49 protein-coding genes are annotated in these 50,118 nt (G+C 67.1%); 24 read left to right on the top strand and 25 right to left on the bottom strand.

Going from position 1 to position 50,118, the window contains the following annotated elements:
- Window positions 1-14: 14 nt before the first annotated feature.
- Window positions 15-920 carry a hypothetical protein gene (locus G9373_RS29190; protein ID WP_120659979.1) on the bottom strand — a complete coding sequence of 302 codons (906 nt, stop codon included), beginning with the start codon at window positions 918-920 and terminating at the stop codon, window positions 15-17.
- A gap of 570 nt (window positions 921-1,490) precedes the next feature.
- On the opposite strand from G9373_RS29190, the gene G9373_RS29185 reads away from it, so the two are divergent.
- From G9373_RS29185 to G9373_RS29145, 9 genes are all read left to right on the top strand, one after another.
- Window positions 1,491-2,066, top strand: coding sequence for an SRPBCC family protein (locus tag G9373_RS29185; protein WP_120659980.1), 576 nt, complete (start codon window positions 1,491-1,493; stop codon window positions 2,064-2,066).
- Window positions 2,050-2,904, top strand: a complete 855-nt coding sequence (locus G9373_RS29180) for an aldolase/citrate lyase family protein (RefSeq protein ID WP_120659981.1) — start codon at window positions 2,050-2,052, stop codon at window positions 2,902-2,904. The genes G9373_RS29185 and G9373_RS29180 overlap by 17 nt, the downstream gene beginning before the upstream one ends.
- A gap of 31 nt (window positions 2,905-2,935) precedes the next feature.
- Entirely contained in the window at window positions 2,936-3,994 is a 1,059-nt protein-coding gene (locus G9373_RS29175; RefSeq protein ID WP_167118113.1) for an amidohydrolase family protein, read from the top strand.
- A complete protein-coding gene (locus G9373_RS29170; protein WP_120659983.1) occupies window positions 3,991-5,643 on the top strand; it encodes a thiamine pyrophosphate-binding protein in 1,653 nt (550 codons plus the stop codon). The genes G9373_RS29175 and G9373_RS29170 overlap by 4 nt, the downstream gene beginning before the upstream one ends.
- A 41-nt stretch (window positions 5,644-5,684) precedes the next feature.
- Complete coding sequence (locus tag G9373_RS29165; protein WP_167118110.1) at window positions 5,685-6,566, top strand: hypothetical protein; 882 nt, start codon at window positions 5,685-5,687, stop codon at window positions 6,564-6,566.
- A gap of 34 nt (window positions 6,567-6,600) precedes the next feature.
- Window positions 6,601-7,581, top strand: a complete 981-nt coding sequence (locus G9373_RS29160; RefSeq protein ID WP_120659985.1) for a 4,5-dihydroxyphthalate decarboxylase — start codon at window positions 6,601-6,603, stop codon at window positions 7,579-7,581.
- Between the two features lie 31 nt (window positions 7,582-7,612).
- A complete protein-coding gene (locus G9373_RS29155; RefSeq protein ID WP_120659986.1) occupies window positions 7,613-8,464 on the top strand; it encodes an amidohydrolase family protein in 852 nt (283 codons plus the stop codon).
- 16 nt (window positions 8,465-8,480) lie between these two features.
- Window positions 8,481-8,699: a hypothetical protein gene (locus G9373_RS29150; RefSeq protein WP_120659987.1), complete on the top strand. Its 219-nt coding sequence runs from the start codon at window positions 8,481-8,483 to the stop codon at window positions 8,697-8,699.
- A gap of 139 nt (window positions 8,700-8,838) precedes the next feature.
- On the top strand, window positions 8,839-10,074 hold the full coding sequence (locus G9373_RS29145; RefSeq protein ID WP_167118107.1) for an MFS transporter: 1,236 nt from the start codon (window positions 8,839-8,841) through the stop codon (window positions 10,072-10,074).
- On the opposite strand, the gene G9373_RS29140 is transcribed toward G9373_RS29145, so the two are convergent.
- A complete protein-coding gene (locus tag G9373_RS29140) occupies window positions 10,071-13,334 on the bottom strand; it encodes a protein kinase (protein WP_120659989.1) in 3,264 nt (1,087 codons plus the stop codon). The genes G9373_RS29145 and G9373_RS29140 overlap by 4 nt on opposite strands.
- A 179-nt stretch (window positions 13,335-13,513) precedes the next feature.
- A complete protein-coding gene (locus tag G9373_RS29135; RefSeq protein WP_120659990.1) occupies window positions 13,514-14,533 on the bottom strand; it encodes a LacI family DNA-binding transcriptional regulator in 1,020 nt (339 codons plus the stop codon).
- A 163-nt stretch (window positions 14,534-14,696) separates the two neighbouring features.
- Between G9373_RS29135 and G9373_RS29130 the strand changes: the two genes are divergently transcribed.
- Together G9373_RS29130 and G9373_RS29125 are read left to right on the top strand one after the other, a co-directional pair.
- Window positions 14,697-16,124 carry a cytosine permease gene (locus G9373_RS29130; protein ID WP_167118104.1) on the top strand — a complete coding sequence of 476 codons (1,428 nt, stop codon included), beginning with the start codon at window positions 14,697-14,699 and terminating at the stop codon, window positions 16,122-16,124.
- 59 nt (window positions 16,125-16,183) lie between these two features.
- Entirely contained in the window at window positions 16,184-17,293 is a 1,110-nt protein-coding gene (locus tag G9373_RS29125; protein ID WP_054246722.1) for a C45 family peptidase, read from the top strand.
- A gap of 68 nt (window positions 17,294-17,361) precedes the next feature.
- On the opposite strand, the gene G9373_RS29120 is transcribed toward G9373_RS29125, so the two are convergent.
- The 4 genes from G9373_RS29120 to G9373_RS29105 form a co-directional block, all read right to left on the bottom strand.
- Window positions 17,362-18,012, bottom strand: a complete 651-nt coding sequence (locus G9373_RS29120) for a GntR family transcriptional regulator (protein ID WP_120659991.1) — start codon at window positions 18,010-18,012, stop codon at window positions 17,362-17,364.
- 116 nt (window positions 18,013-18,128) lie between these two features.
- Window positions 18,129-19,121 carry a transketolase C-terminal domain-containing protein gene (locus G9373_RS29115; protein WP_167118101.1) on the bottom strand — a complete coding sequence of 331 codons (993 nt, stop codon included), beginning with the start codon at window positions 19,119-19,121 and terminating at the stop codon, window positions 18,129-18,131.
- Window position 19,122: 1 nt separating this feature from the next.
- Entirely contained in the window at window positions 19,123-20,010 is an 888-nt protein-coding gene (locus tag G9373_RS29110) for a transketolase (protein WP_005571540.1), read from the bottom strand.
- A complete protein-coding gene (locus G9373_RS29105; RefSeq protein WP_005571539.1) occupies window positions 20,007-21,392 on the bottom strand; it encodes an MFS transporter in 1,386 nt (461 codons plus the stop codon). Before G9373_RS29105 ends, G9373_RS29110 begins: the two co-directional genes overlap by 4 nt.
- A 241-nt stretch (window positions 21,393-21,633) precedes the next feature.
- On the opposite strand from G9373_RS29105, the gene G9373_RS29100 reads away from it, so the two are divergent.
- From G9373_RS29100 to G9373_RS29085, 4 genes are all read left to right on the top strand, one after another.
- Window positions 21,634-22,407: an SDR family NAD(P)-dependent oxidoreductase gene (locus G9373_RS29100; RefSeq protein WP_005260751.1), complete on the top strand. Its 774-nt coding sequence runs from the start codon at window positions 21,634-21,636 to the stop codon at window positions 22,405-22,407.
- A 66-nt stretch (window positions 22,408-22,473) separates the two neighbouring features.
- Window positions 22,474-22,761, top strand: coding sequence for a WhiB family transcriptional regulator (locus G9373_RS29095; protein ID WP_167118098.1), 288 nt, complete (start codon window positions 22,474-22,476; stop codon window positions 22,759-22,761).
- A gap of 103 nt (window positions 22,762-22,864) precedes the next feature.
- Window positions 22,865-23,287 carry a YciI family protein gene (locus tag G9373_RS29090; RefSeq protein ID WP_005237862.1) on the top strand — a complete coding sequence of 141 codons (423 nt, stop codon included), beginning with the start codon at window positions 22,865-22,867 and terminating at the stop codon, window positions 23,285-23,287.
- On the top strand, window positions 23,260-24,585 hold the full coding sequence (locus G9373_RS29085) for an RNA polymerase sigma factor (protein ID WP_167118095.1): 1,326 nt from the start codon (window positions 23,260-23,262) through the stop codon (window positions 24,583-24,585). Before G9373_RS29090 ends, G9373_RS29085 begins: the two co-directional genes overlap by 28 nt.
- A gap of 19 nt (window positions 24,586-24,604) precedes the next feature.
- Here the strand turns inward: G9373_RS29085 and G9373_RS29080 are convergent, their stop codons facing one another.
- From G9373_RS29080 to G9373_RS29060, 5 genes are all read right to left on the bottom strand, one after another.
- Window positions 24,605-25,798: a serine hydrolase domain-containing protein gene (locus G9373_RS29080; RefSeq protein WP_167118092.1), complete on the bottom strand. Its 1,194-nt coding sequence runs from the start codon at window positions 25,796-25,798 to the stop codon at window positions 24,605-24,607.
- Between the two features lie 211 nt (window positions 25,799-26,009).
- Complete coding sequence (locus G9373_RS29075) at window positions 26,010-28,505, bottom strand: excinuclease ABC subunit UvrA (protein ID WP_064080224.1); 2,496 nt, start codon at window positions 28,503-28,505, stop codon at window positions 26,010-26,012.
- Window positions 28,506-28,557: 52 nt separating this feature from the next.
- Window positions 28,558-28,971, bottom strand: a complete 414-nt coding sequence (locus G9373_RS29070; RefSeq protein ID WP_005260756.1) for a VOC family protein — start codon at window positions 28,969-28,971, stop codon at window positions 28,558-28,560.
- A 13-nt stretch (window positions 28,972-28,984) separates the two neighbouring features.
- Window positions 28,985-29,425, bottom strand: coding sequence for a helix-turn-helix transcriptional regulator (locus tag G9373_RS29065; protein ID WP_005260757.1), 441 nt, complete (start codon window positions 29,423-29,425; stop codon window positions 28,985-28,987).
- A 61-nt stretch (window positions 29,426-29,486) separates the two neighbouring features.
- The gene (locus G9373_RS29060) at window positions 29,487-29,654 is read right to left on the bottom strand and encodes a hypothetical protein (RefSeq protein WP_166680658.1); all 168 of its coding nucleotides are present in this window, start codon (window positions 29,652-29,654) and stop codon (window positions 29,487-29,489) included.
- Window positions 29,655-29,857: 203 nt separating this feature from the next.
- Here G9373_RS29060 and G9373_RS29055 point away from each other — a divergent pair, with 203 nt between their 5' ends.
- The 3 genes from G9373_RS29055 (at window position 29,858) to G9373_RS29045 (ending at window position 31,211) form a co-directional block, all read left to right on the top strand.
- A complete protein-coding gene (locus G9373_RS29055; RefSeq protein WP_167118088.1) occupies window positions 29,858-30,559 on the top strand; it encodes a sigma-70 family RNA polymerase sigma factor in 702 nt (233 codons plus the stop codon).
- Between the two features lie 3 nt (window positions 30,560-30,562).
- Entirely contained in the window at window positions 30,563-30,787 is a 225-nt protein-coding gene (locus G9373_RS29050) for a zf-HC2 domain-containing protein (protein ID WP_005260758.1), read from the top strand.
- A gap of 118 nt (window positions 30,788-30,905) precedes the next feature.
- Window positions 30,906-31,211, top strand: coding sequence for a hypothetical protein (locus G9373_RS29045; RefSeq protein ID WP_005260759.1), 306 nt, complete (start codon window positions 30,906-30,908; stop codon window positions 31,209-31,211).
- Window positions 31,212-31,391: 180 nt separating this feature from the next.
- Here the strand turns inward: G9373_RS29045 and G9373_RS29040 are convergent, their stop codons facing one another.
- The 5 genes from G9373_RS29040 to G9373_RS29020 are packed head-to-tail and all read right to left on the bottom strand — an operon-like array spanning window position 31,392 to window position 36,018.
- Window positions 31,392-32,579: a serine hydrolase gene (locus G9373_RS29040; protein ID WP_167118086.1), complete on the bottom strand. Its 1,188-nt coding sequence runs from the start codon at window positions 32,577-32,579 to the stop codon at window positions 31,392-31,394.
- 49 nt (window positions 32,580-32,628) lie between these two features.
- Entirely contained in the window at window positions 32,629-32,937 is a 309-nt protein-coding gene (locus G9373_RS29035; protein ID WP_167118083.1) for a DUF202 domain-containing protein, read from the bottom strand.
- Window positions 32,934-33,272 (bottom strand): DUF202 domain-containing protein, encoded by a 339-nt coding sequence (locus tag G9373_RS29030; RefSeq protein WP_167118080.1) that lies wholly within the window; start codon window positions 33,270-33,272, stop codon window positions 32,934-32,936. Before G9373_RS29030 ends, G9373_RS29035 begins: the two co-directional genes overlap by 4 nt.
- Window positions 33,269-34,453 (bottom strand): acyl-CoA dehydrogenase family protein, encoded by a 1,185-nt coding sequence (locus G9373_RS29025; RefSeq protein ID WP_005260763.1) that lies wholly within the window; start codon window positions 34,451-34,453, stop codon window positions 33,269-33,271. Before G9373_RS29025 ends, G9373_RS29030 begins: the two co-directional genes overlap by 4 nt.
- 14 nt (window positions 34,454-34,467) lie before the next feature.
- On the bottom strand, window positions 34,468-36,018 hold the full coding sequence (locus G9373_RS29020) for a long-chain fatty acid--CoA ligase (RefSeq protein ID WP_005566149.1): 1,551 nt from the start codon (window positions 36,016-36,018) through the stop codon (window positions 34,468-34,470).
- Window positions 36,019-36,137: 119 nt separating this feature from the next.
- On the opposite strand from G9373_RS29020, the gene G9373_RS29015 reads away from it, so the two are divergent.
- Window positions 36,138-36,740, top strand: coding sequence for a TetR/AcrR family transcriptional regulator (locus tag G9373_RS29015; RefSeq protein ID WP_005566148.1), 603 nt, complete (start codon window positions 36,138-36,140; stop codon window positions 36,738-36,740).
- On the opposite strand, the gene G9373_RS29010 is transcribed toward G9373_RS29015, so the two are convergent.
- The gene (locus tag G9373_RS29010) at window positions 36,704-38,050 is read right to left on the bottom strand and encodes an MFS transporter (RefSeq protein WP_133985861.1); all 1,347 of its coding nucleotides are present in this window, start codon (window positions 38,048-38,050) and stop codon (window positions 36,704-36,706) included. The two genes, G9373_RS29015 and G9373_RS29010, sit on opposite strands and share 37 nt — an antisense overlap.
- 320 nt (window positions 38,051-38,370) lie before the next feature.
- Here G9373_RS29010 and G9373_RS29005 point away from each other — a divergent pair, with 320 nt between their 5' ends.
- Window positions 38,371-39,051, top strand: a complete 681-nt coding sequence (locus G9373_RS29005) for a class I SAM-dependent methyltransferase (protein WP_005260767.1) — start codon at window positions 38,371-38,373, stop codon at window positions 39,049-39,051.
- Window positions 39,052-39,054: 3 nt separating this feature from the next.
- On the opposite strand, the gene G9373_RS29000 is transcribed toward G9373_RS29005, so the two are convergent.
- Complete coding sequence (locus G9373_RS29000; RefSeq protein WP_133985860.1) at window positions 39,055-40,284, bottom strand: cytochrome P450; 1,230 nt, start codon at window positions 40,282-40,284, stop codon at window positions 39,055-39,057.
- Window positions 40,285-40,428: 144 nt separating this feature from the next.
- Between G9373_RS29000 and G9373_RS28995 the strand changes: the two genes are divergently transcribed.
- Complete coding sequence (locus G9373_RS28995; protein WP_133985859.1) at window positions 40,429-41,208, top strand: hypothetical protein; 780 nt, start codon at window positions 40,429-40,431, stop codon at window positions 41,206-41,208.
- 201 nt (window positions 41,209-41,409) lie between these two features.
- Window positions 41,410-42,816 carry a guanine deaminase gene (locus tag G9373_RS28990; protein WP_005566142.1) on the top strand — a complete coding sequence of 469 codons (1,407 nt, stop codon included), beginning with the start codon at window positions 41,410-41,412 and terminating at the stop codon, window positions 42,814-42,816.
- A gap of 53 nt (window positions 42,817-42,869) precedes the next feature.
- On the opposite strand, the gene G9373_RS28985 is transcribed toward G9373_RS28990, so the two are convergent.
- The 6 genes from G9373_RS28985 to G9373_RS28960 form a co-directional block, all read right to left on the bottom strand.
- The gene (locus G9373_RS28985) at window positions 42,870-43,337 is read right to left on the bottom strand and encodes a DUF4440 domain-containing protein (RefSeq protein ID WP_005260771.1); all 468 of its coding nucleotides are present in this window, start codon (window positions 43,335-43,337) and stop codon (window positions 42,870-42,872) included.
- 86 nt (window positions 43,338-43,423) lie between these two features.
- A complete protein-coding gene (locus G9373_RS28980) occupies window positions 43,424-44,587 on the bottom strand; it encodes a Gfo/Idh/MocA family oxidoreductase (protein WP_167118077.1) in 1,164 nt (387 codons plus the stop codon).
- Between the two features lie 235 nt (window positions 44,588-44,822).
- Entirely contained in the window at window positions 44,823-45,107 is a 285-nt protein-coding gene (locus G9373_RS28975) for a hypothetical protein (protein WP_167118074.1), read from the bottom strand.
- Window positions 45,104-45,289, bottom strand: a complete 186-nt coding sequence (locus G9373_RS28970) for a hypothetical protein (RefSeq protein WP_226955651.1) — start codon at window positions 45,287-45,289, stop codon at window positions 45,104-45,106. The genes G9373_RS28975 and G9373_RS28970 overlap by 4 nt, the downstream gene beginning before the upstream one ends.
- A gap of 250 nt (window positions 45,290-45,539) precedes the next feature.
- Window positions 45,540-45,941 carry a LapA family protein gene (locus G9373_RS28965; RefSeq protein WP_037205170.1) on the bottom strand — a complete coding sequence of 134 codons (402 nt, stop codon included), beginning with the start codon at window positions 45,939-45,941 and terminating at the stop codon, window positions 45,540-45,542.
- 73 nt (window positions 45,942-46,014) lie between these two features.
- Window positions 46,015-46,803, bottom strand: a complete 789-nt coding sequence (locus tag G9373_RS28960; RefSeq protein WP_133986787.1) for a hypothetical protein — start codon at window positions 46,801-46,803, stop codon at window positions 46,015-46,017.
- An 83-nt stretch (window positions 46,804-46,886) separates the two neighbouring features.
- On the opposite strand from G9373_RS28960, the gene G9373_RS28955 reads away from it, so the two are divergent.
- Both G9373_RS28955 and G9373_RS28950 read left to right on the top strand, forming a co-directional pair.
- Entirely contained in the window at window positions 46,887-48,335 is a 1,449-nt protein-coding gene (locus G9373_RS28955) for a hypothetical protein (RefSeq protein ID WP_167118068.1), read from the top strand.
- Window positions 48,335-49,357, top strand: coding sequence for a glutamate ABC transporter substrate-binding protein (locus tag G9373_RS28950; RefSeq protein WP_167118065.1), 1,023 nt, complete (start codon window positions 48,335-48,337; stop codon window positions 49,355-49,357). The genes G9373_RS28955 and G9373_RS28950 overlap by 1 nt, the downstream gene beginning before the upstream one ends.
- Window positions 49,358-50,118: the final 761 nt, after the last annotated feature.

The following is a 50,118-nucleotide window of genomic DNA, read 5'->3' as shown; positions in this document are numbered from 1 at the left end:
CGGGCGGGGTGCGTTCATGCAAGCTCGCCGAGGTGCCGGGTGAAATCGTCGAGGAGTTCGGCCACTGTCACCGGCGTGCGGATGACGTTCTGCTGCAAGGCGTAGTCGATCGCGATCTGCAGACCGGCGACGAGCTCGTCGGTCACCCCGAACCGGAGGGCGCGTACGCGGGGTCCGGGCGCGGTATCGGCTGCCTTGCGCGCCTCGATCTCGGCGCCGAAAGCCTGGTAGAGCGCTGACACCGTCCGCGGCTCGGCTTCGAGGAGGTCCTTCCGGACGGTGAGCATGTGGTTGATCGGCACGGTCTGGTGCCGGGCGCCCCACGCCTCCTCTGCCTCCCGCCAATTCGGGATGATCGGGACCAGCGGTCCCTGCGCGCCGTCGAGCGCCGGCGGACCGAGAACAGCGGCCACCACGTCGCCGCGCTCGAGCACGTCGAGCACCTTGCCGGTCATGCGTTCGACGTTCGGCGGCTCGACGTAGCTGGCGACGTGCGGCTCTTCGGTGGTGACCCAGGTGACTTCCTTGGCGTCGACGCCGAACTCCTCGTGCAGGATGCCGCGGACCCACAGCCCGGTGGTCTGGCTGTACGCCCGGACGCCGACCCGCCGCCCTGCCAGATCTGCCGGGTTGATTTCGGCCGAACCGGGCCAGCGGGTGAGCGAGTGGTGATGGAAGTCGCCACTCAATACCACCGGCAGGAGTGCGATCGGGGCACCGGCTTCACGAGCCTGCAGGAAGGTGGCGATGGCCAATTCGCTGACGTCGTAGCGGAGTTCGCGCACCATGGGGGCGAATGCCTTGTAGATCGGATCCGCCGCCGCGAGCTCGACGGCGCGCCCTGCGACGGTGAAGCCGGGGTCGGTGAGGAACGCGGTGTGCGGGTAGGACTTCGCCGCGATGGACAAGGTTTGGGTCATGAAACGACTCCTCTGTTGCGTCCGAGTCCGGGGGAGAGTGCGTGCACGGTGCCGGTGCACTGATGCTGATCCTCAACCGACGGGCGGACCACCAATATTGTCTTACGGTTTCGCCCAATTTACGCGTGTGACGGGCCCAACACAAGGCCTCGCGACATGGATCGTCTAACAATTTTGCCCGAACGGCGCCCGGGGAGCTCCGACGACTTACTCTGCGACCGCGGTTTCCACCGGGCGCACCGCTCCCACGGTCCGCCGAGCCACTCGTTCACGCAGATTGTTGTACAAGATTTGCTGGCTGCGCCGGGCGTAACGCCGAAACTAGAGATTTATACATGTTCTTGCAGACAACTACGCCGCGCTGCTACTCTGTGCGAGAGAAAGTTGTTAAACAATCTGAGGCCGCGTCGCCAGGAGACTCGGATGACGCCAACGCAACTGGGCGGCCGGCCTGCACTCCGCCACCAGCGGGGCGCCCGTGACATCAGCTCGCTGATCGAGTCTCGCGAGTTCCCAAGCTCCACAACGATTTGTGGAGGCTGTTCCAGATCGCCAAGCGAGGACACAGTTGTGATAAAGATCGACGAAGAGATCGCCGTACCCGCACCCCCGGAACGGGTGTGGGAGGTCATTTCCGACCCCACGGAGGTGGTGTCGTGCATCAACGGCGCCGAACTCGGCCAGTTCCACGACGACGGCTCCTTCGACGGCACGCTGGTCGTGAAGTTCAGCGCGATCCGGGTCCGGTTCGGTGCCCGGATGTCGCTCGACCTCGATGAACCCGAGCGGGAGGGACGACTGTCTGCCCGCGGACGGGACGGGCAGGGCGCGACCCGGTTCACCGCGCACGCCACCTTCCGGATCACCGAAGACCACGCGGCCGGCGGAGCCCGAGTACATGTGGCCGGTGAGGTGAGCCTCGCGGGCAAGCTCGCGTCGCTGATCGAGGCGGGCGCCGGGGCTGTGGTTTCCCGGATGACCCAGGAGTTCACAGACGAGCTGGTACGCCGGTGCGCCGGCGACACAGTGGTCACGACGGCGCCCGGCCGGCCCACCCTGTGGGCACGCGTACGCGCCTGGTGGCACAGGACCATTCACAAGCGACAGAGCGAGCAGATCGGAGTGGCAAGTGGCAAGACTCAATAGCGTGATCGGTGCCCTGGAATCGGGGCAGCACGCCTTCGCGGCGTTTGCGGCGCCTGAACCGGCCGCGGCGCTCGACTTCGCGACGTCCGACTACGACGGTCTGGTGTTCGAGTCCGAGCACAAGCCTTGGGATGCAACGACGTTGCGGGACAGCTTGCAGTATCTGCTCAACCGGCGACGGATCTTCGAAGCCGGTACGCTCGCCCCGTCGCCCACGCCCCTCGTCCGCGTGCCCGTCAACGGTGCCGAACAGGGGCAGTGGCACGCGAAGCAGGCGCTCGACCTCGGAGCGTACGGAATCGTGTGGCCGCACATCAGCCGGGTCGAGGAGGCGCGCAACGCGGTCGCGGCGTGCCGTTACCCGCGGCTGCCCGGCGCGGACCGGTTCGAGCCGGCGGGTGTGCGGGGCGACGCGCCGGCGGCCGCCGCCCGTTACTGGGGTCTGTCGAACGACGAGTATTACGCCAAGGCCGACGTGTGGCCGCTCGCCCCGGACGGCGAGATCCTCGTCGTGATCCAGATCGAGGATCAGCTCGGGATCGAGAACCTTCCGGCGATCCTCGACGAGGTGCCCGGCATCGGTCTCATCCTCATCGGTGAGGGCGATCTCAGCCAGGAACTGGGCGTGCCCCGCCAGCTGGACCACCCGTTGATGGTCGAGGCCAGGAGCCGGATCGTGAAGATCTGTCACGAACACGGAGTCGTGGTCGGCCACCCGCACGTGACCCCGAGCAACGTCGAGCAGGTGCTCGACGAGGGCTACCGCTTCCTCATGTCCGCGCCGGTACGCAGCTATCCCGGCCTGGAACTGGGCCGCAAACTCACCGGTCGCTCCTGACCCCGAACACCTCACCTGGAGAAAAACCTTCATGATCATCGACTGTCACGGCCACTTCACCACCGCGCCACCCGCGCTCGGACAGTGGCGCGAGCGCCAGATCAAGGCGTTCGAGGATTCGGGCGCGCGAGTTTCCCCCGACGAGTTGCACATCGGCGACGACGAGATCAAGGCCGCGATCGAACAGGGCCAGCTCAAGCTCCAGCTCGAACGCGGCACCGACCTCACACTCTTTTCCCCCGGCGCGGGAAAGATGGCCCACCACTACGGCGACGAGCAGACCAGCCTGGTCTGGTCGCAGGTCAGCAACGACCTCATCGCCCGGGTGTGCGGCCTGTTCCCGGACCGTTTCGCCGCGGTGTGCCAGCTCCCGCAGTCGCCCGGTGACGCTCTGGCCTCCTCCATCCGCCTGTCGTCCGAAGAACTCGAGCGCTGCGTCGAGGAACTCGGATTCGTCGGCTGCCTGCTCAACCCGGACCCGTCCGACGGGTACTGGCAGGCGCCGCCGCTGACCGACCGGATCTACTACCCGCTCTACGAGAAGATGGTGGAGCTGGACGTGCCCGCGATGGTCCACGTCGCGATGTCACGCAACCCCGCCATCCAGGGCACCTGCGCGCACTACCTCAACGGCGACACCGCGGCCTTCATGCAGCTGTGCCAGTCGGACCTGTTCACCGACTTCCCGACGCTGCGGCTGATCCTGCCGCACGGCGGTGGCGCGGTCCCCTATCACTGGGGCCGCTACCGCGGGATGATGCAGGACCAGGGCCGGCCACCCCTGCAGGAATCGTTGCTGCACAACGTTTTCTTCGACACCTGCGTCTACCACAAACGAGGACTCGAACTGCTTACCGACATCATCCCCGCCGAGAACGTGCTCTTCGCCTCCGAGATGATCGGCGCCGTCCGCGGGGTCGACCCGGAAACCGGGCACCGCTTCGACGACACCAAGGCGCTGCTGGACTCCATCGACTCCATCAGCGACGACGACCGGCAGGCGATCTACGGCGGCAATGCGCTGAAGGTGTTCCCGCGCCTGGCGAGCCGCGTTGCCAACCACGACAAGCAAAAGGAGATCGCGCGGTGAAGGTCTACGAAGCGCTCGCAGCAGCATTCACCGCCGAAGGCACCACGGATGTGTTCGGCATGATGGGCGACGCCAACATGCACTGGATGAACGCGCTGGCCAGTCGCGGAACGCGCCTGTACGAGGTGCGCCACGAGGGTGCGGGACTGAGCATGGCGCACGGGTACGCCCGCGCATCCGGCCGGCCCGGCGTCGTGACGACGACCAGCGGCCCCGGTACCGCGCAGCTGGCAACGTCGATGATCGTGGCGAGCCGGGCACGCATCCCGCTGGTCGCGTTCTGCGGGGAGACGCCTTTGGGTGACACCGGCGCCGTCCAGTACCTCGACCAGCAACGGTTCGCCGCCGCGATCGAGTGCGAATTCCTCCAGGTGACCAAGGCCGAGTCGGCCGCAGAAGTGGTGCAGCGCGCCTTCTACCTGGCCCGCACCCAATCCCGGCCGGTGATGATCAGCGCACCCTTCGACGTGCAGCTGCAGGAGTTCGAGGACGACATGCCGTACGTCCCGTCCACCGAGCTGCTCCACACCCCCAAGCTGCTGCCGCACCCGACCCAGATCCAGCAGGCGTGCGAAATCATCGGGGCGAGCAAACGAGTCGTGATCGTCGCCGGACGAGGCGCCCGCAACGCGGAGGCGGGCGAGCAAGTCCTCGCACTCCAGCGTCGCACCGGCGCCCTACTCGCCACCACGCTGCAGGCCAAGAACTGGCTGAGCGCCGAAACCGAGTACCACGTGGGGATCGCGGGCCTGTTCGGCAGCAGGCTCGCAATGGAGTTGCTGCAGGAGGCCGACTGTGTGGTGTCGGTGGGCGCGAGCCTCAACCACTACACCATCGAGAGCGGATACCTGTTCCCGGAAGCGAAGTTCATCCAGATCGACACCGCGCCACACCTGGTGATGGGCAACGGTCAGGTCGCCGACTGCTACATGCAGGCCGACGCGGTCACCGCCCTCGACGCCCTGACAGGCGCGCTGGGGGTCCGCGGTATCGAGGTGGAAGGCTTCCACACACCCGAGGTGCACAGCCGGCTCACGGCCCCGCTGATCGACCCCGCCGAGTTCCGCAGTGAGCCTGGCCTGCTCGACCCGCGCGAGGCGATCTCGGTGCTCGACACCGAACTTCCCGGCGAGATCGGGCTGGTGCTCGGCAGCGGACACCAGACCGACTTCGGCACGATGCTCTTCCAGCGCTCCCGCGAGATCACCTCGAACTACGGCATGTTCGGCGCCATCGGTCAGGCCCCGCTGCTGACCATCGGCACCGTCGTCGCCAACGGCGGCAAGCCGACGTTCGTGGTCGAAGGCGACGCGAGTTTCCTGATGCACCTGCCGGAGTTCGAGACCGCCTGCCGCTACTGGCTACCGGTGCTCGTCGTCGTCATGAACGACCAAGCCCTCGGCGCCGAGTACCACAAGGCGAAGGCCAAGGGCCTCGATCCCGAGCTCGCCGTAATCCCCACCCCCGAATTGGGCACGGTGGGCCAGGCCCTCGGCGGCGGCGGCGCGACAGTCCGCACAACCGACGAATTGCGCGCCGCGCTGGCCGAATACGTCCGCAACCCGCGGCCGACCGTCATCGACGTCCGCATCACCCGCGACGTGCTCAGCGTGCCCTATCGGCGCATCCAATACGGCGACGACGTGTGACCGCGGACAGTGTTGACCACCAACGACAAGAGGAGCCGGAAATGAAGATCGTACTGGGCCGGGACGACCTCGCTGCCGCGGCCGTCGAGGGGGCCGCAGCCGCCGGTGCCACACCCGAACGTGTCGACGTGCGGCCCGTGCACAAGGCGTCACGCGGTTTCGTGAACGACGCAGCGGCGGACGTCTGCGAGCTGGCCGTGGTGACACTGCTGCAGGCCGCCGCCCACGACAAGCCGGTGGCGCTGCTGCCGGTCACCATGCTCGGCCGCTACCAGCACCAAACCCTGGTGACCATGGGCGAACTGAGCGTCGACGACGTGCGCGGCAAGAGCATCGGCGTGCGCTCGTGGAGCCAGACCACCGGGGTATGGCTGCGCGGATTCCTCAGCGAGCAGTACGGCATCGATCTGACCGAAATCAACTGGCAGACATACGAAGGCGGACACGTCAACGGCGCCACCGATCCGGCATGGATCACGCGCGCATCCGAAGGCGCCACATTGCAGGCCGACTTCCTCGAAGGCCGGCTCGACTACGGGATCATGGGTAACGAACTGCCCTCCGACGACCGGATCCGCACCGCCATTCCCCACGCGCTCGCGGTCGCGGCCGAATGGGCCGCGCGCAAGGGATTCGCTCCCATCAACCACGTGGTCGGGTTCAGCGCGGCGGCGGCGAACGAGGACCCGAAGGCCGTGCTCGCGGTGTACGACGCATTGGCCGCGGCCACTGCGGCCGACGGCCCCACGGCGGGTCCGGTGGACCTGAGCCCCGTCGGGTTCGACGGTCTGCGCGGGCCCGTCACCGACGCTTCCCGCTACGCCTACGAGCAGGGGCTGCTGCCGCGCCGGGTCGAGTTCGACGAACTCGTCGACCGCACCTGCGCCGCGCTCGGCGTCACCGCGTCGCGGCTCGGCGGCTGAACTACTCGCTCCTTCTGAACACGAAAGGCTGAACATGAATACGCTTTCGGTCGCACTCGGGGACTACCCGCACGCGCAGGCGTTGCTGGGTGGCGACGTCGCAGTGGACGGCTACACAGTCGAACCCGTCGAGGTCAGCCCGATCATCGGCGCCTACCGGCGGATGATCCGCGACCTCGAATTCGACGTGTGCGAACTCGCGCCGACCTCCTACCTGATGGCGCTGCAGGCCGGGGTTCCGCTCACCGGGATCCCCGTCTTCCTCAACCGACGCTTCCACCACGCCGACGTGCAGTGTGGTTCGGCATCCGGGATTCGCTTCCCCGCCGACCTGAAGGGCAAGCGGATCGGTGTCCGCGCCTACACGGTGACCACCGGGGTGTGGATGCGCGGCATCCTGCGCGACGAATACGACCTCGACATCGACACGGTCACGTGGGTCGTGGACGACGACGACCACATCGAAGGCCGCGCCCCGGCGAACGTCGAGCGCGTCACCGACGGCCGATCACTCGGCGAGTTGCTGCGTGCCGACGAGATCGACGCCGCGTTCAGCGGCAACGCCGGCACCGGACGGGCCGGGGCGCCGCGGGCGGGATGGTCCGCGACGGCCGAGCAACCCGCGGGCGACGACGGGCCGTACCCGCTGTTCCCCGACCACGAGGTGCTCGCCACTGACTGGTACCTGCGCACCGGGATCTACCCGCTGCACTCGGTGATCGCACTCCGCCGCGACCTCGTCGACAGCGATCCCGGGTTACCCACCGCGCTCTACGCCGCGTTCGCCGAGAGCAAACGTCGTCAGACCGAGGCCGATCCGCAGTGGTCCGCGCTGCCGCGGCTGGGCAAGCAGGCCAACCAGATCCGGACCGACCCGATCCCCTACGGCCTGAACGCCAACGACGCGAGCGTGCGAGCGCTCGTGAAGTTCTCGCGGGACCAGGGCCTGCTCGATCCGGACTTCTCCGCCGATCCCGCCCTTCTGTTCGCCAAGGGCGACTACCCGGACGCCTGAGCCGGCCCACCAACCGAGAAAGGTCCAGACCATGGACATCGTCGACACCCACTGCCACATCATCACCGACGACGTGACCCGCTACCCCCGGGGCCCGATCGGCGGGACCCAGTCCGGCTGGGCTACCACCCGGCCGGTCACCGCAGACGGCATGATCGAGCGCATGGACGAAGCCGGGATCGGTCAGGCCGTGCTGGTGCAGGCCACGACCGCCTACGGCTACGACAACTCCTATGTACTCGACAGCCGGGCGCAGCGACCGGACCGGTTCATCGCGGTCGGCACGGTGGACCCGTTGCGGCCCGACGCGGCCGACAACCTCGCGGCGGTGGCCGGCAACGGTGGCCTCGCCGGGGTGCGGTTGTTCACCAGCGGCAGCACGGTACCCACCCAGGGCGAGTGGTTCGCCGCGCCGGAGACGTATCCCTTCTGGGACAAGGCCACCGAGCTCGGCGTCACCGTGTGCCTGCAGATGCGGCTCGGGCCTGCGACAGAGCAAGTGCACCAACTGCTGCGCAGGTTCCCCTCGGTCCGCGTGTTGCTCGACCACATGGGTTACCCCGACATCGCGGCCTCGCCCACCGACGCCGGCGAACAGGTGGCAAAGCTGGCCATCCATCCCGGCCTGCACCTCAAGCTGACCCACCGCAACCTCGAACGCCTCCACGACGTAGGCGCAAAGGCCTCCGGTTTCCTCGACCCGGTGCTCGCAGCGTTCGGAGCGAACCGGATCGCGTGGGGCTCCAACCTGCCCGCCGCGGAACAGTCGCTGCCCGAACTCGTCGCCCTCGCCCAGGAGGTGCTGGCCGACGTGCCCGAGCCCGAACGCCGGGAAATCTTCGCGGGCACGGCGCGACGGCTGTATCCCAGCCTGACCGCATAGGGACTGGGAGGAAACAATGGATATTCTGCAACGATCCGACAGCACAATCGGTATCGCGCGCCGTGTGTTCGATTCTTGTGTTGCCCTCGTCTCTGCCACTGCAGCTGCCCCGGTTGCCTTCGCGCTGGCCGAGGGAATGGCGATATCCCGCATTGCACGCGTCGGTCTCGAGGCGGAGGAGTATTCGTCGGACGAGAACCTTCACGATCTCGGCACGGTGATCGAGCTGATCTAGGTCGTGCCCCCACGTGCGTGCCGTCCGCTGCCGATGTCCCCCGAAATCCGGCGGACGGCACGCATTTCCACGCTACTTCCCCAGCAGAGGTGATCACCACGAGCAACGACCAACCAGAACCCCGCCCCGGGGTGGGCCGATGACCATTCTCTCCGGCCTCCGCGGGCAAACCTTCGCTTCCCTCGCCAGCACCAACTTCCGCCGTTACATCACCGGTCAGGCAATTTCCCAAGCCGGCAAGTGGATGCAAACCATCGCCCAATCGTGGCTCGTCCTCGAGCTCTCCGACTCCGCCACCGCGATCGGTGTGGTGATGGCGTTGCAGACCGTGCCCATGCTCCTCGTCGCTCCGTATGGAGGAGTCGTTGCCGATCGACTCGACAAGCGGCGCCTGATGATTGCCCTGCACACACTGATGGGTGTGCAGGCACTGATCCTGGGTGTCCTCACCGTCACCGGAGCAGTCCAGCTCTGGCACGTCTACGTTCTCGCGCTCGTCCTCGGCCTGAACCAGTGCTTTGAAAACCCGACACGCCAGTCGTTTCTGCTCGAGATGGTCGAGGCCGATCACCTTCGCAACGCCGTCAGCCTGCAATCGGTGCTCAATTCCACCGCCCGGATGATCGGGCCCGCCGCCGCCGGACTCGTCATCGCCGCCGGCGGTGTCGGTCTGTGCTTCCTCCTCAACGCTGCGAGTTTCGTGGCGGTCGTCGCCTCCCTACTCGCCCTCGACGTCGGACAGCTGAAGCCGTCACCACCCACGGCCCGGGCCCGCGGTCAGCTCCGCGAAGGACTCACGTACGTCCGACGCTCCCCTCAGCTGGCCGTACCGTTGACCATGATGGCCATGATCGGCTGTTTCGCCCTCGAGTTCCCGGTGGTCCTGCCCGTGATCGCCGACCAGACCCTCGACGCCGGACCGGGCGCATACGGCTTCATCACCGCGGCGATGGGCGCAGGATCCGTGGTGAGCGGACTCGCAGTCGCAGCCTCGGGCCGCACCGGAACCCGCCCGCTCGTTCTCACAGCAACCGCCTTCGGAGCCCTCCTCCTCGTCGCCGCCCTCGCCCCTAATCTGTGGGTCATGCTCGTAGTCATGGCCTGTGTGGGAGCATGCAGCGTCGCCTTCACCTCCACAACCAACAGCACGCTGCAACTCGCCGCCGCGGCGACCACACGCGGACGAGTGATGGCCCTGTTCGGCATGGCGTTCATCGGATCCACAGCCGTAGGCGGGCCCATCGTCGGATGGGTATGTCAGCAATGGGGCGGCCGCGCAGGACTACTCCTCGGTGCCATCGCCTGCCTCATCGCCGCAGCCATCGCAGCACCGCGTCTGAGAAACCGCGACAGTCGAACCCTACCTACTACCTAGTCGTGCGCCTGCTCCACGACCCAGGCCGCGACCTGCGTCCGGGAGGTGAAGCCGAGTTTGGCCAGAATGTGCTCCACGTGCCCCTGCGCGGTGCGGGGTGAGATCACCAGGCGGTCGGCGATGGCCTGGTTGGTGAGACCTTCGGCGATGAGGTCGGCGACTTGGCGTTCCCGCTTGGTCAGTCGCGTCGACGCGTTGGTGGCGGGTGTGGAGGTGCCGGACTGTTGCTCGTGGAGGGCGTAGGCGATTGCCGCATCGAAGTTCAGGCTTCGGCCCTTGCGGTGGGCCTCCTCGAATACTGCGCCTCCGAGCCGCTTCCGCGCTTCCTGGTCGCAGTTCTGTTGGTATACGAGAAGATTGGAATGTATGACCACAGCACTGCCCACCGATCGCGCCAATCCCTCCGCGGCTCCCATCAGCACTGCGGCCCGGGCGGCGTCGCGCCGCTCGCACGTGATCCAGGCCAGCGCCTCGAGGCAGGCAGCGGCGAAGCGGGGGCTGTGCACTTGCCGGGTCAGCTCCAGCGATTGGTCGAGAAGCCGGATCGCCCGATCGGCGTCACCCTGCTGCCACACCGCAATTCCCAGGGCCCACAGCGAATGCGATCGATACACCTTCTCGCCGTGCATTTCCGTGATTGCGAGAACACGCTCGAGGCTTTCGACAGCCTGCTCCGTCGAGCCGGACAGTCCATAGGTCGTCCCCAACAGGTACAGGGCGCTGGTTTCGAGTGTGCGTTCCCCACGTTCGCGGAACTCCGCGAGCGCGGTGTCGAGGCGAGAGCGGGCCCGTTCGAGATCACCGTTGTAGAGCGCCAGCGTGCCGTCGGCGTCGGCGACGAGAGCGCGCATCAACGGATCGCTCGTACCCGCGGTGAGGGTCCGCGCCTCCGCCACGAGCGCGGCCCCGGACTCGAGATCCCCTTGTACGTCGGCCATCACGCTGGCGCAGTAGAGCGCCTTGATCCGGTCGACGGTCGGTTCGACGGGGTAACGAGCCAACAGGTGGTCCAGCCAGCGCCGGCCCTCGTTGTAGAGGCCTTGGGATGTCCAGAACCAGCGGAGTGCGGCGGCGGTGCGCAGGCCGGCGGCGGGGTCGTCGTCGATGCCGAATTCGAGGGCCTCCCGGAGGTTCGGCTGTTCCCGCTTCAGCCGGGCGATCCAGTCGAGTTGGCGGGCGCTGATCCACTCGGCCTCCGCATCGAGCGCCAACGCCTCGTACCAGTCCCGGTGCCGTCGACGCAACGCCACAGCCTCACCGGTCTGCTCGAGTTTCTCGTAGCCGTACTCGCGGAGGGTCTCGAGAATCCGGAACCGCACTACCGACCCGTACTCCTCCCGGATCAGGATCGACTTCTCCACCAACGACGTCAGCGTGTCGAGCAACTCGCCCGGGCCAAGGCCCTCGCCGCACACCCGCTCCGCGGCATCGAGTTCGAAGCTTCCCGCGAACACCGCCACCCGTCCCCACACCAGTTGCTCACCGGCGGTGCACAACTCGAAGCTCCAGTCGATGCACAACCGCAGGGTCTGCTGCCGAGTCGGCGCACCCCGGCTGCCGCGGGTCAGCAGGGCGTAGCGGTCGGTCAGTCGCTCGAGGATCTGCTCGGGCGACATCGCCCGCAATCGCGCCGCGGCCAACTCGATCGGCAGCGGCAACCCGTCGAGCCGGTGACAGATTCCCGCCACGGCCGCCGCGTTCTCCTCGGTGAGCGCGAACCCCGGAACCGCGGCAGCGCCACGCTCGACGAACAACGACACCGCATCGTATTTGGGCAACCCGCGCAGCGAGGGCTTGCGCTCGGGATCCGGGACGGCCAGCGGGGGGACCCGCAGCACCACCTCCCCACCGAGGCCCAAGGGTTCGCGGCTGGTGGCCAGAATCCGCAACCGCGGACAGGTGTACAACAGGGGGCCGGCGAGTTCGGCGACCGCGTCCACCAGGTGCTCGCAATTGTCGAAGATCAACAACACCTGTCGCGGTGCAAGGAACTCGATCAGCACCTCCCGCAGCGGCCTCGCCGAGTGGTCCCGCAATCCCAGTGCGCCCGCGACGGCGTCGATCAGCGACGACTCGTCTCGCAGTTCGCCCAACTCGACGAGTCGTACCCCGTCCGCATACTCGCGCTGCACAGCCGACGCGATCCGCATCGCCAGCCGGGTCTTGCCGACACCCCCGATCCCGGTCAACGTCACCAGCCGGGATCCGGCCAGCAGGTTCTTCGCCTCGGTGAGCTCGTGCCGGCGGCCGACGAAACTGGTTAGTTCCAGCGGAAGATTCCCCGTCGCGCCCGGACTGGAGGTACCTGTGCGCCCCGGTCGTACGTCCGGGCTCCTTCGGTCGTTGCCCTGTGTGCCGGGTTCGGCTCGTAGGGGCATCTCGTCGACCGGGAAGCCGTGGGCGCGTTGCAGGGTTCGCAGTTCCTGCCCGAAGTCGGCGGCAGTGGCCGGGCGCTGACCGGGCTCGCGGGACATCGCCCGGGCGATCACCGCGGACACGTCGTCGGGAATCCCGTGCTCACGCAGATCCGGCATCTTCTGCGTGGTGATCCGTAGGAATTGGGCGACGACCTGCTCACCGCTGCGACGTTCGAACGCGGCATGCCCGGTGAGGGCGCTGAACAGGGTGGCGCCGAGTCCGTAGACGTCGGCCGCCGGAGCCGGTGGGTCCCCTGCGAGCACCTCCGGCGCGGTATACGCCGGCGACCCGGTCACGGCACCGGTGGCCGTCTCGAAGCCGCCGCTGATGTGCGCGATACCGAAATCGGCCAACTCCGGCTCGCCGTAATCGGTGAGCAGGATGTTCGCGGGTTTGACGTCCCGATGCAGGACACCCAGACGGTGCGCCGACTCCAGGGCGCCTGCGATCTTCATCCCGAGCCTCAACGCCTCGCCCAACAGCAGCGGACCGCGGCGGCTGATCCGCACGTCGAGGGAATCCTGCGAGTGGTACGGCATCACGATGTATGGGAGTCCGCTGTCGGTGGCACCGACCTGCAGAATGTTGACGATGTTCGGGTGCCCGGTCAGCCGGCCCATCGCCCGCTGCTCCCGGAAGAAGCGGGCCCGGTTCTCCTCGTCGAGTTCGACGGTGAGCACCTTCACCGCCACCGTGCGATCCAGATCCGCCTGGGTGCAGCGGTAGACCACACCGAAACCGCCCCGGCCGATCTCCTGCACATCGTCGAACCCGGATGCACCAAGTTCGGCGGCCGGGGACGGCGGGTACCGCTGAGTGTCGAGCGGATCACCTTCACCCATCGGACGGTCTACTCACTCCGTCGGCTCGTGGTGCTGCGGGCTGGTCCCCGACGGCACGACCAGCGCAAATATAACCGTGGACTCACCTCTCGAGGGCGTCCTCCCGAGGATATCGCTAACCCTCCAGCGGAGCGGGCCACTGACCAGCACAGCGAGGACACGCACGCCGTCATCGGGGACTACCGGGTGGAGCCCCGCACGACGAGGCGTCCGTGGAGGTGCCCCGGTGGGACCGGCCGGTCCAGGTTGTCGAGGCGGTTGACCAGCAGTGTGACGGCTACGCGGGCAAGGTGTTCGGGCTGCAGGTCCACCGAGGTGATGGGGGGGACGGCGGATCGCGTGTGCTCCGAGTCGGAGCCGCCGACGATCTGCACGTGGCCGGGGACGTCGAGTCCTCGTTCCCTGACCCGCGCGAGCACCCCCGCCGCGTGCCTGCCGGTGAGGCAGTAGACCGCGTCCGGTGGATCGTTCCGGTCGAACAGTTCGTCCGCGGCTTCGCGTCCGCCTGCCTCGCCGGTGGTCTCGGGCCGGATGGCGACCAGAGCGTCCTGACCGCGATTCGCCGCCCACGTGCGGTAGGCGGCCTCGGCGCCCAGGTTCCACGAATTGGGATCGGTTCCGGCAACCAGAGCCACTCGCGTCGCCCCCGCGTCCTCGAGGTGCCGCAGCACTCGGTCCGTCATGAGTTCGGTGTCGGTGTCGAGCCAGGCGTCGTACTCGGCTCTCGCCGGGTCCTTCCCGACGGACAGAAACGGCACGCCCTCCCCGAGGAGCATCTCGATGAGGGGGTCGTTCGTGACGGGTTCCGTGATCAGGAACCCGTCGCAGGCGAGGGCGGCGGCGGGCGACTCGTCGCGCGTCGGATCGGACACCAGCATGAGCCCATACCCGAAATCCATCGCGGCGAGAGCCGCCGAACCCGCGAACCGCAGGAAGTAGTCGACGCCCTCGGGGAGAGACGAATCCAGTGTCTCCAGTGGCCGAAGCACGAGGGCGATCACGCCGAGACGGTTGCTCCGCAGGCTCCTCGCCACCACGTCCGGTCGGTAGCCGAGGGACTTGGCGGCCGAGCGGACACGCTCACGCGTCGCGGTGGCGACGACGCCTTTGCCGCTGAACGTGTGCGACACCGTTGTGGTCGACACCCCCGCGTGCCGTGCCACGTCGGCGATGGTGGGCCTCGATCGCTTCTCCGTCACGCACTCAGGCTACCAACAGCCCGACCTGCACCAAATCGATTTACAAATTGCCTCCCGACGCTCTTGCCCAAATCGATTTGGTTCCGTACGGTGACCGGGGTCACGCCAGATCGGCGATTGCGCCCACAGCCGCACATCCGTGCTCATCTATCCGGAGGACCCCATGGCATCGACAAAAGCAGACCCGCGTGTGGCGACGCCCGGCGAAACACCGCCGGCCGACCGCGCCGGGCGGGTGGAGACACACGGCATCGACTTCATCCCCGACAGCGAACGGCACGGGCGCGCCCGGGACCTGTTCGCGGTGTGGGCGGCGCCCAACGTGAGCTACCTGGCCCTGGTCGTCGGCGGCGCACTGACCCTGATGGGCCTGTCCTTCTGGCAGGCGCTGGCGGTGATCGTGGCCGGCAACCTGTTCTCGATCCTCACCGGGATCGTCGCCGCCAGCGGACCGGCGTCGGGCACGCCCAGCGAGGTGATCACGCGGGCGATCTTCGGCATCCGCGGCAACCGCGTGAACATCCTCGTGACCAGCTGGTTCATCAGCGTCTGCTACCTGGCTCTGAACTGGGCGGCCGCGTCGTACACGGCGTTCAGGCTCGTCGAACGGTTCGGGATCGAGGCGACCACCCCCGTCAAGGTCGTCATCATCCTGGCGATCGCCGCCGTCACGCTGGCCATCGGCGTGTACGGGCATGCCACGATCGTGCGGCTCTACCAGCCGCTGGCCCTGGTGCTGACGTTGATCTTCGTGGTGATGGCCGGGTACGTCCTCGGTAACGCCGACTGGGGTTACCAGCCGGCGGAGGCACTCCACGGAATCGGCCTGTGGGCGACGGTGGCCGCGGGCGTGTCGATCGTGGCGTCGGCCCCGCTGTCCTACACCAACAGCGCGGACTTCGCCCGCTACCTGCCTGCGACCACCTCGCCGGTCTCGGTCGCCGTGTGGACGGCGCTCGGCGCGTTCGTCCCCAGCGTGCTGTTCACCGCGCTCGGTGCACTCGCCGGTACCGGACTCGACATGGCCGACCCGCAGATCGCACTCGAGACCATTCTCCCGGCGTGGTTCACACCGATCTTCCTGCTCGCCGTCATCGTCGGCACGATCGCCAACAACGCGATGACCGCCTACAGCTCCGGGCTCGCCCTGCAGTCGGTGGGCCTGCGCCTGCGCCGCTCGCGCAGCGTCCTGCTCGACGGCTCGATGGGTGTGGCCATGACGCTGTACGCCCTGCTCGTCTCCAACTTTCTCGACACCGTCAGCAACATGATGCAGCTCGTCGTGACCGTGATGGGTCCCGTCATGGCCGTGTACGTGGCCGACGTCCTGTGGCGCCGCAACCGCTACGACGGAATCGAGCTCGGCAACGAAACCAGCAGCAGCCCCTACTGGTACAGCGGTGGGATCAACTGGGCGGGAACGGCCGCCGTCTTCACCGGCATCGCCGCGGCCGCGCTCTGCGTCGCCGCGCCCGTCTACACCGGGCCGATCGCGAACGCGGTCGGTGGCGTGGACCTGTCGCTGCCGGTCGGGTTGATCGTCTCCGCAGCACTGTACGTCGTGCTGATGCGCTCGTACCGAACCCGCTGATCGACTGTGATCGGCGCGTACACAGCACTATTCACACCGGAACCACAACGAGGACGACGATGACCGAGACCAGTACTGTCCACTCCCACGTCAGCGTGGACGACACCCGGCCCCGCGAACGCGGCATCGCCCGCGGCACGCAGCTGCGCACCGACCTACCCGCGTCCGTGGAACTGTATCTGCGCCTGTTCGACACGGTCGGCGTGAGCGAGCCCCGGACCCGCGACAGCGCGCACCGCCTCGCGGATGTCCTTGCGGCGTGGGGACCCCGGTACCTCGAGGAGATCGAGGGCATCGCTGCCGGCGCGGGGCTCGAGCCCTGGCACGTGATCGCGCTGAACGGCCGGACGGAGATCCTGTCGCAGGCGACCGCGGCCCGCCCCGGCGAGTGCTCCACCATCGCCTACGCACCCGCGGATCGTCCGTCGGCGCCGTTCGGCATCCAAACCTGGGACTGGCACGAGGAACTGGACCCGTACTGGCACACCCATCAGGTGCGCGGCCCCCGCCACAGTTACGTGGGGCTGACCGAGCACGGCATCCTCGGCAAGATCGGGATGAACAGCGCGGGTCTCGGCGTGTTCTTCAACATCCTCGGCCACCGCGACGACGCACCAGCCGGCGTGCCCGTGCACGTCCTGTCGGCGGCCGTCCTCGGTGAAGCCGGAACCGTCGACGAAGCCCTCGAGTTGCTGCGCTCGGCACCGATCGCGACGTCGGGCGCACTGACCCTGATCGACCCCGGCACCGTCGCGTGTGCCGAGGTCAGCCCCGTCGGCGTCGCGACGCTCCGCCCGAGCGACGGATTCCTCACCCACACCAATCACTTCCTCGACCCGGCCAACGCCGCCCGCGAGAAGACCGGTCTGTACGAGCCGGACTCGCAGGACCGCTACGGTCTGATCGCCTCCCGGCAGCAGCGGTACGCCGAGCCGACCGTGGCCGATCACCTCGTCGAGTACCTGTACTCCGATCCGGGGCAGCCCCAGCTGTGCTGCGTCCCCGCCCCGGATGCGGTCTTCGGTCAGCGCTGGGCCACCCTCGCGACAGTGCTGCTCGAACCCGAACACCGCCGTGCCCGCATCCTCGCCGGCACACCGATCGACGCCCGCCGAAGGTCGTGGATCACGCTCGACGCCACCGAGGCCGCCTGCGTCGTCGGCGGGTGACCCCGCGGCCTGTCCCGGGTACGTGAGCGGCAAAGCGTGTGCCCGCACTCTTTCCCACTCACCTGGGGTCAGGACACCAGATTCGCTGAGGCCCAGTCCATGTGTGTCTGAATCGCTTTGGCAGCTTCGGCGGCGTCGCCGGTCTCGATGGCGTCGACGATGGCGCTGTGGCGACCGACGTCCATGTTGCCGACGGCGCGGTCCAGCCCGGCGAACATGATCGACATCCGGATGGATCCTTCGAGGGAGATCCACGAGTGCAGGAGTGTGTCGTTGCCGGTGAGAGAGCACATGGTGCGGTGAAAGTTCAGGTCGGCCTCGATGCGGGCTTCGAGGACGGCGGTGTCCATGACGTCGAGGGCGGCGCGCAGTTCCGCGATGACGGTGGTGCGGTCGGCCAGGTCGGCGAGTTCCCGGACGGCAAGTGCCTCGAGTGCGGCGCGGACGGCGAAGATGTCTCGGATCTCCTTGGAATCGAGGTGCCGGACGTACAGCCGGCCCCGCGCACCTGCGGAGATCAATCCCTCCTGCTGGAGTTGCCGCATCGCCTCGCGGAGCGTGCCGCGGCTGATCTGCAGCATCTCGGACAGTTCGGTCTCCACGAGCGGGCTGCTCGGCGCGAGTTCCCCGCTGGTGATCGCGACCCGCAGGGCGGCGACGGCTTGCTGCCGGAGGCTGGTCTTCTCCAGCCCGAGCAGTGCGGCGGGTTGTCCGGCCATGGGTGCCTCCGTGGGGTCAGCGATCAACTGTCGACAGCGGTCTGTTGACAGCAACCTGTTGACAGCCATCGTACGGCCCGCGCCGCCCGGCCTGCGGCGTGGGCCGTACGCGCTGGTCATGCCAGTTCGCGGAGAACCTTGGCGACGATCCGGTCCGTGCTCAGGCCGTACCGCTCGTGCAGCGTGGGCAGGGCACCGGCGTCGAGGAACTGATCCGGCAGTGCGATCGGCACGACGCGCTTGCCGAGTCCGGCCGTGACGACCGCGGCGGCCACCGTCTCGAACAGACCACCGATCACGGTGTGGTTCTCCAGGGTGACCACCAGGCGGTCGGTGTTCACCTCCGCGAGGACGGTCTCGGCGTCGAACGGTTTGATCGTCGGCGTGTGCACGACCGCCACGTCGACGTTGTGCGCGGCGAGTCGGTCGGCGGCCTGCAGCGCGCGCATCGTCATCAGCCCACTGGTGACGAACACGACGTCGTTGCCGCCGCGGAGCACCTTGGCCTTGCCGAGTTCGAACGTGTAGTCGTACTCGTCGAGCACGGTCGCGACCTTCCCCCGCAGCAGCCGCAGGTAGGTGGGACCGTCGGAGGCGGCGAGCTGCGGGACGGCCTGTTCGATGTCGATCGAGTCGCACGGGTCGACGATGGTGAGGTTGGGGATGCCCCGGAAGATGGCGATGTCCTCGGTGGCCTGATGGCTGGGCCCGTAGCCGGTGGTCAGTCCGGGGAGGCCACCGATGATGTTGACGTTGAGGTTCGGTTCGGCGATGTCGAGGCACAGGAAGTCGTAGGCGCGGCGCGCAGCGAACACCGAATACGTGGATGCGAACGGCACCAGGCCGGTCTCGGCCATTCCGGCGGCGGCTCCGAGCAGGAGCTGCTCGGCCATCCCCATCTGGAAGAACCGGTCGGGGAACTCCTGCGCGAAGATGTGCATGTCGGTGTACTTGGCGAGGTCGGCGGACAGGCCGACGATCTTGTCGTTCTCCCGGGCAGCCTTCACCAGGGCGTGCCCGAACGGCGCGGACGTGGTCTTCTGGCCGTCGTCGACGAACGAGGCGATCATGGCCGAAGTCTTGAGCTTCGGCTTACTGGCGGTAGTCATGTCAGGCGTCCTTGTGGTCGAAGCCGGCGGTGAGTTGGTCGCGGCAGATCTGCCACTCGTGTTCGTCGATGCGCATGAAGTGCGCCTTCTCCCGGGACTCGAGCAGGGGCACACCCTTCCCGACGCGGGTGTCGCAGAGAATGATCGACGGTCTGCCGTCGGATTCGGCGGCGGCGTTGTCGAACGCGCGCACCAGTGCGGTGACGTCGTTGCCGTCGACGCGTTCGACGTGCCACCCGCAGGCCGCCCATTTGTCGTGCACGGGTTCGGTGCTCAGCACCGTCGAGGTCGCACCGTCGGCTTGGAGGGCGTTGATGTCGACCATCGCGGTGAGATTGCCGAGCCGGTGGTGATGGGCGCCCATCGCCGCCTCCCACGTCGAACCCTCGTCGAGTTCGCCGTCGGACAGGAAGTTGAAGACGCGGGCGGTGGAGTGCTGGTGACGCAGCCCGAGGGCCATCCCGACCGCGATGGTCAGGCCGTGGCCGAGGGAGCCGCCGGAGATTTCCATGCCGGGGGTGTACGTGGACATTGCCGACATCGGGAGGCGTGAGTCGTCGGAGCCGTAGGTTTCCAGTTCGCTGCGGTCGATGATTCCGGCCTCGGCGAGTGCGGCGTAGAGGCCGATGGCGTAGTGGCCGGTGGACAGCAGGAACCGGTCTCGTCCTTCCCACGTGGGATCGTCGGCGCGGTAGCGCAGTTGGTCGGCGTAGACGGTGGCGAAGATGTCGGCGGCCCCGAGCGCTTGCCCGACGTATCCCTGACCCTGTTCCTCACCCATGTCGATGACGTTGTGCCGCATGCGGTAGGCGAACTGTTCGACGGTCGCGATGCGCGACACGTCACTGGCCGTGGCTTCGGCCGCGGTGGTGGCGGTTGTGATGGTCACAGGAGTTCCTTTTCCTTGCGGATCGTGTGCGTGGTCGACGTCGGCGCGTCGGTGCTTTTGGAATCGGTGCGCGCCGCAGCCTCGGCGGCGAGGCGCCGTTCGGTGGGTCCCCAGGTCTCCCTGGTGATCAACGCCGCCCACAGTCCGATCAGGGCGTACGTGCTGAACAGCAGCGCCGGACCCCACCAGCCGAAGGAGACGAACAGCAGCGTGGTGACGAAGGGCGTGAAGCCGGAGACCATCGCCGAGATCTGGTAGGCGAGGGACGCTCCCGAGGCTCGGCGCGAGGCGTCGAACAGTTCGGGGAACCACGCCCCCTGCGCTCCCGCCATCGAGTTCTGGCAGACCGCGTAGGCGATCACGATGGTGGCGATGACCAGGATGAACAGGCCGGTGTTGACCAGAAGGAACATCGGGATTCCGAACAGTGCCGCGAAGGCGCAGGACGCGATGTAGACGGGGCGTCGTCCGATGCGGTCGGTGAGTCGTGCCCAGGCGACTGTGGCGAAGATGCCGATCGCGGACGCGATGCACAGGGCGACAAGGGTTTCGGACTTCCCGGCGAGACCCTGGTTGTGCAGGTAGGAGATCATGTAGGTGATCGACACCGCGTACCCGGCTGTCTCGGCTACTCGCAGAGCGATGCCGCGCAGAATGTTTCGCCAGTCGTACTTGATGGATTCGAGCACCGGGGACTTGACGATGTCACCCTCGTTCTTGACGTCCTCGAAGACCGGGGACTCGGGCACCTTCGACCTGATGACCAGACCGACCATCACCAGGACGATGCTGGCGAGAAACGGTACCCGCCAGGCCCAGTCGCCGCCGAGGTGCACGCTGAACAGGAACACCAGGTTCGCCAGCAGCAACCCGACGGGGAAGCCGGCCTGCACGATGCCGGTGAATTTGCCCTTGGACTTCCAGGGGGCGTGCTCGTAGCTCATCAGGATCGCGCCGCCCCATTCGGCGCCGAAGGCGAGGCCCTGGACGACGCGGACGAGAACCAGCAGCACCGGCGCGATGAGCCCGACCTGCGAATAGGTGGGCAGCAGGCCGATCGCGAAGGTCGCGAGACCCATCGCGATCAGTGATGCCACCAGCACGGGCTTGCGGCCCAGCTTGTCCCCGAGATGTCCACCGAGCACCCCGCCGAGCGGGCGCGCAGCAAAGCCGACACCCAGCGTCGCGAACGCGGCGAGTGTTCCGGTGACCGGGTCGGCGCCCGGGAAGAAGGCGGTACCGAAGTACAGCGCGGCGGCCGTGCCGAAACCGATGAAGTCGTACGTCTCGATGACGGCACCCACCGAGGAGCCGATTGCTACGCGCTTGGCGTCCTTCGTGCCATGGACAGGACCTCGCATCCTGAGTGTTTCGGTACTCATGGGGACTCCTCTTCGAGCTGCTGGTTCCAACGATTGCCGCTGATTTGTTGACTGTCAACAGTGCGGTTTCACCAGTGTGATCCGAGACACGTCAATATGTCAACCGTTACCCGCCGACGGTTGACTGTTAACAGTCGATCGGCTTACTGTGGTGGCAGTCACCTACCGCGTCGTCGACCGCCTCCCCTGCTCTCCACCGCACCGGACGGCACGCGCGATTCCAGCAACAAGAGGAGCGATCATGTCGTCCATCCAGCGCACCGCCGTCGTCACCGGCGCCACCTCCGAGCGCGGGATCGGTCTCACCACCGCCCGCCGCTACGCCGAAGAGGGCTGGGCGATCGTCGTTCTCGACCTCGACGGGGAAAAGTCCGCGAAGGTCGCCGCCGAGATCGGGAACGAGTTCGGTGTCCCGGCATTCGGTCACGACATCGACGTCGCCGACGAGAACTCGGTCCAGCGGGCACACGACGCCGTAGCCGCCGAAGTCGCCGGCGGCAACCTCCCCGCCGTGGGTGCGCTCGCGAACATCGCCGGCATCACGTCGCCGGTGCCGTTCCTCGAGACCACCCTGGAACTGTGGAACAAGGTGATGGCGGTCAACGCCACCGGCACCTACCTCGTCACCCGCGCGTTCCTGCCGGCCATGATCGACAACGGCTGGGGACGTGTGGTGAACATGTCATCCGTCTCCGCCCAGCGTGGTGGCGGGGTCTTCGGGAAGGTGCCCTACTCGTCCGCCAAAGCCGCGATCCTCGGTTTCACCAAGTCCCTCGCACGTGAACTCGGCGACAGCGGAGTCACCGTCAACGCCGTCACCCCCGGTGCGGTCGACACCAGCATCCGCGTGGGCAGCACCGCCGAACAGGAAGCCGCACTCTGCCGCGACATCCCACTCGGCCGGGTCGCGACCACCACCGAGGTCGCCGCCGTCATCACCTTCCTGTCCTCGCAGGACGCCGCGTACCTCACCGGCACCACCGTCGACATCAACGGCGGCAGCCACCTGCACTGAGTCGGTGCAGCCACAGCGGTGGACGGTGCCGACCGTCCACCGCCCGAATCCATCCCGGGACACCCGATGATCGACCACACGACACTTCACGACGACCCGCCGACGACCGCCGCCGAACGCTGGGGATGGCGGTACCGCGCCCACTGCCGCACCACCGAGCCTTCCGCCTTCTTCGCTCCGGACGGCGAACGACGCGGCGCCCGGGTCAGGCGCGAACGACGCGCCAAACAGATCTGCGACGGGTGCGTCGTCGCCCGGCAATGCCGCGCACACGCAACCGATCACCGCGAGACCCACGGAATATGGGGTGGCACCACGGAAACCGACCGGCGCAGAGCGGGACGGGCCAGATAGGTTCGGAAAAAAATTCGGCGAGTGTGTCGATCCATGTCACTCCCCGTTCGACCTGAGGGTGAGAAGGTCCAAGAGGGACCCCGACATCCAAGGAGACGGAACCATGAAGTACATGCTGATCATGCGCGCCACCGACGAGACCTTCGCGGCGTTCCAGGACGCTGATTTCACCGAGATCATGGACTCGATGGGCAAGTTCAACGACGAGATGATCCGTGCCGGTGTGCTGCTCGCGGCCGAGGGACTGGACCCCGACCCCGAGTCGGGTGTGGTGGTCGACTACTCGTCCGAGACACCTGTGGTGACCGACGGCCCCTACGGCGAGACGAAGGAGTTGTTCGGCGGCTTCTGGATGCTCAACGTGGCATCGAAGGAGGAGGCCGTCGAGTGGGCCAAGCGTGCCCCGATGGCCGGTCCCGGTTCCAAGGCGGAGATCCGCCGGGTCGCGACGATCGACGAGTTCCCGCAGGACAACGTGTGGATCCAGAAGGAGCGGGCGTGGCGCGAAGCGACCGGTCAGCTCTGAGCGGGTCGACGGGTGACGGTCACACCGGGCGTGAGGCCGTCGCCGCCGTCTGGAGGATCGAGTCGGCGCGGATCGTCGGTGCGCTCGCGCGGTACACCGGCGATTTCGCGCTGGCCGAGGACCTCGCCCAGGAGGCGCTGGCCGAGGCGCTCGTGAGCTGGCCGCGCGACGGCATTCCCCACAACCCTGCGGGGTGGTTGCTCACCGTCGGCCGCCGCCGGGCGATCGACGCGTTCCGCCGACGCTCCGCCCTCGACGAGAGGTACGCCGTCCTCGCTCACGACCTGGGCGAGGGCGGGGCCGTCTCGGGGAGCGCGCCCACCCATCCGGCCAAGGGCACCGGGGACGTGCTGTGGGATCCGGACCAGATCGACGACGACATGCTGGCGTTGATGTTCATCTCCTGCCACCCCGTGCTGTCGCGGGAGGCGAGGGTCGCGCTCACCCTGCGGGTGGTCGGCGGTCTGACGAGCGACGAGATCGCCAAGGTGTTCCTCGTCCCGACCGCGACCGTGCAGGCCCGGATCACCCGGGCGAAGAAGACCCTCGGGGCGGCCCGGGTGCCGTTCGAGGTGCCGCTCGCCGGAGAGCGGACCGAGCGACTCGGCTCGGTGCTCAGCGTGATCTATCTGATCTTCACCGAAGGGTCTTCGGCCAGCTCCGGTGACGATCTGATCCGCCTCGACCTCGCGAGCGAGGCGCAGCGCCTCGCTCGTGTGCTGACCCGGCTGGTGCCCGACGAGCCCGAGGTCCACGGCCTGCTGGCGCTGCTCGAACTGACCTCCGCGCGGTTCCCGGCCCGCACCGGGCCGGAGCTCGAGCCGGTGCTGCTCGAGCACCAGGACCGCCGCCGCTGGGACCGGACCGCGATCCGGCGGGGACGCGCCGCCCTCGCCCGCGCGGAACAGGTCGGCCGGGGCCTGGGCGCCTACGGCTTGCAGGCGGCGATCGCCGAATGCCACGCCGTCGCGCCGTCGGTCGACGCGACGAACTGGGAGCGGATCGTCCTCATCTACGAGGCACTCGGCCGCCTCGCGCCGTCACCGGTGGTGGACCTCAACCGGGCGGTGGCGGTGTCCATGGCCCAGGGACCGGCCGCGGCGCTGCCGATCGTGGACGAACTGGTGGCCGCCCAGGCGCTGTCGAACTCGCACCTGCTGCCGAGCGTTCGCGGCGAACTGCTCACCCGCCTCGGCCGCACCGACGAGGCGCGCACCGAATTCGAGGAGGCCGTCCGGCTGTGCGGCAACGAGCGCGAGCGGACGGTGCTGGGGCGTAAGCTCGCCGACCTCCGCTGACGAGCAACGACCGGTTGACCTAGACGCGTGAGGCAAGCGCGGCGTGACGGTACGCCGTCGTCTCGAAGTCCAGGTAGCCGCCGAACGACACGGGGTCGGCGAACGGCAGGATCTGGGTGGCCCAGTACCCGGCGATTCCGTTGCGGCGATCGATCCAGTAGTACGAGTTGGCGAGCCCGGCCCACCCGAGCGACCCCCGCGGCCGGCCGGTGGGCGCGTCCTCTTCGTTCACCATGAACGTGTACGCCCACGACTTTCGCTGTCCGGGAAAGAATTCGGCGTCGTTGGTGAGGGCGGGTATCACAGCCGGCAGCATCCCGACCTCTTGTCCCTCGAGGCCGTTGCACACGGCCGCCTGCACGGTGTCGGCCCGAAGGACTCGCCCACCGGGCGCGTCTCCGTCGTTCAGCCACATCCGCAGGAACTTCAGGTAGTCGCCCACGGTGGAGTACAGGCCGTGCCCGCCCATGTGAATCTCGGGATCCTGCGGCAGCACCAGATCCAACGGAGTGAGCCGGCCGTCCTCCTCCCGCTGGTGGATGGTCGCGCGCCGGGCCGCCATCGATCCGGTCAGGGCGAAGGCTGTGTCGTGCATGTCCAGGGGCGCGAACACCCGCTCGGCCATCACCTCGCCGAGCCGCTTGCCGCGGATCGCCTCGACCACCTGACCGGCCCAGTCGATGTTCGTCCCGTACTGCCACTTCTCGCCCGGGTCGAAGAGCAACGGTGTGGTCAGCGACGCCCGGGTCGCGGTGATCACGCCGGGCTGGTCGTGCTCCACACCCAACCGGTTGTAGGTCTCGTCGAAGAAGTCGTACCCGAACCCGGCGGTGTGCAACAACAGCATCCGCGTGGTGATGTCCCGCTTCGGCGCCCTCAGCACCGGATCGCCGTGGGCGTCGAATCCCTCGATGACCTGAATGTCACCGAGCTCCGGAACGTATTCGCGGGCCGGCGCGTCGAGGTCGAGCAGACCCTCCTCGGCGCACTGCAGCACAGTGGTCCCGGTGATCGCCTTCGTGGTGGAGAAGATCGCGAAGACGGTGTCGGCGGTCATCGGCTCGCGATCGGCCAGGGACCGCACCCCGGCGGAACCCTCGAACACCGTGCGGTCGCGATCGGTCACCATCGCCACCACTCCGGGCACGCGCGGCGCATCATCCTCGGTCACGCTGTCGAGAACCTTGCCGAGCGCGGCGTTGAGATCGGACATCCCACTCTCCTGTCGTGTCTGTGGTCACTGATCGAACGTGACGTTATGACCGGGTGGCGGGTGGCGACGTCTCAGATCGGCACAGCACGTCTCGGTTCGGCACAATCCGGGTGGCGGGCGTCACAGTTGCGCTGCGACCAGGTGTGACCACCGAACGAGGAAACCCCCGGCTGCCGTGGCAACCGGGGGCCCACCTCGACGCTCGCCTCGATCAGGTGCCGACGTAGGCCGCGAGGTGCTCGCCGGTGAGGGTGGAGCGAGCGGACACCAGATCCTCCGGCCTGCCCTCGAACACGATCCGGCCGCCGTCGTGGCCGGCGCCCGGGCCGAGGTCGATGATCCAGTCGGCGTGCGCCATGACCGCCTGGTGATGCTCGATGACGATGACCGATTTACCGGAGTCGACGAGCCGGTCGAGCAGTCCGAGCAGCTGTTCGACGTCGGCGAGGTGCAGGCCGGTGGTCGGCTCGTCGAGGACGTAGGTGTCGCCCTTGTCGGCCATCGCGGTGGCCAGCTTGAGCCGCTGCCGTTCGCCGCCGGACAGCGTGGTCAGCGGCTGTCCGAGGCTGAGGTAGCCGAGCCCGACGTCGGCGAGCCGCTGCAGAATCTTGTGAGCCGCCGGGATCCGTGCCTCGCCGGAACCGAAGAACTCCTCGGCCTCGGCCACCGGCATCGCGAGCACTTCGGCGATATTCCGGCCGCCCAGCGTGTACTCGAGCACCTCGGCCTGGAAGCGCTTCCCCTCGCACTCCTCGCACGGGGATTCGACGGTGGCCATCACGCCCAGGTCGGTGTAGATGACACCGGCGCCGTTGCACGTGGGGCAGGCACCCTCGGAATTGGAGCTGAAAAGTGCCGGCTTCACGCCGTTGGCCTTCGCGAACGCCTTGCGGATCGGCTCGAGCAATCCGGTGTAGGTGGCCGGGTTGCTTCGCCGGGAGCCTTTGATCGCGCCCTGGTCGATCGACACCACGCCGTCCCGCCCGGACACCGAACCGTGGATCAGCGAGCTCTTGCCCGAACCCGCCACACCGGTCACGACCACCAGCATGCCGAGTGGAATGTCGACGTCGACGCCGCGCAGGTTGTGGCTGTCTGCGCCTCGCACCTCGAGCGCGCCCGACGGTGTGCGCACCGACTGCTTCAGCGACGCGCGGTCGTCCAGGTGCCGCCCGGTGAGCGTGTCACTGGACCGCAGACCCTCGACGGTGCCCTCGAACACCACCTGGCCACCCTCGGTGCCGGCGCGCGGGCCGAGGTCGACGACGTGGTCGGCGATCGCGATCGCCTCCGGCTTGTGCTCCACGACCAGCACCGTGTTGCCCTTGTCGCGCAACTGCAGCAGCAGGCCGTTCATCCTCTGGATGTCGTGCGGGTGCAGGCCGATGGTCGGCTCGTCGAAGACGTAGGTGACGTCGGTGAGCGACGAACCGAGATGCCGGATCATCTTCGTGCGCTGCGCCTCTCCTCCGGACAGGGTGCCCGACGGCCGGTCGAGTGAGAGGTACCCCAACCCGATCTCCGTGAACGAGTCGAGGAGATGTTGCAGCCCGCTGAGCAGCGGGGCCACCGTTTCCACGGCGACCCGTCCTCCGTCCGCTCCTCGCTCCTTCGTCGCTGCGATGCTCCGTCGTCCTCCTGTCGCCGGCGGTTCGTCCAGACCCCGGACCCAGTCGGCGAGGTCGCTGATCTGCATCGTGCAGACGTCGGCGATGTTCTTCCCCTTGATCTTCGACGACCGCGCCCCCTCGCTGAGTCGGGTGCCGTCGCAGTCGGGGCAGGTGGCGAACGTGATCGCCCGCTCCACGAACGCGCGGATGTGCGGCTGCATGGCGTCGACGTCCTTGGCCAGGAACGACTTCTGGATCTTCGGGATCAGACCCTCGTACGTCACGTTGACGCCCTCGACCTTGATCTTGGTCGGCTCCTTGTAGAGCAGGTCCTGCAACTGCTTCTTGGTGAACTTCGCGATCGGCTTGTCCGGGTCGAAGTAGCCGCAGCCCCGGAAGATGCGGCCGTACCAGCCCTCCATGCTGTAACCGGGGATCGTCAGCGCCCCCTCGTTCAGCGACTTGCTGTCGTCGTACAGCGCCGTCAGGTCGAAGTCGGTGACCGCGCCCCGGCCCTCGCATCGCGGACACATGCCGCCGGTGATGCTGAAGCTCCGCCGCTCCTTCGTCTGCTGGCCACCGCGCTCGATGGTGACCGCGCCCGCGCCGGAGATCGACGCGACATTGAAGGAGAACGCCTGGGGTGAGCCGATGTGCGGCTTCCCGAGCCGGCTGAACAGGATGCGGAGCATCGCGTTGGCGTCGGTGGCGGTGCCGACGGTGGAGCGGGGGTTCGAGCCCATCCGCTCCTGGTCGACGATGATCGCCGTCGTCAGCCCGTCGAGAACGTCGACGTCGGGTCGCGCCAGTGACGGCATGAAGCCCTGCACGAATGCGCTGTAGGTCTCGTTGATCATCCGCTGCGACTCCGCGGCGATCGTGGCGAACACCAGCGAGCTCTTGCCCGAGCCGGAGACACCGGTGAACACCGTCAGCCGGCGCTTCGGGAGCTCGACACTGATGTCCTTGAGGTTGTTCTCGCGCGCGCCGTGCACGCGGATGAGATCGTGACTGTCGGCAAGGTGCAGATCCGGCGACCCTGAATCTTCCCGTCGCTTCGCTCGCCCCGTCGTGCCCGCCTTCGTGGCCGTGCTCATCGTGTCTCCCTCTGTTGGGCGGAGCCGCCTTCGCGGTCTCCGTCGGCGTCGATCAGCGCAGTTCCTGGATGCGAACCATGTTGCCCGCGGGATCGCGGAAGGCGCAGTCACGGACTCCGTACGGCTGCTCGGTCGGCTCCTGGACGACCTCCGCGGAGTCGCTGGCCTGCAGTTTCTCGAAGACGCCGTCGAGATTCCTGGTGGCCAGGTTGATCGCTGCGTAGGTGCCCTTGGCCATCATCTCGGTGATGGTTCGGCGCTCGTCGTCGGTGATGCCGGGGTCGGCGGCCGGCGGATGCAGGACGATGGACGTGCCGGGCTGGTCGGCCGGGCCGACCGTGATCCAGCGCATCCCGTTGTAGCCGACGTCGTTGCGGACCTCGAAGCCGAGAGTGTCGCGATAGAAGGCCAACGCGGCGTCCGGGTCGTCCTGCGGGAGGTAGGTCTGGTGAATTGTGATGTCCATGGGATCACGATAATTACGAATCAGCGACCTGCGCTTCTCGATTCCTGATCGGTCTGGTGACCTGTTTCGCCACGCACGACGGAATGCCCGCCGTCGCGTCCGCCTCCTGGCGCCGGTAGGTGCTGGGCGGGACTCCGGTCAGCTCGGTGAACCGCGTGCTGAAGGTGCCCAGCGACGAGCAGCCGACCGCGAAACAGACCTCGGTGACGCTGAGGTCGCCGCGACGCAGCAGCGCCATCGCCCGCTCGATGCGCCGCGTCATCAGGTACGAATACGGAGACTCGCCGTACGCGAGCCGGAACTGGCGGCTGAGGTGCCCGGCCGACATGTTCACGCCACGGGCGAGCGACTCGACGTCCAGCGGTTGCGCGTGCTCTCGATCGATCCGGTCACGGACTCGGCGCAGCAGCGCGAGGTCGCGTAGGCGCTGGTTCTCAGCGGTACTGCTCGTCACACACGAAATCGTGCCACGTCGCACCGGAGTTGCCTAGCGTTTCTCGCCGCACCCACGCTCCTCACGCCGGGTCGGGCGTTGCACCTCGACAGTGGTCGACGAGCGAGACCTGTTCGTCCGGGGCCGGGAGCCCGTCCCGCTCCGCACCGTCCAGGTGGCGAGCTTCCACCGAACCCAGCTGCTCCCAATAATTCTCCGAACGCGCCAGCGGAGTTCGCCGAAAATCCATGCGTCGCCCTTCCTGGGTTGCCAGGTGCAGTCGTTTCCTGGGGCACCCGGGCCGCCGCGACCGTTACCGCGTCGCCGCGGCCCGCCACCCCTCCGCATCGAGTCTTCCCCGCACCGCGAAGCCGAGACAGGGCCGTTCGGCCCTACCACCACGAGATCGGCAGCCGCCTGATCGACGGCTGCCGCCGAGATCAGTAATGTTGGATGGCGTCCGGCCGTCTCACGCGGCCACGCTTCCGGAACGCCTCGATCACCGAGGAGGAGCGGATGACCGAGATCGATACCTCGCACGAGCAGTGCCTCGTCGACGCCTTGCGTGCGCGGGACGAGTCGGCATTCGCCGAACTGGTCGACCTGCACACACCGATGATGCTGCGCGTGGCGCGAGGGTACGTGGCCAGCGCCGAAGTCGCGGAGGACGTCGTACAGGAAACCTGGATCGCCGTGCTCCAGGGCATCGACCGATTCGAAGGCCGCTCCACCCTCCGTACCTGGCTGTTCCGGATACTCGTCAACATCGCCCAGAAACGGGGAGTGCGGGACCGGCACGATGTCGACGCCGCACTGGCCGCCTACACGGGCAGCGCCTCCGTGGACCCGGCCCGGTTCCTGCCTGCATCCTCCCCGGAGGATCCACACCACTGGGCGACTCCTCCGACCAGCTGGCCGGAGACCCCCGAAGGGTCGGTCCTGGGTGCGGAGGTCCTCGACGTCGCCGGCCGCGAACTCGAGCACCTACCCGACCGCCAGCGGATCGTGGTCGTTCTGCGTGACGTCCTCGGCTACGACGCCGAGGAAGTGTCCGCGATGCTCTCGATCACCCCGGCGAACCAGCGGGTGCTGCTGCATCGGGGTCGCGCACACGTGCGCCAGGCCCTCGAGGACTATCTTGGAACGGGAGCGTGAGATATGGACTGCCAGGACCTCGTCGAACTCGTCACGGCCTACCTCGAGGATGACATGGATCCCGATGCCCGGGTCCGATTCGAAACCCATCTGGGCGAATGCCCGGGCTGCGCCACCTATCTCGAGCAGATCGAGCAGACGGTGCACACCCTCGGCGCGCTCCCGCCGGACGAGCTCGATCCGGCGTTGCGGGACCGCCTGCTCGCCGCGTTCCGCGACTGGCGCTAGCGGCGGAGAACTCACCGCAAAATAATGTCCGGCAGGGTGTAACGTTTCGCGCCCTGGCGGACACCATTCGAGTAGCCGTGAACGTCGGGTTTGCGGCACTCGGACAGGAATTCAGACCATGAACGCCACACATTCGCACCAAGACGACCGACACACCCACCGCGGCTCGCTGCGGAAGCGGATCGCGACAGTGGTGGTGGCTGCAGCCGCACTCGGCGTCCTTCCCGTCGGCGTCGCGGGCGCGGTTGCCCCGGCCGCGGAACACCCGGTCGCCGCAGTGGCCGCCCCTGACACCGGTCGCGACATCCCCGGCGGCAACGACGATCGGACCCGCGATCGGCAGCGCGACCAGCGTCAGGAACGCAGGGCCGAGAACATGCCCACCGATCAGGTCCCGATCATCTGGAACGTCATCCCGTCGTAACGGCTGACGCTCTCCGACCACAGTCCAGATGTCATGCCGTGGAATGGCACTCGGCAGAGTGCCCGTCCGAGGCCGTTGTCCGCCCAGAGTAATTGCGTCCGCCGCCCCGGCACGTCCGTCAGGTGCGCAATCCGTCAGCGGGAGTTGTCGAGGGCGTCGTGGCACGGGTGTTCGTTTACATCAGACACCCGCCATCGACAATTGCGTCCCGAGCCGGGTGAACACCTCCGGGAACGGTGGTGTCGCGACGCACGGGGAGATGATCTGCGATCCGAAATGTGCGACGACGAGGTCGAGTTCGCGGGAGACGAACAACCGCTGGCCGTGGATTCCACTCGCCATGAAGGAGTCGAACGGGTCGTTGAGGATCCACCAGTAGTCCCGGTAGCTCATCGTGGCAGGCGAATTCGCCGACGCTCGCGGCAACCGCACCTGAGCGGTCGCTCCCTCGGGGACGGTGCTGATCGCACGCACCACCGACGCCGGCACGATCTGGCGGTCGCCGAGAGCGCCGCCGCAGCGAAGCATCTCCCCCACCTTGGCGATGTCCCGGAGGGTGGCCGCGTAGCCTCCGCAGGCGGTTTCGACGCCGGCGGCGTCGAGGATGTACCGGGCGTCCTCGTCGGCACCGATCTTCGACCAGATCAACTCGCTCATCAGGTCCGAGACGGTCGCGCCGGTGACGCGGCTGATCAGCGCGCCCATCGCCTCGCAGCTTCCGTTCTCGTAGTGGAAGACCTCGCCGTACGGGCCGGTCGCGCGGGCCGTTTTCAATCGGTCGAGCAGGGTGGTCGGGCCGTCGTATCCGTCGGGCCGCATCCCGGGAGCCACGACTGCCCACCACCGGTGTGCCTCGACCTCACGATGGAACTTTCGTCCCCCGTAGGCCACCTGTGTCGTCATGTCGAGCAGATGACGAATAGTAGCGTCACCGAACGCCGTTCCCGCCAACTCGGGAACGTATGTGGAGACCTGATCGTCCCGCGTGAACAAGCCCTGGTCCTCGAGCATCCCGGCGAGCAGGCCGATGAACGCCTTGGCCATCGACGCAGTCAGGTGCAGGTCCTGACGACGGAGGCCGTGCAGGTACTGCTCGTAGACAACCGCGCCGCGGTGCAGCACGATCATCCCGTCCGAATGCGAGTCGACGAGGAACTGGTACAGCGTGCTCGCTCCCCCGCCTCCGGACTCGACGGCGAGCCGTGAGAGGTCCTGCAACTGCTCCGGCAGTTCCCGGCGCGGACCGTCGCCGCGCCACACTCGACGCGTGGGACCGGTCTCGCCGACGGCCCTCGCCTGCCGGCGGACTTGCACCGGGTCGGTGAATCCTTGCGTCCATTTCAGTTCTGCGAGTGGCAATTGCGACACAGCGGATCTCCTCTGTCGGATCGGGATACGTGCTGGGGAACATCGAGTTTCAGGCCGGTGCGGCAAGGGCGGCGCCTGCCGTCGCGAAAACGGCGAGGCTGACGGCGGCGGGATGCAGGAGGCCGAGTGGGCGGGGGTCGTCGGCGCGCCGGCGGTATCGGCGCTGCCGCGTCACGGCGCCTGCTCCCACCGCCGCGGCAGCGCCGCAGGCTCCGGCCACCGCAACGACGTGCGCGAGGTGCGGGTGGACGATCGCGGAACGGACGACTGCGGCGAGGCACAGGCAGACCGCAGGTAACGTGCGGCCCCACGCCAGCACCGTACGTTCGGCCTGCAACCCCGGTGGCGGCGCGGTCACGTCCCCGCCCAGACGACGCCGAGCGCGGCAGCGAGACACACACCCGCGACCACGGCCGGGGCCAGACGCGATGCCGGTAGCGGCACGGCGCGGCGCATCGCGGACTGCACGGACCGCCACCGCAGCAGCGCACCGACCGCGACGAGCGCGGCCAGCAGGATGCAGACCGCACCCAGCGTGTCGTGGAACGCGGATCCGCCTCGCGGCAGGTAGAACTGGCTGACCGCGACCCCGCCCGCCAGAAGAGCGAGCGCGGTACGGATCCAGGCCAGGAAGGTCCGCTCGTTGGCGAGCGTGAATCGGTAGTCGGGCTCCGTCTCCGTGTCGGCGCTCACGGGAGCAGAAGGAATCGGGCGATACCGTTCTTCTGGATCTCGGAGGATCCGGTGAGGATCCGGAACATCCGCAGACGCTGGAACAGCGATTCCACCTCGCGTCCGCGGACGACACCCGATTTACCGTGGATCTGCACGGCGGCATCGGCGATCGCGAACGCCTTCTCCGCCACGAACAGCTTGCACATGAAGGCTTCGATCCGCGGCCGCTCGCCCCGGTCGAGCGCGGCGAGTGCGTCGTAGGTCATCGACCGAGCCGCGTAGTAGTCGGTTGCCATGTCCGCCAGCCGGTGCTGGATGCTCTGCAGCATGCCGAGCGGCGCGCCCTGCACCTGTCTGGTGCGGGCGTAGCCGACGGACAACTCCAGGGCTCGGCGTGCACCACCCAGCGCCGTCGGGCAATGCAGGAGCCGGTTGACCGTGACGCGACCGAGCCCGATCTTCAGACCCTGCCCCACCTCACCGAGCAACTGTTCCGGTCCGACATAGCAGTCGTCGAGAACGATGTCGGCCTCGATGTGCTGGCCCGACATCGGGGTCTCGCCCTGCTGCACCGTGCATCCCGGGGTGTCCAGGTCGACGAGGAACGCGGAGTAACGCGGGCCGCCGTCGCCGTCGTCTGCCATCTTCGCGATGAGGATGGAGAAGTCCGCGAACGGTCCGGCGGTGGAGAACACCTTGTGACCGGTCAGGCGCCACCCGTCGCCGTCCGGGGTGGCGGTGGTGAGCATGCCGCGCACGTCGGAGCCGGCGTCGTTCTCCGTGAGCGAGAAGCAGCACGCGCGCTCGCCGCGCGTGACGGGGAGCAGGTACTTCTCGATCTGGTACTCGGTGGCGTACTGGAAGATGCTGCCCACCCGCAGCGGTCCGCCCATGTCGCCGAGTACCGAGGTCGACAGGACCCGCGGTGACGCGCCCACTTCTTCCTTCAGGGCGGCGAGTTCGGTGAACGACAGTCCCGCGCCGCCGAGGTCCGCGGGCAGGCTGACACCGTAGAAGCCGAGTTCGCGGCTGCGTCGCCACACCGGCTCGAGCGTCTCGCGGGTGTACACGCTCCCGGAGGTGAGGCCGAGTTCGCGTTCGTAGTCGGCGAGTTCGCCGTCCAGGTAGTCACGCAGCCGTGCGACGAGGTCGTGCAGGCGAGGATTGTCGTCGTAAGTGGGGTTCAGGGTGAAGGTCATCGGAGGCTCCGCTTTCAGTTGACGTGGCGGGCGGCCTGCGCCCAGTAGCATTCGCGCACCGACTTGCGGTCGATCTTGCCGTTGCGGTTGACGGGAAGGCTGTCGACGAAGTCGATCGAACGCGGCTTCTTCATTCGCGCGAGGCGTTCGGCGCAGTGCTCGATCAGCTCCTCCTCGGTCACCGGGGTCCGCGTGACCACGACGGCTTTGACTGCCTCCCCCCACTTCTCGTCGGGAACACCGACGACGCACGCGCCGGACACGGCCGGGTGCTCGTACAGCGCTGCTTCCACCTCGCTGCAGTAGATGTTGAACCCGCCCGAGATGATCATGTCCTTCTTGCGGTCGACGATGAACAGATAACCGTCGTGACGGAAGTACCCGACATCCCCGGTGTGGACCCAGCCGTCGACGAACGTCTCCGCGCTCAGATCCGGCTCGTGCCAGTACTCGCGCACACAGTCGGGGCCGCGCGCGACGATCTCGCCGATCCCGCCTGCCGGCAGTTCGTTCCCTGCGTCGTCCACCACGCGAACCTCGGTGTCGAATACCGGTCGCCCGCACGACTTCAGCAGTTCCGGATCGGATTCGACGCCTCGCACGACGTCGTCGTAGGTGAGCACGGTGATGCCACTCGTCGTCTCCCCGAGACCGTATCCCTGCATGACGACGGGGCCGAACATCGCGACGGCGTCGCGTAGCCGTTGCGGTGAGACCGGGGCGCCGCCGACGCCGACGCACCGCAGGCTCGACAGGTCGACGTCGTTCGCGGCCGGATGGTCCATCAGCATGTTCAGCATCGTCGGAACGACGAAGGTGGTGGTGATGCGTTCCTTCTCGATGGTTCGCAGGAACAACTCGGTGTCGAAGGCAGGCAGGACGACGACCGCGCCGCCGCGGGCGAGCACGCCGAGCATCATCATTCCGGAGGCGTGGGTGATCGGTCCCGGGGCGAGATACCGGTCCGTGTCGGTGGGCGCGCCGGTCGGGTTCATCAAGCGTTTGCGCATGTTGGCGAGTCGATTTCCGTACGTCTGCACGGCGGCCTTGAGTTTTCCGGTGGACCCGGACGTGTAGTTGAGGACGGCGGGCGCGTCTTCGGTGACGTCGACGGCGACGGGATCGCCGAGTCCGTCGGCGAGGAGATCCGCGTACCGGTCCGCGCCGGGTGCGCTGTTCCCGTAGTCGTAGACGGCGATGTCGAGGCCCAGATCCGCGACGACCTTCAACGCGACGTCGGCGTGCGCGGGGTCGACGAAGAGCGTCTTGACGTTCGCGTCGCGCAGGACGTGGCCGAGTTCGTCGGCTCCCAGGCGCGCGTTGACGGGAACGCGCACGAATCCCGCCTTGCACACGGCCATCTCGGTCACGACGAGTTCTCCGCAGTTGCCGGCGAAAGTGGCCACCGCGTCGCCGATCCCGAGGCCGGTGCGCATCAGCGCGGAGGCGAGACGGTTGGTCGAGTCGTCGAGTTCCCGGTAGGTCAGGCGACTGTCGCCGCACACCACGGCCTCGCTGTCCGGCCGGAACTTCGCACTCCGGGTGAGGTAGGTACCGAGATTCATACAGTCTCCAAGATCGACGTGTTGATCGTTATTGGACATAGTGTCCAGCATCGGGCGCGATGTCAAGGGTGCACTATGCTGACGGGACTGCTGACGTGAGACGAAGGGCGGAAGTCACCGTGGCCACCGAAGACCGGCGTGTGCGCCGCACCAAGCGGCTGCTGCGTGACGCACTAGTCTCGCTCGTGCTCGAACGGGGATATTCCGCAGTCACCGTGGAAGACGTCACCGAACGTGCCGACGTCGGCCGCGCGACGTTCTACACGCACTACACGGACAAGGACGAACTGCTCGGCCAGATCGTCGCCGACCTCGGCGAGGACCTGAAGGAGCGGTTGCGGCCCCTCGTGTCCGACTCCTCGGTGGGGTTCACCGGCAAGCCGGTGCTCGAAATGTTCCGGCACGCCGCCGAGGAACGCGACGCCTACCGCGTCGTACTGCGCGGCGAGGGCGACGGGCGCGCACTGCGCCGATTCGTCGACGAACGGACCGCCCTTGCCGCCCAGATCTTCTCGGCCCGATCCGACGCGAACGGGGTCACACCCCGCATCGACATGGAAGTGCTGTCGCGGGCGTGGGTGGGCGAACAGGTGACGGTGCTGCAGTGGTGGCTCGAATCCGATCCACCACCGCTCACACCGGAAGCCGTCACCGAAATGTTGCTGGAGCTGTCGCTGCGTGGACGCTACTGGGCATCCGGCTTCGACGGCTCACCCTCGTAGGACGACGGCGCCACCGGAGAGTCGCGCACCGCGGCACTGTCTCGTGCGTACGGCCGGTACAGCAGGCCGGAGCACAACCCGTTGACGACGGTGAGCGCCACGGTCACGAGCAGGAGCGCTCCCTGCAACCCGATCGCTTCGCCCAGATAGCCGACCAGCAGCGCATATCCCGCGTATGCGAGCGCCTCCACCGTCGACACCGACACCGCGAAGGCCAGGGCCCGTTGTTCCGGGCGCACCACCGCCATGATCAGCGGACGGTTGACCACCGGCACCTGCCCTTGCAGGAACCCGACCACCGCGAAGATCGCGACGAAGAATCCGATCGACGACGTCGCCATCTTCAGCTCGACGAATACCGCTGCCGCGAAGGCCAACTGACTGGCCTGCAGCATCATCACCCGTCCACTCGCGGGCCACCGGCGGTGCACGGCGTCGTTGAGACGGCCGCCGACCACGGTTCCGAGCAGGTACCCGATCGCGAACGGCGTAGCAACGATCGCTGCGGTGGCCGTCGAGAATCCCCGCTCCTCCACCAGGAACACGACGCCGAAACTCATGATCACGTTCTGCCCCGAGAACAGCCGCTGCACCAGGATGTAACGGAACGTCTTGATGCGCAGCAGCTCCCGCACACCGGCGACGACGTTCTGCGCCTTCTCCTCCGCTTTCACCGCCGCGCCGCCGGCCCTGTTCTCGCCCCCGCCGGGCCGTGTGTCGTCGAGAAACACGACGACGAGAACACCGATCAGAATGCACATACAGCCGGAGAGGACGTAGCCGTACCGCCAGCCGTCGTCGAACCCCGACAGCTGACCGAACAGCGGGGCGCTCACGCCGGTGATGATGGCTACGCCGCCGTACAGCATCCCGGTGGCCTGGCCGCGCCGTCTGTCGTCGTAGAGATCGCCCATGATCTCGAGAGCGATGGGCCCCGCGCCCGCGAAGCCTGCAGCCGCGATGCCGTACAGGATGACGAACTGGGTGAAACTGCTCGACAGGCCCGCCAGGATCACCCACACACCCCAGAAGCCCGAACACGTCGCAAGCACGGCCCGGCGCGAGAACCGTTTGGCGAGGAACACCCACGGAACCGCGGCGAAGATGCCCACCGCCTTGGACACCGCCACGATGACGCCGAGCGCCGACGACGAGAGCCCCAACGCCTCCCGCATCAACGGGAACAACACCGTGGTGATGCTGTTCTCGGCGTTGTCCATCGCGGTCGAGGCCGTGAGCAGACCCAGGTTCTTCCCCCGGGTCCGCCTGCCGGCCGTCAGCGTGTGCGTGATGGAGACGTCCAGTGCCATCTGCGTCCTCTCGACGAGTCACCCTGCGATGCGTGTGGTCCGGATCACAGGAGCCAATGCTGGCGACAGTATCTATAAATGGACGCTGTGTCTATGTTTGGATTTTCGGAGTCCGGAATAGTGACGCGTTTTCCGGATTCACGCTCGCAGGAAAGGACTGCACCGGGACTGACCCCGTCATCACCCCCGATCAGCCTCCTCACGCACGCTGTGATCGTGCAAAACAGACCGCACGCCCGTTAATCTCGAATCGAGAACGGGAAGTCGACCCGCACGGTTCGAGGGCCGTGGGAACACGGATATCAACGAGGAGCGCGACCATGCCGATGGCACCGTTCGACCCCATCACCGCGATCTACACGCCGGCTCACGCCTGGATGTACGAGACCATCGTGGCCCCGGCCGTCTACCGCTCACGCCACGTCATCGACGAGTACTTTCTGCCGCATCTCCCACCGAACGCCCGCATTCTGGACGTCGGATCGGGCGGGGCACTGTTCACGAACTACATCGCCGACCAGCGCCCCGACGTGCACATTCTCGGCCTCGATCTGTCGGAAGCCCAGATCAAGCGCGCCACCAAACGCATGCGTCACTACGGCCACCGGGTCCGGTTCGACGTCGGCGACGCCACGCGGCTCGACTTCCCCGACCAGACATTCGACGGTGTGATCAGCTACGGCTCCATCAAGCACTGGTCGTCGCGCGAGGCCGGACTCGCCGAGTGCGTGCGTGTCCTCAAACCGGGTGGCCCGCTGCTGATCACCGATGCGGACCGCAGCACAAGTTTCGAGGACGCCGAAAAGTTCGTCGAGAACTACAAGGCGCCGCGCGTCCTCGGCAGCATCAATCTCGCGATCTTCCACACCTGGATCGCCGGTCGCTCCATCAGTCTCGACGAGGCGCGTGATCTCGCGAGCCGACTCGATCTCGTCGACGAGCACGTCTCCCGCATCACCGAGATGCCACTCGTCATGATTTCCGGGCGTCGGCCTGCGTGAACCTCACCGTCCGTCACGTGTCCGGGCCGGCAGTGCGGCGATGCCGCTGATGAACGCGGAGAGCAGCAGCGCCGGTTCACCCACCGCGTGGAGTGCGGGGTGGGCGGTGAAGAGTTCTTCGAGCATGACGCGCAGCTCCAGCCGTGCGAGGTTCATACCCAGGCAGTGGTGAATGTCTTTCGCACCGAAACCGAGATGCTTGCCGGCGTTCGCCCGGGTGATGTCGAACCGGCCCGGACCGTCGAAGATGCGTTCGTCGTGGTTCGCGGACAGGTACCACATGACGACCTTGTCCCCCGCCGCGATGTGGGCGCCGCCGAGCTCGGTGTCGACGGTCGCGGTGCGTCGCATGTAGGGCACCGGGGAGGCGAAGCGGATCACCTCGTCGATCGTGTTGTCGATGTGGCCGGCGAAATCGGCGAGCAGCAATTCTCTCTGGTCGGGGTGCTCGGTGAGCAGATGCAGCGCCCAGGCCAACGCTTGCCGGGTGGTCTCGAAACCGGCCGTGATCAGCAGGATGACGAACGAACCGAACTCGGTCGGTGTGAGGGTCTCGCCGTCGACCACCGTCGACACCAGCCGGGACGTCAGATCCTCGCCGGGATCCGTCTTGCATCTCTCACCCAGTTCGAGGGCGTACCCGTAGATCTGGCCCAGGCCGGCCGCGCCGCCGGGTCCGGTGACGAACTCCCGATCACCACCTCCGGCGATGACGTCGGCCGCCGCGGCCAGGATCATCGGCCGGTCGCTCTCCGGGATCCCCAGCAACTCGCAGATCACCTGCACCGGCAACCGGGTCGCAACGTCGGGAACGAAGTCGAACTCGGCATCTCGGGGAAGGTCCGCGGCGATCTGCGCAGCGTAGCCGCGCACCCGCTCGGCGATGCCCCGCACCGACGCCGCGGTGAACGCCGATTGCACGATGCCGCGCAGACGCCGGTGCCGGGGGTCGTCCATGGCGATCATCGACATGGCGAACTCGAGGATCTCGGCCGGGACGTCGTCGATGGTGAAGCCCTTGGCCGAGGAGAAGACATCCGGGTTCCGGCTGACCGCGACCACGTCGTCGTATCCGACGACCGCCCAGAAGCCCGGACCGGCTGTTTCCGCGTGGAACTCGATCGGCGCTCGCTGACGAAGCTCCTCGAACATCGCGCGACGGCCCGCGAAACTTCGGTCCCAGAACGCGCGTGATGCGGGCGAGACGATTTTTTCGGACGCAGAACCCGTCACCGGTCCCCCTCGGTCGGTCGTATCGATACTGCGACCCTACTGGGGAAGCCGTGGTTACGCTGATGAGGCATCACCGCAGGTCAACAGCTATGATCATAGGATCACCCGGCGGTGCGCCGGAGATGAAACGGGGAGGATCGACCTGTGGCGTCGAGGGTTCGGCTCGGCAACCTGCGAGAGGTGCGCGATCATCCGTGGGGGATGACCGAGACCGGGTTTCGCGCCGACTTGACCCAGCCCGAAGCGTTCGCCAGAGGTCGTGGCCCGTTTCCCGGTGATGCCGACAGCGTCCGGTCCGAGCGTGAACTGTTCGTCACCGCGCCGGACGACGAGGTGCTCGCGGTGGCGACGATCACCGGGGTCCGCGAGTACGACGACGAACTCGTCGTCGACGGAGACCTGGTTGTCGATCACGAACGGGTGGGGACGCGGCTGCTGATACGAACCCCGGCCGAGAACGTCTTCTCCTGCGCGGACGAGGAATCGGCGTGGGCGGGCTCGATCGAGCGGGCACGATGGGTCTACGTGCGGGCGCTGGTCGAGGTCGCAACGGTCAAGACGGCGTCCTACGACCGCCGGCTCGCGGGCGCAGATCCCGCCGCCGACCCCGAGGTGACCCTGGCGACTGCCAACGAGACGATGCAGGTGGTTCCGCGGTACGTGATGATCCACCGCAGCGGGAAGCTGCGTCTCGGCGGGCCGTACGCCGACACCGCGGACTGGGACGGCCACGTCGAACCCTGGACGGATTACGGGTACGTCGACTGCCTGCGCCTCGACGACGTCCTGGGCACCAGCGGCGACCTCGACATCGACGTGCTCCGGCCGCTCACGTCGCGGGCCACCGCCGCGGAACTTCTCGAGTCATTGGGCTGGGACAAGGTCATCCGTCGATTCGTCGACGACCGCACACCCCCGCAGTAGCACCGAGCCGGCCGTGATTGCCGCGGGCGCTTGGCCTGTTCGGCCGCGACCCGGGTCTGATCGGTGGCATTGTGAGTACGGGCTGTTATCTCATCGTGGGTGCGGCACGGCCGCACAGGTGCTACTCGGCTGGGCTTCGTCCAGCCGCCGAAGTTCATTGCAGAAGGCATGATCCGTTACCACTCGACGGGAGTTCATCGCATGGCCACGCACACCCATCTCGGGCACATCTTCCACATCGCCGGCACACCGAAAGTGACCGAAGCCGCGGCCGCCCTGGTATCGATTCCCGACGGCGCCCTGGTGCTGGACGACGGCGGGCGAATCGTGTTCTGCGGTGACCGAGCCGAGATCCCGTCGGATTACGAGTCCGGCACCGTGCACGACCACAGGCCCGGCTTTCTGCTGCCGGGGTTCGTCGACACCCACATCCACTTCCCGCAGACCTACGCCGGCGACTCCTACGGCGGCGGTCAGCTACTGGAATGGCTGACCCTGTGCATGTTCCCGTCGGAGACGAAGTTCGCCGACCCGGAGTTCGCGCAGCAGGCGGCCGTCGAGTTCACCAACCGGCGCATCTCCGCGGGCACCACGGCCGCCATGGTGTTCGGGTCGGCGTTCCCACATGCGCAGGACGCGTTGTTCACCGAGACGCAGAAGGCCGGTCTGCGGATCGTCAGCGGCCGCGGAATTCAGACCGTCGGCGGCGAAACCGCTCAGCCGCTGATGACCTCCGAAGAGGACGCGATCCGGCTCACCCGCGAGGAGATCGAGAAATGGCACGGCGCCGACACCGGCGATGTCGCCACGGCGTTGCTACACGTGGCAATCATCCCGCGGTTCTCGCTGTCGGTGACCCCCGAGACCCTGAAGAATCTCGGAGAACTCTACGAAGAGGTCCGGGACCGCGGGGTGTACGTGCACTCGCACCTCAACGAGAACAATCGGCCCGGCACCGGCGAGGTCGACTCGACCAAAGAGACCTATCAGGTGAATTCATACCTGGACACGTACGACGGGAAGTTCCTGCCCGGCTCGGAAGTGGGCGGGAAGAGCCTGCTGGGCCGACGCACCATCCTCGCGCACTGCGTGCACTGTCAGGATGTCGAGCTCGAACGGATGGCCGAGACCGGCACGTCCGTCTCGCACTGCCCGATCTCGCAGCTGTTCCTGGGATCCGGAACGATGCCGTGGAAGCGCACCGTCGCGTCGGGCGTCAATATCTCGGTGGGAACCGATTTCGGCGGCGGCGACGAATGGCTGATTCCCCGGGTGCTCGGCGACGCGTTCAAGGTGCACATCACCGAGGCCGGTGACGACGGGGTGTCGATGCATCCGGCCGAGATGCTGTTCGTCGGCACCCTCGGCGGCGCCCGGGCACTGGACATGGAGAACCGGTTCGGCAATTTCGACGTGGGTAAGGAAGCCGACTTCGTCGTCGTCGACCCGTCCGGCACGCCTGCGCTCGACGGCCTGCTGCGCAACGCCGTTCGCGCCGCCGATCCCGATCTGGCCCGCGATCAGACCCTGTTCGCGTTGCTGATGGGGATACGCGACACGTCCATCTCCGAGGTCTACGTCGCAGGCCGAAAAGCCAAGGCGTCCTAGACGGGTGGCTCCCGCGACCGCCGGACGACCTCACGGTCGACCGGCGGTCACGGCTAGGGGTTCACCGACGAATGGTGGTTGGCAATCAGCCACTTTCCGTCTTCGTACCGATAGACCCACGTCACCCTGGCCGCCACATCTTGACCGTTGGCATTGATGACCCAGCGGCCCACGTTGTAGGCGAGGTTGCAATCCGAATACTTGAAACTTTCTTCCATGCGGGCAATAGGATCGGCCTTGATCAGGTTGACGAAATACTCCGTTATCTCCTCCGGAGTGTCGGCGATAGGCACCGACAGGGTCGGCAGCAGCACCGCATCCGGCCGGTACAACGCGGCGACCCTGCTCGCGTCACCGCTTTCCAGTGCGTCATTCCAACTCGTGAAGAGCGCATCCAGTTCACTGTCTGTCGCGCGCACGCAATTGTCTTCGGAGTCAGAGGAACTGACCGAGGAACAGGCGACCGCCGAAATTGCCAACGCGAGAATCGCAAAGCCCAAGCCGAACGGTGTGGTATTCATACCAACCTCCGCGGAGAAAGGCGCCTACGGGAATTGACCCGCTAACCGATAAAGCGTAACTCCGGGACCTGGCTCTGCGGATCGGATCAGCGCACGTCGACCCACGCACGGGATGCGACCGATGCCGTGATGGCGTCGAGAGCTTCGGCCGTGGCCACGGCGTCGGCGATCGTTGCGCCCCGGGGCTTTCCGTCGACGATCGAGGCGATGAAGTTGTTCCCCTCGATGACCTTGAGGTCGTCGTAGCTCATCGAGGACGCGGAACCCGGCTGGAAACGGGCATACGCTCCGGCGTCGGGGCCCACCCACACCGTGGTGATCGACTGGTCCTGGTATTTGCTCCCGAGGCTCGTTCCGAGTTCGTTCATCCGGCGGAAGTCCCAGTACACCGCACCCTTGGTGCCGTGGATTTCGAACCCGTAGTTGTTCTGCTCGCCGACGGCCACGCGACTCGCGTCCAGCGTTACCCGTCCGCCGGACGACAGGCGAACCAGCGCGCTGACGAAGTCGTCGTTCTCCACCCGCCCCAATTTGCCGCCCGTCGCGCGCGCATGCCCGCTGGTGGCACCCGTCGGGACAGCGCGCTGGGGGATGAAGATCGCGGTGTCGGCCACGACTGCGTCGATGTCGCCGAGCAGGTACCGGACCAGGTCGACACCGTGCGAGGCAAGGTCTCCCAGAACGCCCGACCCACCGCGCGCGTTCTCGTAACGCCAGCTCAGCGCCCCGTCCGGATGCGCGGCGTAGTCGCTGAGGAAGCGGAATCGCGAGTGCGTGATGGTGCCCAGTTCGCCCGACGCGATGAGGTCGTGCGCCATCGCGACAGCGGGTGCGTTGCGGTAGTTGAATCCGACGGTCGACTGGACGCCCGCCTTCTCGACGGCGGCGGCCACTGCCTTCGCATCCTCGGATGACAGCCCGACCGGCTTCTCGATCCAGATGTGCTTGCCCGCCTCGGCCATCGCGACACCGATCTCGCGGTGTAGGAAGTTCGGTGCGGTGATGCTGACTGCGTCGATGTTCTGGTCGGCGGCGATGTCACGCCAGTCGGTCAGCGCTACGCCGAACCCGAATTGGGCGGCGGCCTCCTCGGCGCGGCCGGGTACCTCGTCGGCGACGGCGCCCAGACGGATCGGCGGCGCTTCCGGGAAGTGGTGGCGCTGACGGAGATATGCGTTCGTGTGCACTCGGCCCATCCAGCCGAATCCGGCGACGGCTACTGCGATTTCGGTGGGGTTGACGTTGGTCAAGATCGACTCCGGAACTGATCGGGCGGCGTGTGTCTCTACGACAGTGCTGCGCGCCGGGAGCGAAGTCAATCATTTGTGCTGACAAAGTGGCTCTCGAGGTGATTTTGATGGCTTTCCGACCTACTCGAACCTCACACCACCCTGCGCGGAGGGGACCGCTGAAAGCCCGACCAGCGGTCCCCTGCCGTGAGCCGGTGACCCTCACCCGGATCAACCAGCGCACTTCCGTCAGCGGCTACGCACCCGCGCGTCGCACCAGTGCCGGTACGCCGGCGTCGACCCTAACCATCCACTGATCCAGCGACTCGAACATCTCGTCCCCCGACGGTCCACCGGGAACAGAGAGTTCATGCAACGCTTGGCCTTCCGAAGGAACAAGCGAAACCTGAGGCGGAACGTCCTCACCCGATGCCGGGCCCGACGCCACGTCCGCAGTTCGCAGGACAGCGGCGAGAATGCTGCCCTGTTCGTCCGCCAGGACCTGCATCTGGGAAACCCGTGGTGATTCCTGTGTCGTCATGCGAGGACGCCTCCTTCCAGATGGAACCACACGCCCGAAGTGGAGCTGTTGTGAATGCCGAGCACGTAGTACTGCTTGCTGGGGCCGCCGAACACCGGTGCGTTGGCGGTGCCCTGCCACTGCGTCATCAGGATCTTCGTGCCACCACCACCCTGGCTGGCATCGAGTCTCGCAGTCGCCAACTGTGGCCCCTTCCAGATGTCTCCAAACGAGAAGAAGAATTGATTCGCCTGCCCAGCGGCGAGAAAAAGCCCCTGAGGGGTTGTCGACCAAGCCATTTCGGTGTCCTTTCGTCGAATCACGAATGCGATACAGGACCGACCGTATGAGGAGATTCGACAGTTGAACCGAGTAGTCGACTACTCGAAATCTCTCGGCCGAGGGCCTGACCGGTCGACGCATCGATCGAGCGAACACGGAAACGAGCAACGGTCAGGTGGTCAGTTTCCGTTGCCGGTTCGCTGCCCGCCGGATCTGAAGGATTCGTACACCGCCGACGAGCGCCATGATCACCGCGCCCGCGATGGCCGCGAACAGCAGGGTGACACCGAGCGGGACCGTGAACTCCCAGACGAACAGTTCCAGGACGACACTGTCGAGGTTCTGCAGGATGAACACGAGAAGCAGGACCAGGACGAGGATGCCGATGACCAGACCAGTCCAGGTCGCCCCGGTACGGGTGTGCTTGATCCCCTTGCCTCTCGCCACGTCCGACGGCACCCCGGAACCCGCGTCGTGGGGACGCGGGTCGGAGGACGGCACCTCACCACCAGGCGGGTGTCCTGTCGGGAGACCGGATCCGGAGTTCGGTGTTTCGTCCGTTGGCGGCAACATGAGACCCGATTACCCAGGCCGTCACCCCACCAACCGGGTCGGGGCTGTTCCCTCGGGCGCGTCGGGTTGTCGATCATCGTGGTGTAATCGCCGGGGGCAGGTAACGGTCGATCAAATCCTGGATGGGATCCGGCGCCACCTGCGGCGGGGGTGACACCGGGTCCTGCGCGAAGGCACCGAGCACGTCGCTGGTGTGCTGTTCGGCGGTGCCGTACGTGTTGGCCGATACCGAGAAATCAGGCCCGAACGACGCAGAAGCGACAACACTGGGCCCGTAGTCCGACCAGCCCCATTTGGTTCCGGTCACCGACGGCAGCCGCCCGGTGCCCCAGTTCTGATGGGTTCCGTCGGCGGCGGCGGGGGCCGCGGTGGCCATCCACTCCAGAATCTGGCTGTCCGGATCGATGGTCTTCTTCGCCTCGAGAAACGTCACGGTGTCCGCGGTGCTGGTCACCGCGTCGCCCCAGAATCCGGATCCCCGGGTACTGGTGAGCCGATACTCGGCGGCGATCACATCGATCGACTGCGGGTACTTGGCGTACGCCTGCGAGGCGGCGTTGTCGTCGCTGTCACGGATCATCCGCTGCCCGAGCGCGACCTCCTCGGGCGAGCCGTCGCCGTGCCGGAGCAGGTAGTCGGCTACATATAGTTTCACGATGGACAATCCCGGCCTGGCTTCCCCCTGATTCGCCGTCCCGATGCGGGTTCCGCTCGGGGTGTGCATGAACGACAGCGCGGTCCGCCCCGGCACCTCGTCGATCCTGTCGGGCGTCGGCGCCGAGTGAGCCGTCATTCCGGACGCGAACGCGACGAGCCCGGCTACCAACAGCGACAGCGCGGAGCGACACACCCACCTGTTCATACCGCGCGAGTACCCGGTTCCACCGGGCTCAGCCGTCCCGATCACCGGAAACCTGGTTCCTACGGTGTCCGTGTCCCGAGTCGGTGCGCCGATCGGCACCGTCGGTGCACACTGAACTCAGCCCCGCGGCCCGGATCGGTGCTCTTACCGGAACCGCGGAGGCGGTGCAGGAGGACCGGATGTTCCACCGCGGCGAGCACGCCGTCACCGACGCTCCCACACTCGACGAGGACCTGCTCGTCGAGCCCGTAGCCCGCCGCCGCCCGTGGGTCGAATTCTTCGCGTCCACGCCCGGACGGCTGTCCATGCTGGGGATCGCGCTCATCGCCGCGGTCATCGCGGCGGGCGCGATCACCTCGGCGGCGGTCGGCGCGCGGCAACAGCGCGTCGAGACACTGCGCACCCACACCGAGCCCCTGGCAAACGCCGCCCAGGCCCTCTACAGCTCGCTGTCGATCGCCGATGCCGCCGCTATCACGTCCTTCATCTCCGGTGGCGGTGGTGTCGAGTCGTCTACCGGCGCGGAGCAGTTCACCCAGGCGATCGGGGACGCGTCGAACGCGCTGGTCACGGCGACCAACGGGGTGTCGTCGCAGGACGCCGAATCGCTGGCACTGCTGTCGGACGTGGTGCGCGACCTCGCCGAGTACTTCAACCTCGTGGCCACGGCTCAGGCGAACGACCGGGCCGGCAACCCGGTCGGGGTGGCGTATCTGGCCGATGCGTCCGCGCTCATGCAGGACACCATCCTCCCGTTGGCGGAGCGACTCTACGTCCATCAGGCCGAGGCGGTCGCCGAGACCCAGACGCACACCGCCCAGCTGCCCGCGGCCGCCTTCACGGTGACGGCGGCCGCCCTCGTCGCCCTCGTCCTCGCCCAGCTGTACCTCATCCGGAAGAGCAAACGCCGGTTCAACCCAGGCCTCGCTGTCGCCACCCTGCTGATGGCCGGGCTTCTGTTGTGGCTGATCGCCGGAAGCCTGGTGTCGACATCGGCGAGTGAACACGCGAGAACCGAAGGAACGCAACCCATCAACGCGGTTGCCCGCGCTCGCATCCTGGCGCAGCAGGCCCGCGCCGACGAAACTCTCGCCATCCTGCAACGCGGGTCCGACACCCAGTCGGAAGTCGACTACGCGCGGCACTCCCAGGCCTTGTCCGACGAGCTCACCCGGCAGCTGGAGAGCTCGCATGGTCGCGCCGCCGAGCAACACCTCCGCGACGCCGTGACGGCTCGCGACGGCTGGCTGGCCGCGCACCGGGACATCGAGGGCGCCCTCGAGCGCGGTGACTACCCGACAGCTGCGGCGATCGCCGCCGGATCCGGCTCGGGCACATCGTCGACGCAGTTCGCCGCCCTGGACGAGTCCCTCAGGAACGCGATCGAGCGACTTCGCGACGACGAGGCCAGCGCGGTGACGGACGTCTACCGGTCGATGTCGGCACTGGCAGTCGGTAGCATGATTATTGGCGTGTCCTGCGGATTCGCCGTCGGCGGGGGAATCTGGCCGCGATTGAACGAGTACCACTGATGACACAGGTGAGGCTTTCGAGACCGGTGGCAAGACGGTGCGCCCGGCACCTCGTCGGCGTTCTCGCCGTCGCTGTCCTCGCCGGCTGCGCCGCACCCGACCCTCTCACCCCGCCCATCACGGGCACTTACACCGCACGACCGATGACGGAAGGCGCACAGATCATCCCGCCCACGAACAGTCCGCCGCCTGAACCGCCGCTCCCCGAGTCGTGCGGGGCGCTCGCGAGCCTGCGACCCGGCCCGCAGCCCCCGCCCGGGCAGATGCCGCCCGGGGGATCACTCGCCGAGATCGCGGGACGGGGCCGGTTGATCGTCGGCGTCGACCAGAACACCAATCTGTTCAGCTTCCGAGACCCGACCACGGGCACCCTGCAGGGGTTCGACATCGATGTGGCGAAGGAGATCGCCCGGGACATCTTCGGCGATCCGACCAAAATCGAGTTCCGGCTGCTCACCTCCGCCGGCCGGTTCTCCGCACTCGAGAACAATGACGTAGACGTCGTCGTCCATGGCTTCTCGATCACGTGTGAACGTGCACAACTCGTCGGCTTCTCCACCGAGTATGTCCGCGCCTTTCAACGCATTCTGGTCCCTCGGGGTTCCGACATCGCCGGACCGGCGGACCTGGCCGGAAAGCGGGTCTGCACCTTCATCGACACCACGTCGCTTGGCACCGTCCAACGGGTCGCGCCGGACGCCACGATCATCGCGGTCCCCGACTGGGACGACTGCCTGGTCACCATGCAGAAGAAGCAGGCCGACGCGACCAGCACCTCCGACTCGATCCTCGCCGGACTCGCTTCCCAGGACCGGAATCTTCAGATCGTGGGGCCACGGCTGGAGGCAGAAGAGCACTGGGCGATCGGTGTCAACAAGGGCAGGGAAGATCTGGTGCGGTTCGTCAACGGCACCCTCGACCGACTACGTGCAGACGGCACGTGGACGAGCATCTACGACCGGTGGCTAGCGGCCCCGCTCGGACCCGTCGCGGGCCCGCCCCCACCTACCTATCGTGATTGAGGGGCATGAAACGTCGGGCGCCGTCTCGAACCGCGCATATCCCTCGTCGATGACGATGCGGGAGACGCACTCTTCAACAAAATATGAAATTACTGGCCACCCTTGGTGCGTGACAATTCCGATGATCGCACCCGAATTCGCATGCGCATATCAGTGGCGGTCGAATCATTCCGCGCTTCACTAGCGCATTTCGGGTCAACTGTTCCTCCACTAGGTCACGATGTCGACTCTCTTCGCCCAGGCTGCGAGCTGGTGCGCCCGAGTCCTCGCGACGGCGTGCAGCCGCCGCCGAAACACATTCACACTGATCAGGGCGCGGCCCGGCTGCCCCCAGGCGAGCCGGACCACCGCTGTCCCGAATTGCTCCGTCGGTCAGCCGAGGCCGATGCCGCCGCCGAAGGTGACACTCAGCCACTTCAGGAACGCCTCGAACGCGACGTTGAAGTCGATTCCTGCAGAACCCATCTGAATTCACTCCTCTCCTGGTGATGAAATCCACGGGATCGTCGACGCCGCTTACTCCATTTATCGCGTTCGCGATCGCGGGACGTTTCACCAAACCTGGATATTCTCACATTCTGAAATTTAACAACCGTCCATATTGATCTGAACAATGGATCGTTGAATACCCATACGTGAAGGTTCGTTTTGTTTCTCGTGTTTATTCAAGTGAATTGTGAGCAATCAGAGCAGCCACGGGAAGTTGGCGAGGATCGAGATGGCCGCGCGGGTGCGGGGGATCACCTTCGAGTGTCTGGGGC

This window comes from Rhodococcus sp. A14, from assembly GCF_011603105.1.
Taxonomy (GTDB): Bacteria; Actinomycetota; Actinomycetes; order Mycobacteriales; family Mycobacteriaceae; genus Rhodococcus_F; species Rhodococcus_F opacus.
Note: the sequence above shows the minus strand (reverse complement) of the source record. Positions and strands in the feature narration are given on the sequence as shown.

Coding starts and splice junctions, on each gene's coding strand:
- G9373_RS28960 (WP_133986787.1), bottom strand. CDS start 46,803: ATGAACAGGTGGGTGTGTCGCTCCGCGCTGTCGCTGTTGGTAGCCGGG.
- G9373_RS29020 (WP_005566149.1), bottom strand. CDS start 36,018: ATGAATCTCGGTACCTACCTCACCCGGAGTGCGAAGTTCCGGCCGGAC.
- G9373_RS29175 (WP_167118113.1), top strand. CDS start 2,936: ATGATCATCGACTGTCACGGCCACTTCACCACCGCGCCACCCGCGCTC.
- G9373_RS28965 (WP_037205170.1), bottom strand. CDS start 45,941: ATGTTGCCGCCAACGGACGAAACACCGAACTCCGGATCCGGTCTCCCG.
- G9373_RS29075 (WP_064080224.1), bottom strand. CDS start 28,505: ATGAGCACGGCCACGAAGGCGGGCACGACGGGGCGAGCGAAGCGACGG.
- G9373_RS29010 (WP_133985861.1), bottom strand. CDS start 38,050: ATGGCACTGGACGTCTCCATCACGCACACGCTGACGGCCGGCAGGCGG.
- G9373_RS29095 (WP_167118098.1), top strand. CDS start 22,474: ATGATCGACCACACGACACTTCACGACGACCCGCCGACGACCGCCGCC.
- G9373_RS28975 (WP_167118074.1), bottom strand. CDS start 45,107: ATGACGACACAGGAATCACCACGGGTTTCCCAGATGCAGGTCCTGGCG.
- G9373_RS29055 (WP_167118088.1), top strand. CDS start 29,858: ATGGCGTCCGGCCGTCTCACGCGGCCACGCTTCCGGAACGCCTCGATC.
- G9373_RS29050 (WP_005260758.1), top strand. CDS start 30,563: ATGGACTGCCAGGACCTCGTCGAACTCGTCACGGCCTACCTCGAGGAT.
- G9373_RS29155 (WP_120659986.1), top strand. CDS start 7,613: ATGGACATCGTCGACACCCACTGCCACATCATCACCGACGACGTGACC.
- G9373_RS29100 (WP_005260751.1), top strand. CDS start 21,634: ATGTCGTCCATCCAGCGCACCGCCGTCGTCACCGGCGCCACCTCCGAG.
- G9373_RS29045 (WP_005260759.1), top strand. CDS start 30,906: ATGAACGCCACACATTCGCACCAAGACGACCGACACACCCACCGCGGC.
- G9373_RS29060 (WP_166680658.1), bottom strand. CDS start 29,654: ATGGATTTTCGGCGAACTCCGCTGGCGCGTTCGGAGAATTATTGGGAG.
- G9373_RS28985 (WP_005260771.1), bottom strand. CDS start 43,337: ATGAATACCACACCGTTCGGCTTGGGCTTTGCGATTCTCGCGTTGGCA.
- G9373_RS29080 (WP_167118092.1), bottom strand. CDS start 25,798: ATGTCCGATCTCAACGCCGCGCTCGGCAAGGTTCTCGACAGCGTGACC.
- G9373_RS28990 (WP_005566142.1), top strand. CDS start 41,410: ATGGCCACGCACACCCATCTCGGGCACATCTTCCACATCGCCGGCACA.
- G9373_RS29125 (WP_054246722.1), top strand. CDS start 16,184: ATGACCGAGACCAGTACTGTCCACTCCCACGTCAGCGTGGACGACACC.
- G9373_RS29115 (WP_167118101.1), bottom strand. CDS start 19,121: ATGACTACCGCCAGTAAGCCGAAGCTCAAGACTTCGGCCATGATCGCC.
- G9373_RS28950 (WP_167118065.1), top strand. CDS start 48,335: ATGACACAGGTGAGGCTTTCGAGACCGGTGGCAAGACGGTGCGCCCGG.
- G9373_RS29120 (WP_120659991.1), bottom strand. CDS start 18,012: ATGGCCGGACAACCCGCCGCACTGCTCGGGCTGGAGAAGACCAGCCTC.
- G9373_RS29070 (WP_005260756.1), bottom strand. CDS start 28,971: ATGGACATCACAATTCACCAGACCTACCTCCCGCAGGACGACCCGGAC.
- G9373_RS29105 (WP_005571539.1), bottom strand. CDS start 21,392: ATGAGTACCGAAACACTCAGGATGCGAGGTCCTGTCCATGGCACGAAG.
- G9373_RS29025 (WP_005260763.1), bottom strand. CDS start 34,453: ATGACCTTCACCCTGAACCCCACTTACGACGACAATCCTCGCCTGCAC.
- G9373_RS29145 (WP_167118107.1), top strand. CDS start 8,839: ATGACCATTCTCTCCGGCCTCCGCGGGCAAACCTTCGCTTCCCTCGCC.
- G9373_RS29165 (WP_167118110.1), top strand. CDS start 5,685: ATGAAGATCGTACTGGGCCGGGACGACCTCGCTGCCGCGGCCGTCGAG.
- G9373_RS29130 (WP_167118104.1), top strand. CDS start 14,697: ATGGCATCGACAAAAGCAGACCCGCGTGTGGCGACGCCCGGCGAAACA.
- G9373_RS29160 (WP_120659985.1), top strand. CDS start 6,601: ATGAATACGCTTTCGGTCGCACTCGGGGACTACCCGCACGCGCAGGCG.
- G9373_RS29150 (WP_120659987.1), top strand. CDS start 8,481: ATGGATATTCTGCAACGATCCGACAGCACAATCGGTATCGCGCGCCGT.
- G9373_RS29090 (WP_005237862.1), top strand. CDS start 22,865: ATGAAGTACATGCTGATCATGCGCGCCACCGACGAGACCTTCGCGGCG.
- G9373_RS29190 (WP_120659979.1), bottom strand. CDS start 920: ATGACCCAAACCTTGTCCATCGCGGCGAAGTCCTACCCGCACACCGCG.
- G9373_RS29140 (WP_120659989.1), bottom strand. CDS start 13,334: ATGGGTGAAGGTGATCCGCTCGACACTCAGCGGTACCCGCCGTCCCCG.
- G9373_RS29005 (WP_005260767.1), top strand. CDS start 38,371: ATGCCGATGGCACCGTTCGACCCCATCACCGCGATCTACACGCCGGCT.